The organism is Achromobacter agilis (genome assembly GCF_900496965.1).
In the GTDB taxonomy this organism is placed as follows: domain Bacteria; phylum Pseudomonadota; class Gammaproteobacteria; order Burkholderiales; family Burkholderiaceae_B; genus Achromobacter; species Achromobacter agilis.
In genome coordinates, this window is record NZ_UFQB01000005.1 from 115,343 (window position 1) to 172,469 (window position 57,127).

Below are 57,127 nucleotides of genomic sequence, written 5' to 3' on the forward strand. Positions count from 1 at the left end.
GGACGAACACGCCATCGGTCTTGTAGACCTTGGTGCCTGGCGGCGAAGCGGGCGGCAGCCCATACGACATTAGCGCCGCGAGCAGCGCCGCGTCGGAATCGTTACGCGGCGCCTTGGCGCGCGGCGGCGCGGGTTGGCTCGCGGCGGCACGCGCGTTGCCTGCGGCGTGCTCCGCCCGCCGCACGGTCGGGCCGGCCTCTTTGGCTGCCGCGGGCGCGGCCAAGGCGGCCGGCGGCGGCGCGGCGGTGACCGCGAGCGCCGACAACGGGTTTTGCGGCACACGGTCGTTGTCATCGTCCGGCCGCGTCAATTGCGCCAGCGGATGATCTTCGATGATAGCGGCGGAGGACGGCTGCGCAACCGGATCGTTTACCGTGGCGGCGCCGGCCGCGGCCGGCGCCGCGGCGGAAGGCGGGGACGCCGGCGGCGCGTCGGTTGCCGCCACGACAGGCAAGTCGGGCACGTCGAACACAGCCTGCAGGCCAACGCCCGCCGCGCCGATCAATAAGAGCAGCAGCACCAGCAGCGGCGCCCGGGAACGGCGCTTCGGCGCCAGGTGCTTGACCTCGGCGTCCGGCACGCGGCCTTCGAGCGTTGCGAGAATGCGCGACGAGGCGCGTTCATTCGATGACGGTGAACGCCCAGCCAGCAAACTAGGAGCGGAGGTCGGTGATCGCGATCTTTTTTCGTCTTCTGCCATGCGAGGTCCCGTGTTGGCAGGGAAGCTTGCGCACCCCTGTAACCAAGGGGTTCGAGAATACCCGATGACATCTTCTCGATCACCATTTCTTGTTACGAGTTCTAAGCCACAGACGCGTTTTGCAACGTCCAAGCGCTTGCCTGAATCCCAAATAGAACAAAAGATTACGCCTTCGTAACCGAGGGACCTCATTGCTGCTCCTGCTGCCCCTATATTTCCTGCTCGCCATCGGCGTGTCCGCACTGCTGGTCTTCCCTTCATTCCGGGAGGCCGCCGTACGGGGTACACGCGCGCTCGCACAGGGCGCGCGCCGGAGAATGGCGCGCGGCGCCGGCCAAGCGGGAGAGGTCGTCGAAGGGTCCGCGCAGGCGGTCCGCGCGGGCTTCGGGAAGGCCGGTAGCGCATTCTCGGCCTACCGCTGGCATATCGCCATCGGCCTGTTGGTGGTGCTGTTTCCGTCGCTTTTTGCTTTCGTCATGCGACACAATCACACATTTGTTTACGAGGATCGGACGGCCGGTCCGGACCCTCGCATCCAGGCGCTCTTGACCGGCGAAAGGCTGGTTCCGCCGCCTCCGCTTCCTCCCGAAGCCTTCACCACGCGCGAGGTGGAGCAGGTGCGTCCGAACCTGGGCGGCGCCAGCCGCGACTGGAACCTGCTGGATGCCGATTACCGTCAGCGCCTGCTGGCCGCGTACAGGGTAATGCGCGAGGAGCACGGCTATGAAATGGTGCTGATCGAGGGCTATCGCAGCCCCGAGCGCCAGACGCAGCTGGCCGGCATGGGGTCGCACGTAACCAACGCCGGCGCCTACCAGAGCTATCACCAGTACGGGCTGGCGGCCGACAGCGCCTTCTTGCGGGAAGGCAAAGTGGTCGTCTCGGAAAAGGACCCCTGGGCCATGCGCGGCTACGAGCTCTTCGGCGAGACCGCCGAGCGCGTCGGCCTGACCTGGGGCGGCCGCTGGAAGATGATGGACTTCGGCCACACTGAGCTGCGCCGCCCGGGCGTCATGCAGCGCGGCAACGGAGCGGCGAAATGAGCCGGCCCGCCGCTACCGTCAACCTGATACAACGTCCATGAGCCGCATCCTTAAAACCGGCCTGCTGCTGGCCCTCGTCTTCGGCGTCGTCTGGCTGGCCGTCATCATCTGGTGGCAGGAGTCGCACACGCTGCCCACGGGCGTGGACATCGGCCTCTATCTGTTCGCGCTGCCGCTGGCGCTGATTGCCGCCGGCTGGGCCGGCGCCCGCATCATCCGCGCGCGCCGCGAAGCCAAGGCCGCTCCCGCGCCCGCCGCCGCCCCGTCGGGCGAGCCGGAAGCCGCCCCCGTCGCCGATCTGGCCCGCCTGGTCGTGCTGGCCAGCACCGCGCGCGCGGCGCTGGGCGGCGATCCGGCCTCCATCCATGCCGCCCTGGCCAAACACCAGCGCCCCGAGCTCGACGCGTCGCTGAAAAATGCGAGAGGCTTTCCCATCTTCAGCGGCCGCGCCGCCCACCTGGACACCGATACCTTGCGCGAAGCCGCAAGCGCCGCGGCCGGTCCCGGCAGCGCGCTGAGCGGCGGCTGCCTGCGCGCCGCCGCGCTGCTGGCCGAGGTGGTCGAAACCCTATCGCAAGAAGCCCGCGCCCTCGTGCTCGGCAGCGGCACGCCGCGGCGCGATGAAGATTGGCCGCAGCTGCAGCTGGAGCTATTGCTGCCCGCCGATTGGCCTCAGGCCGCGCGCACGCATACCCTGGACCGGGCCCGTGCGGCGGCCGTCTGGGTGCCCGGGCGTATCGATGCCCGCGTTCACAACGCGGCGGACGCGCTCGCCAGCGACGGCCTGCTGCGCCAGCTTGCTCAGGAGCCATTGGACAAGACGAGCGCCGCGCTGCGCCTGGTGGCCGCGGCGGATTCCTATATCGATGCCGGCGTGGTGCAGGACTGGGATGCCGAAGGCAAACTGGTCAGCACCGCCAATCCGCAAGGCCGCGTGCCCGGCGAGGCAGCCGCCGGCCTGCTGCTGGATCTGGCGCTTGGCGCACCGTCCGCCATCCAGGACCCCGCGCCCCCGCGCGATCCGCCCATTGGCGCCGTCGCGCTGACCTTGTCGCCGACGGCGCGCCGCAGCACCGAAGCGGATGCGCGCGGCGCCTCCGGCGAACCCATCCTGGCCGAATTGACGGAGCGCTTCCTGCAACAACAGGGGCAGCGCGCGGACGGGATACGCACGATGGTCAGCGACGCCGACCACCGCGGCAGCCGGCCGCTGGAAGCCGCCGGCCTGGCCGGCGCGCTCTTTCCCGCGCTGGATCCGAACCAGGATTGCCTTTCCATCGGCGCCGCCTGTGGCTACACGGGCGCCGCCGCGCACCTGTTGACGCTGGCGATCGCCGGCGAAACCTGCGCGCAAACGGACGCGCCCGTGCTTGCCGTCATGACCCAGGACCCTGCCCTGCGGACGCTGGCGCTGGTCTCCCGCCCCATTCGCCCCACCGCCTGAACCACAAGAAAACCAGTCAAAACCATGCGTAGCCCCTCAGGTTTCTTTTCCAGCATATCCAGCGCGATGAGCGAAGGCCGACATTGGACGTCGCGCGTGCTGGCCAACCCGCGTACCTTCATGGTGATCGGCCTGATCGCTCTGATGCTGTTCCTGTTCCTGTTCGCGGGCACCGTCGAGATCGGCCTCATCTGGGCGGGCATCGCCCTGGGCGTCGGCCTGCTGCTGTGGCTGTGCGCCTACCTGTGGCGCCGGCGGCGCACCCGCAAGGCCAACAAGAACCTGGGCGACATGCTGGAACAGCAAGTGCAGACGGGCGCCGCCGCCAACCGCAACGACGTGGAGGCGCTGCGCTCGCGGCTGACCCAGGCGGTGCGCACCATCAAAACCTCGAAAATCGGGCAGGCGTCGGGCAACGAGGCCCTGTACGAGCTGCCCTGGTACATCGTGATCGGCAATCCGGCCGCGGGCAAGAGCAGCGCGGTCATCAATTCCGGCCTGCAGTTTCCGTTCGCCGACAAGAACGGCGCGGCGGTGCGCGGGGTCGGCGGCACGCGCAACTGCGACTGGTTCTTCACCACCGAAGGCATCCTGCTGGACACGGCCGGACGCTACTCGGTGCATGAAGAGGACCGCAACGAATGGATGGGCTTCCTGGACCTGCTCAAGCGCCATCGTCCCAAGGCGCCGATCAACGGCATCATCGTGGCCGCCAGCATCGAGGAACTGACGGGCGCCGGGCCGGAATTCGCGATCAACCTGGCCAAGAACCTGCGCCAGCGCGTGCAGGAGCTGACCGACCGCCTGGAAGTGTTCGCGCCGGTCTACATCATCTTCACCAAGGCCGACCTGATCTCGGGCTTCAGCGAATTCTTCTCCGACAGCGACCAGAGCGAGCGCGACCGCGTCTGGGGCGCAACCCTGCCCTACGGCGCCGAAGAAAACCGCGATGTACTGGCACTGTTCGACAGCCGCTTCGACGAGCTGTACGAAGGCCTGAAAGAGATGGGAACGGCGCAAATCTCGCTGCGCAACAGCCGCGACCTGCCGCCGGGCCTGCTCACGTTCCCGCTGGAATTTGCCGGTATCAAGCCGGCGCTGCGCACCTTCCTGTCCACGCTGTTCGAAACCAATCCGTTCCAGTACAAGCCGGTGTTCCGCGGTTTCTACTTCACCAGCGCGCTGCAGGAAGGCGTCACGCAAAGCACCTCCACCGAGAAGCTGGCCGAGCGCTTCGAGCTGCGTCCCGCGGCGCGCGCGCAATCGCGCAGCGTGACCTCGAACAATGGCTTCTTCCTGCGCGAACTGTTTTCCAGCGTGATCTTCGCCGACAAGAAACTGGTGCGCCAGCACGCCAGCCCGGCCAAGACCCGCATGCGCTACCTGACCTTTTTCGGCCTGGTGCTGGCGCTGGGCCTGGTCCTGGGCGGATGGAGCTGGTCGTACCTGGGCAACCGCCAATTGGCGCAGAACGTGCAGGCCGACCTGGACAAGGTGGTGCGGCTGCAAAGCGAGCGCACCGATCTGCAAAGCCGCCTGGAAGCGATGGAGATCCTGCAGGATCGCATCGAGCAGCTGGACCGCTACTCGTCCAGCCGGCCGTGGTCGCTGGGCCTGGGCCTGTACCAGGGCGACGTGCTAAAGGACCGCCTGCTGGCCGAGTACTACAACGGCGTGCGCCAGTTCATGCTGGCACCCGTGAAGACCAGCCTGGAGGATTTCCTGGCGAAGGTGGACACCTCCGCCGCGGCCGCCGCCACGGGAGGCGCGCCGCAGCCGGCGCCCCAGCAGCCCCGCGCCGCGCACGCCGCGGGCGGCGACACGCTGTTCCAGGACGCCTCGCCCACCAACGCGGACGACGCGTACAACGCGCTCAAGACGTATCTGATGATGGCCAATCACCAGCACGTCGATCCTACCCACCTGTCCGACCAGATCACGCGCTTCTGGCGCGGCTGGCTGGAGACCAACCGGGGCGCGATGCCGCGCGACCAGCTGATCCGCAGCGCCGAGCGCCTGATCTCGTTCTACGTCAGCCGCGCGCCGGATGCCGGATGGCCGCAGATCGACACCAACCTGGCCCTGGTCGAAAAGACCCGCGGCAGCCTGCGCGCGGTGATGCAAGGCATGCCGGCGCGCGAGCGCGCCTACGCAACGCTCAAGGCCCGCGCCGCCACGCGCTTCCAGACCATGACAGTGGCGCGCATCGTCGGCGAGAACGACGCTGGCGTCGTGGCCGGCAGCTACGCCATCCCGGGCACCTTCACGCGCGAGGCCTGGGAGCAGTACATCCAGCCCGCCATCAGCGAAGCCGCCAAGAAGGAAGTCCAGACCAGCGACTGGGTGCTGGGCGTGAACGCCCGCGACGACCTGACGCTGGAAGGCAGCCCCGAGCAGATCCAGAAGAGCCTGGCGACGATGTACAAGACGGAGTACGCCGAGGAATGGCAGAAGTTCCTGCGCGGCGTGACGATCAAGCCGTTCACGAGCTTCGAGCAATCGGTCGGCGCGATGAACCGCCTGGGCGATCCGCAGACCTCGCCCATCGCCAAGCTCATCAACACCACGTACGAACAGACCTCCTGGGACAACCCCTCGCTGATCAACGCCGGGCTGCAACAGGCGCAGAGCGGCGTGGTCGGCTGGTTCAAGCGCGTGATCCTGCGCCAGACGCCGCCGGCGCCCGGCGCGACCACCGCCAATGGCGAGGCGATCCCCATGGGCCCGGTGGGCCGCGAGTTCTCCGACGTGGCGCGGCTGGTCGTCACGCGCGACAACCAGTCGCTGCTGGGCAACTACATGGGCGCGCTGTCGAAGATCCGCACCCGCTTCAACCTGCTCAACAACCAGGGCGATGCCGGCCCCGGCGCGCTCACGCTGATGCGCCAGACGCTGGAAGGCAAGGATTCGGAACTGGCCGACGCCTTGAAGCTGGTGGACGAGCAAATGCTGGCCGGCATGAGCGCGACGCAGCGCGAAACGCTGCGCCCGCTTCTGGTGCGTCCGCTGATCCAGGCGTATTCGGTGACCATGCAGCCCGCCGAAGCCGAGCTGAACAAGGTCTGGAACGCCCAGGTCTACCAGCCGTTCAACCAGAACCTGTCCGAAAAGTATCCGTTCGCCAGCCGCGCCAGCGTGGAAGCCAGCGGCGATGAAATCGGTCAGGTATTCGGCCCGCAAGGCAGCATCGCCCGCTACGTCAACGAGACGCTGGGCCCGCTGACCGTGCGCCGTGGCGACATCCTGACGGCGCGCACGTGGGGCGACATGGGCGTGAGCCTGCAGCCGACCTTCACGGCCAATTTCGCGCAATGGGTGGCGCCGCTCTCGGGCGGCGCGGCGGGCAGCGGCGCGGCCAGCCAGCCGCAGACGCTGTTCCAGATCCAGCCCAAGCCGGCCGGCGGCGTGACCGAATACACCATCGAGATCGATGGCCAGCAGCTGCGCTACCGCAACACGCCGCCGCAATGGGTAAATTTCGTCTGGCCCAATGCGCAGGGAGCGCCCGGCGCGCGCATCACCGCCACCACTTTCGATGGCAGCGTGGTCGAAATCGTCAACGAGCCGGGCCGTTTCGGCCTGGAACGCTTGATCTCGACCGCCCAGCGCACGGCCAACCCCGACGGCAGCTTCAACATGAGCTGGGGCAAATCCAACGTGACGGTCCCCGTGAAGCTGCGCATCATCAGCAATGCCCAGGCGCCCGGCGCCGGCGGCAGCGAGCCCGGCGGCAGCCAGGGTCTGCGCAACCTGCGCCTGCCCTCCTCCGTGGTCGGCATGTCCCCTGAATCCTCCGCCCAGACGCAATCCGGAGCGCCGCAATGAGCAACACGCAGTCCCCCCTGTTCCGTACGGCCTACTTCGGCAAGATCCCCAGCCGCGGCGACTTCGTGAAGAACACCTCGCATCCGCAGCTCATGGCCACGCTGGACGCCTGGGTCGCCAACACCATGGAGATCCTGGCGCAGGAACCGCACTGGAAGGCGCTCTACGATGAAGCCGAGCCGATGCCTTTCGCGATCCTGGGGTCGCGCGGCAAGCTGGCCATCGCGGGACATCTGCAGCCCAGCCAGGACCAGTCGGGCAGGCGCTTCCCGTTCCTGTCCGCCACGTCGCTCGAAGTGCAGCGCCCGCTGGAATTCATCGCGCGCAGCCCCATGGCCTTCAGCCGCCTCTGGAACCGCATGGGCGGCGCCGCCGCCCTGCTCGCGAGCGATAGCGACCCGGCCGCCGCCTTGCAGACCCTGAACGAGTTGGAAGGCGAAATCCGCACCGCGGCCGATGACGGCTTCGACGCCTTCGTGGACCTGCAGACCGTGGAGCGCCTGGAAGCGATGCTGCGCGGCAACGGCCACGCGGCAAGCGTGCACGACATCATCCTGGCGCTGGGCATCCTGCTGGAGCCGGTGATGTCCAGCGGCTCATCGCAGCTGGACAAGGGGCTGTCGCTGCCGCTGCCCGATGATCCGCTCTACATCAACCTGGTCGCGGCGTACTGGATGGCGCTGATCGCGCCGTTCCTGTCGCGGGCGGACTTCGAGATTACGATCTTCATCGGGCGCATCGCCGGCAAGCACCGGCTGGCTGTCGGCTTTCGCGGCGCAGCGCCGCAAACCCTGGCCAGCCTGCTTTCCACGCCGCAGGTCTACGCCGAGCAGCACATCGTGCTGGAAGACGCGCCCTGGGTGCGTAACCACGTATCGGCCAGCCATGGGTTGGCCAAGCTTTCCAGCTATCTGGACCAACCGCGGCTGTCTCTGCGCATTGCGCTGGACACTTTCCGCGAAGTCTTCACCGGAGCCTGACCATGCGCGTCTCTCTCCTGATCATGGCGGCGCTGTATTCGTGCGTCGCGGCGGCGCAAGATGCCGCGACTGTCGTTCCCGCCAATGTCATCCCCCAGCCGGGCCAGGTCGTGGCCAGCGGCGCCGTGCCCGACGAGGCCACCAAGGCCGACGTGCTGACGCGGCTGCAGCAGGTGTACGGCGTGGGGAACGTGATCGACCGGATCGACGTGGGCGGCGTGGTCGCGCCCCCGAACTGGTCCGAGCACGTGGGCAAGCTGATCGGCCAGCCCTTGAAGCAGATCAATCGCGGCCAGCTGGAAATCGACGGCACCCAGATCCGTCTGCGCGGAGAAGTGCAGAATGAAGCATCGCGCCAGCAGATTGCCAGCAACTTCGCGACGTCGCTCAATCCCACCTACAAGATCGTCAATGGGCTGCGCGTCTCGGCCGGCAAGGACGAACAGGGGCTGCTGGACAATCTGCTGGCCAACCGTGTGGTCGAGTTCGAAACCGGCAGCGCCACGCTGACCGCGCGCGGACGCGAACTGCTGGACAAGGTTGCCGACGTGGTGCCCAAGCTGCACAGCGACAAGGTTCAGATCATCGGCCATACCGACAGCTCCGGCAGCCGCAGCACCAACCTGGCGCTGAGCCAAGCGCGCGCGGACGCGGTCAGGGCCTATCTGGTGGACAAGGGCCTGCCGCCCGGGCGTTTCGAAACGCTGGGCGCCGGACCGGACCAGCCGGTGGCGACCAACGCCACCGCCGAAGGCCGCGCCAAAAACCGCCGGATCGAGTTCCGGGCCAGCCGCTAAGGCCGCTGGCCTGCGGCCGTCAGCCGTTGCTGTCCGGCTGCTTCTGCACGCCCAGCAGTTCCTCCAGCCCCGACAGCGTCTCATCGTTCTTGAGGACGGTGCGCAGCCACAGGTGCAGCGACATCTCGCCCCAACTGGCGGCCTTGTCGGCCAGATAGGCAACCGGGCTGTGGGGTTCGGTGCGACGGAAGAACTCCGCCACCTCCCGCAACTGCGTCAGCGCCTGGTCGCGCGTTTGCAGCGGGCCGCGGGCGGGCGCGGGCCCGGACGCCACGGGCGTATGGTCGGCAGGGGTCAAGGTCGGCTCCAGGCGGGTGGCGGACGGCGCCGGCACGGCGGCGGGCGGCGGCGTCATGTCGGCCCGCACCAGCAGGCCGGCGTCGCGGGCGAAGCGGTGCGCCAGTTCGGTCACGTCCTTCAAGGCTTCGCGCACGGGAGAAAAGGCGGGGCCGTCATCGCCCAGGCGCTCGGCCAGCGTGAGTTCCAGCACGTCCACCGCGGCAAAGCAGCTCTGCAGATTGCTTTCCAGTTCCGAATAAAAGGCCGGCGGCGTATCGCGGCGCGCGGCGTCGAACTGTTCCAGCGTGAGCTTGCCGCGCGTGAGTTCGGCGGCGTTCTGCGGCGCCCGCTTGACCGCGTTGGCCAGATGCGACGCGCTTTCCCATAGCGCCGCGCCCAAGCGCCCGCCCTCGGACTGCGTCAGCGGCAGCTCGCGGACCAGTTGCTGCGATCTGGACAGCAGCCACGCCAGATTGCCCACACGCTGCTGCACATCGCCTTCGTCGGGCACGGGGTGCAGGCCGTCCCAATAGCGGCGGCACAAGCCGTCCAGCAGCAGGAAACCATCGCGCAGGCCGGCGAAGCCGCGCGTCTTGGCCCAGGCTTCGGCCAACCAGGCCGCCACGCGCACGTCCTTGCTGCGGTCGCGCAGCACGATCGTGCAGATGCTGATCACTTGCGGCCAGTCGGCCTCTTTGATGTCGATGACCCAGTCGCCCTGGTCCAGGTGCGGATCGTCGTGGCGGCGGGCTTCGCGGATGGCGTCGAACTCGGCCGAGAACACCATGTCGGCGCCGCATGGCGCATCGCCCGGAATGGGCTGCAGCAGTGTGTCGATATCGCTCATATTGGTCTTGTTGGATGACTGAACGGAGGCCCGCCACACAGGCGGCCAGCCTTCCGGAAGAGGACCGATCTTCCCATATCTGTAACGGCGTTGCGTTTGAAGATGACACGTCCTATTACAAAGCGCATCACGCACCCTGGATATCATGCGAGTTCCCCGCATCAGGAGTCGCCATGAACAAGTCATTCCACATGTTGCCCGATGGCCGTTTCATCAACGGCAAGCCGCGCCGCTGCCCTGACGGCACCTATGTCGGCGACGGCGGCCCCATTACGCGGGCGCCGGACGGCTCCTACGTGGCCGGCACGCCGCAGCGCGCGCCCAACGGCAGCTATCTTGGCGGCGACGGTCCGGTCCGCATGGCGCCCGACGGCACCTTTGTCATTGGCGTGCCTCGCCAGGCGCCGGACGGCACGTATCTGTAAGCATATATAACAAATCTGACAAACAACGAGCAGCCATGGCGCAGCTATCGGTGATACGCAAGGGCGACCGCACCTCTCACGGCGGCGTGGTCGTCACGGGCGACGAAACAGTCATGATCTTCGGCCAGCCCATGGCCCGCCTGGGCGACCGCGTCACCTGCCCCAAATGCAACGGCACCCACACCATCGTCGAAGGTGCGGCGGGCGTCAGTTCGGACCGCCGGACGGCCCTGGAAGGCATGAAGACCTCCTGTGGCGCGACGCTGATCGCCAGCCAGCAGTTCTACCGCCTCGAGCACGGCTAGGCCGCGCGGCACGCTGGGGCCGAGTGCCCGGGCCGCCGTCCTATAATCGTCTGCATACGCTGCACGCTAGGCGCCTGCCGAGGGGCAGCCGCAGGAGACCGTCATGAAATCCCCCCTGATGCACTTGATCGCCGCGCTAGCGGCCGCCCTGTTGCTGGGCGGCTGTGCCCCGGGCGAAGGCGGCCCGCCCTACCCGGGCGCGGCCAATCCCTACAGCGCCGGCGGCTTCCACGACGCCGGGCCGAACTACCCCAACACGGGGCGCTAGGCCCGGCCGAAGTGGCGATAAACGATGCGGCCCTGCTTGTCGATCAGGTAGACCGCCGGCCAGTACGGGTTGCGGTACGCGGCCGAGATGCGCGTTGACGCGACAAGCAGCGGCTCGCTATCGGTCTTCGCGCTGGATCAGGCGTCCGACAAGGCGCCCGACTTCAGCAAGGGCGCCAGGATGCCCGCCGTGTAGACCCGCGCCACGTTCTCGAGGAACGCAGTGAAATCGGCTTTCGCGGCGTGGTCGGCCCGGTCTGAAACCACGCGCATCACTGCGAAGGGAATGTCGAATTCATAGCAGATCTGCGCCATTGCCGCGCCCTCCATCTCCACGCAGAGCGCGTCCGGCAGGCGCTTGCGCAACACCTGGGCCTCGTCGACGCGATTGACGAAGACGTCTCCGGTGGCGATCAGGCCGGCGTGGACCCTGGCGTTTGCGCGCGCACCGTCCGCCATGCCCCCGGCGCGCAGGAAGTCCTGGGCACTGTCCTGCAACAACCGGCTCAGGGCCGCATCCGACTCGAAACAAGCACGGCCCAGCAACGGGATCTCGTGTTGGCCGAACAGGGGCCGCGCATCCATATCGTGCTGCATCAAGGTGCTGGCGATCACCACGTCGCCCACGTCCACCGCCTCGTGCAGGCCGCCCGCCAGGCCGGTGAAGATCACCCGCGAAACCTGGAACTCCCGGATGACGATGGACGCCGTTGCCGCGGCGGCCACCTTGCCGATGCGGCTTAGCGCGATCACGCAGGGCGTGCCCCACAGCGTACCGACATGGAAATCGCGCATCGCGATGCGGTGAACGGCCGCGCCAGGATCCATCGCCGCCAGCAGATCGGCAATTTCCTCGTGCAACGCGCCCAGGATGGCCAGACGTCCCATCGTGTTCTTTCTCATTGAATGGCATTGAAGGCACAACAGCTCGGATCGCGGCGCCTGTCCGAAACGGCCTGGCCGCTCTGTGTCGCAGCGTATCAGCCGAACCGAAGGATACCGCAGCAACCTGGATACCATCCCTGCCTCTATCGGATTGCGCCTAATGCCGTAGCCGTGCCTCCGCGCTCCGGCATGCGCCCTTTCTGCCGCGCAGGCACGGATCATCGGATGGCTACCGATTAGCTAGCCTCAACGGCGGTGTACGTCCTTCCAGCAGGGAAACCACGCGCCCGGCGCCCCGCGCGCCGCATGCTAGCTTACGTCCCGCGGGCGCGGACCCTGCCAGCAGCAGATTCTTGGAAAGGCTTGATCTGTGGGGAGGCCATCATGGTGAAGAATCTCGCCGTATTCTTCGACGGAACCTGGAACGAACCCAATGACCGCACCAATGCCTACGAGCTCTACAAGGCGGCGCCCGAGACCAGCACGCAGGAAACGCTCTACATCGAAGGCGTCGGCACGCAAGGCCAGGGTCTGTGGGCCGCAATGGACAGATTCATGGGCGGGGCCTTCGGCGCGGGGCTGTCCGCCAACATCCGCGCAGGCTACCGCTGGCTGTGCCACCGGCACGAACCGCTGGACCGCATCTTCCTGTTCGGCTTCAGCCGCGGCGCCTACTCCGCCCGCAGCCTTGCCGGTATGGTGCGCAAATGCGGCCTGCTGAACGCACCCTCGGAGGCCGGCGTCGAAGAGGCCTACGCCCTGTACCGTGACGACTGCAAGCCCGCCTCGCTGGAAGCCACCGCGTTCCGCGCGAAATTCTCGCGTGAAACCGACCTGCACTTCGTCGGCGTCTGGGACACGGTGGGCAGCCTGGGCATTCCCGTGGGCGGCATTTCCTTTCCGGGCTTCTCGACGTTCTACAACTTCCACGACACCGAACTCAGCAACCACGTCCACCACGCGTATCACGCCATCGCCGCCAATGAGTTCCGCGAGCCCTACTTCCCCACGTTGTGGACACGCCTGGCCGGTTCGGAGCCCCGGCCGCCCGAGCGCCCCGTGGAACAGCGCTGGTTCATCGGGGCCCATTCGGACATCGGCGGCGGATACCGGGACGGTAGCCTGCAGACGCTGCCGGCCGCATGGCTGCAGGAAAAGGCCCGGGAGGTAGGCCTGGAGGCCGGCGTCGCCCAGCGGATCGCTACGGACTACGAGCAGTGCGAACCGCATGACTCGTCCCGGGAATTCACGCAAAAGGTGTTGATCCACGTGCGCAAGCGTCCCCGCCAGTGGGATGGCGCCCGGGTGCTGAACCTGACGGTGGACGACCGGCTGGTCAAGCGCTTCGCGCGCAGCCAGGAGTTCCTGAAGGAGTACCCGGACTTCAAGCACGCGCTGGAGCAGCTGCCGGTGTCGCGCCAATAGGCGCGGCGGATGAAAAAAATGCCCCGGCGACCGCTCGCCAGGGCAAAGTCCTGCACACTGCACCGATTGCTCAGTTCGAATACACCTTGATCTGGTCGCTCTTCAGCACGTCCGGGGTCAGGCTCTTTTCGATCCATTCCATGGACGTGTCGGTCACGCCCGGGGTGACCAGCTCGGCCGGCACGATCGTGATATCGGCCAGCACCTTGAACGGGTACTTGTCGCTCTTCTTCGTCACGCCGAACAGCTGCGCCTCGAGGCCCTGGCCGTCGGCCCGGTGCATCTTCACGTCACGGCCGAAGCCCTTGAAGGTCACGTCGTGCATGGCGGCCGCCACCTGCTCGGGGGAGGGCCAAGCGCCGCCGTTGGCCTTGATGGCCTGCTCGTAGCCGGCCTTCAGGCCTTGTATCGCCTGCACCATGTGGTAGACGGAGTAGATCGGGTAGGCGCCGGTCTTATCGTGGAATTTCTTCACGAAAGCCTGGTGCTGCGGATCGTCCTTGGTCTCGGGATGCTGGAAGTAGTGGTCGCCGCGGGCGCCGACGTAGACGCCTTCAGGCAGCGCGTTGCCCAGGCGTTCCAGCGAGCTCTCGGCCAGGGACAGCACGAAGGTCGAGTTCTTGAACAGGTTGCGCTGCGAGGCCTGGCGCACGAAGTTGTCCAGGTCGCCGCCCCACGACGTGGAGAGGATGACGTCCGGACGCAAGGCCTGCAGGCGGCTGATTTCAGTGGAGAAATCGGCTGCTCCGAACTTGGGGAACATCTCGGCCACTACCTTGACATCGGGTTTGAACTTCTTCAGCGCGGCCAGGAAGATATCGCGCGAATCGCGGCCCCAGGCGTAGTCCTGGTTGACGATGGCGATGGTCTTGAAGTCGGGCTTGACCTTCATCAGGTATAGCACCTGCGCGACCATTTCGGTGGTGGCGTTGGCCTGCGTGCGCACCACGTACTTGTACTTCTTGCCTTCCAGCGCCTTTTCCGTGCCGCAGTCCCACAGCACGTTCAGCACTTTCAGGTCTTCGGCCACGGGCGCAACGATATTGCAGTGACCGCTGGAAATCGCCGACAGCATGACCCGCGTGCCGCCCTCCGCCAGGCGGCGGTATTCCGACAGCAGCTTCTCGCCGCCGCCGCCTTCGTCGATGTAGCTCGGCACCAGCTTCACGCCGTCGATGCCGCCACTGGCGTTGATGTCCTGGATCAGGATCTCGGCAGCGTCGCGCGCCGGCACCCCGAATACCGAGGCCGAGCCCGACAGATAGGTCGAAATGCCGATGTTCAGTTCCTTGGGCTTGTCCGCCGCATGGGCCAGCGCCGCGGCGCCGGACAGCAGGGAGGCGCCCAGAAGAGCCGCCAGTCTTGAGAGTTTCATGGTCTAGTCTCCAGTGTTGTTATCGGGTCTGTGCCCTTAGAAAACGATGGCGTCGCGCAAGCTGCCGCCGGTGGCGAGGTGATCGAACCCCTCGTTGATCTGGTCCAGCGAAAACGATTTGCCCATCATCCGGTCGACGGGCAGCCGGCCCGCCTTGTACAGATCGATGTAGCGGCTGATGTCGATGGCAGGCACGCCAGACCCCAGATAGCTGCCCCGGATCTCGCGTTCTTCGCCCACCATCTGCGACAGCGACAGCGGAAAGTTGAACTTGGGATTGGGCAGGCCCGAGGTCACGGTCGCGCCGCCGCGGCGCGTCAGCTTGTAGGCGGTTTCAAAGGCCGGCACGGCGCCGGCCATGTCGAAGCCGTAGTCGACGCGGCCGCCGGCCAGGTCGAACAGGTCGTCGTCCGACGTCACCTGCCTGGGATTGACCGCGTGCGTCGCGCCCAGCTCCTTGGCGAGCGCGAGCTTCTCGTCGCTGAGGTCCACCGCGACCACGCGGCGCGCGCCGGCGGCGACGGCGGCCAGCAGTGCGCTGAGCCCTACCCCGCCCAGGCCGACGATGGCTGCCGTGTCGCCCATCTTGATGCGGGCGCGGTTGATGACCGCGCCCGCGCCCGTCAGCACGGCGCAGCCGAACAGCGCGGCCTCGCGGTGGCTGAGCTCGACATTGACCTTCACGCAGGACCGGCGCGACACCACGGCGTACTCCGCGAAGCAGGACACGCCCGTATGGTGGTTGATGTATTCGTCGCCGATGTGCAGGCGGCGATCGCCGCCCAACAGGGTGCCCTTGGTGTTGGCCGCCGCGCCCGGTTCGCACAGCGCGGGCCGCCCTTCCATGCAGGGATTGCAGCAGCCGCAGCTGGGCACGAACACCATGGCGACATGGTCGCCCGGTTTCAGGTCCGTCACGCCAGGGCCCGCCTCCACGACTTCGCCGGACGACTCGTGCCCCAGCACGATAGGCACGCCGCGGGGCCGGTCGCCGTTGATGACCGACAGGTCGGAATGGCACAGCCCGGCCGCCTTGATCCGGACCAGCACTTCGCCGAAGCCCGGCGGGTCCAGCTCGATCTCGGCAATGCTCAATGGCCGGGTCCGGGCATAGGGGCCTTCGACTCCCACTTCCCGCAACAGCGCCGCTCTGATTTTCATTTGCCTATCATCCACAGAAAGAAGGAAAACGCCCGGGCAGAGCCGGGCTTGCGGCCTGCGCTATACCGTGCGGCCGCCGTCCACCGGAAACTCGACGCCGGTGATGAACTCGGCCGCATCGCTGGCCAGGAACAACGCCGCCGCCGCCACGTCGGATGGCTGGCAGAAGCGGCCCAGGGGAATGGTCGACACGAACTTGGCCCGGTTCTCCGGCGTGTCCGGCAGGCCCATGAATAGCTCGAACATGCCCGTGATGCCCATGACCGGGCAGATGGCGTTGACGCGGATGCCGTCGGGGCCCAATTCCACGGCCATGGACTTGGACAGCACGTTGACGGCGCCCTTGGACGCGTTGTACCAGCTGAGTCCCGGGCGCGGACGGATGCCGGCGGTGGAGCCCACGTTCAGGATCACGCCGCGCTTTTGCTCGCGCATGACGGGCACCACGGCCTGCGCCATGTGATAGATCGACTTCACGTTGATGTCGAACATGCGGTCGAACATGGCCTCGTCCACATCCAGCATGGGCTGGTTCTTGTGGGTGATGGCCGCATTGTTGACGACGATGTCCACGGAGCCGAAGGTCTCGCGGCAGACGCGCACGGCATTGTCGATGTCGGCGCGGCTGGATACGTCGGCCTTGACCGCCAGCGCGGCGGGGCCGACCTCGCGCGCCACGCGGTCCGCGGCCTCTTTGTTGATGTCGGCGATGACGACCTTGGCGCCTTCCTTGGCGTACAGCTTGACGATGCCTTCACCGAAACCGCTGCCGCCGCCCGTGACGATGGCGACCTTGCCTTGCAACTGACTCATTTCCTGTCTCCGTTTTTTGTCCGGCGATCACTCGCCATAGAATTGGATGATCGTCTTGGTCGTGCTCATTTCTTCCAGCGCGATGAAGCCCTTCTCGCGTCCGTGGCCGCTCTTCTTCACGCCGCCGAACGGCAGTTCCACGCCACCGCCAGCCCCGAAGCCATTGAGATATACCTGGCCGCACTTGATGCCGCGCGCCACGCGTTGCTGGCGTCCGCCGTTTTCCGTCCAGACCGCGCCCAGCAGGCCGTAGTCGGTGGCATTGGCCAGGCGGATCGCCTCGGCTTCGTCGGCAAAGGGCAGCGCCACCAGCACCGGCCCGAAGATTTCCTGGATCAGCAGGTCGCTGTCGTGGGTGGCCGCGCTGAAGAGCGTCGGCTTGACGAAGTACCCGCCTTCCGGCACACCGTCGGCGATGCCGCCTTCGGCGACCACTTTCAGGCCGTCCGCCAGGCCCTTGGCGATGTAGCGGTTGACGCGGTCGAACTGGGCCTTGTTGACGACTGGGCCGCAGGTCAGGTCCATGTCGGGCGTGCCGGCGCGCACCTTGGAGAACTCGTCGGCCAGCGCCTTCATGAAGTCCGCATAGATGCCCTGCTGCACCAGCAGGCGGCTGCCGGCCGTGCAGGTCTGGCCAGCGTTGTGCACGATGCCCTTGACGATGGCCGGGATGGCCAGACGGTAGTTGGCGTCGTCGAACACGATGTGGGCCGACTTGCCGCCCAGTTCCAGCACGCACTTGACCGCGTTCAGCGCGGCGGCCTGCTGGATCAGTACGCCTACCTCGTTGGAACCGGTGAAGGTGATGAAGTTGATGTCAGGGTGGCGCGACAGGCTGGCGCCGGCTTCTTCGCCCAGGCCCGTCACGACGTTCAGGGCGCCCGCGGGGAAGCCCACTTCCAGGGCCAGCTCGGCCACGCGGATGATGGACAGGCAGGCGTCCTCGGCCGGCTTGACCACCGCGGCATTGCCCATGGCCAACGCCGGCGCCACGCTGCGGCCGAACATTTGCGCGGGATAGTTCCAGGGAATGATGTGAGCGGTGACGCCCAGCGGTTCGCGGATCAGCTGGACGGAATAGTCTTTCTGGAAGGGGATGGTCTGGCCGTGCACCTTGTCGGCGGCGCCGCCGTAGAACTCGAAATAGCGCGCCAGCACCGTGATGTCGGCGCGTGCTGTGGACATGGGCTTGCCGGTGTCGCGCGACTCCAGGCGGGCCAGCTCTTCATGGTGCGCCAGCACGCTCTCGCCCAGGCGCAGCAGCAGCCGGCCGCGTTCCAGCGCCGTCATGCCGCCCCATTCGCCGTCCAGCGCGCCGCGCGCGGCCTGCACGGCGGCGTCGACGTCGGCCTGCTGGCCGCGCGGGATCGTCGTGAACACCTTGCCGTCTACCGGCGAAACCACTTCGATGCTGCGGCCGTCGGCCGCGTCGACCTGACGGCCGTTGATGATCATCTGCGTCATGGAAAGTCTCCGTTGAATTCAGTTCAGGGAGATCGAGCCGCGCTCGATCGTCCAAATCTGGTCCGGGATGTCGCCGAGCAACTTCACGTTGGACTCGGTGATCACCACGCATAGGTCGGGCTGCAGTTCCTTCAGCCGCGCCAGGGCTTCGGTGTAGTCGCGCGCCAGCTTGGGCGCGAGGCCCTGGAAGGGCTCATCCAGCATCAGCAGGCGCGTGCCGACCATCACGGCGCGCGCCAGCGCCACCATCTTTCCCTGGCCGCCGGACAGCGCCGAACCCGAACGTTTCAGCATCGGCTCCAGCTGCGGCACCACCTTCAGCACCGCGGCGACCCGCGCCTGGATCTCGTCCTTGGACTGCCCCTGCACTTCGCAAGGCAGGTGCAGGTTTTCTTCCACGGTCATCGTAGGAAAGATCACCCGGTCTTCGGGCGCGTAGCCCACTTTCAGCGCCGCGCGCCGGTGGCCGGGCAGCGCGGTCAGGTCAGCGCCGTCGAAGGCGATCTTGCCGGACTTGATCCGCGTCAGGCCCATGATGGTGCGCAACAGCGTGGTCTTGCCCGCGCCGTTGCGGCCGACGATGCCGATGGTCTTGGCGGATTCGAACGTGGCGCTGACGTCGCGCAGGATGCGATTGCCGGCCAGGTCTACATTGACGCCCGATAGGTTCAGCATATTCTCAGGCTCCCAGCACTTCGCTTTTGATCTGCGCGTTGTTCAAGACTTCATCGGGCGTGCCGTCGGCGGCCACCTTGCCCGCGATCCATGCCGCGACGCGCGTGGCGTAGCGCGACACGATGTCCACGTCGTGCTCGACGAACCAGCTGGTCACGCGCCGTTCGTCCAGCGCGTGCATGACGGTCTCCATCAGGCCGAACTTGTCTTCCGAGGCCACGCCGCTGGTGGGCTCGTCCATGATCAGCAGCTTGGGCCGCAGCGCCAGCGCCATCGCCACGTCCAGCAGCTTGCGCTTGCCCTCGGGCAGGCCGATGGACGGCTCGTCCGCTTCCGGCAGCAATCCGACCAGGTCCAGCGTGGCATCCACCTCCTTCGCGTCGATCGTGCTTTCCAGCGAGCGGAACCAGCTCAGTTCCTTGTTGCGCCGGGCCGCGGCAATCTGCACGCACTGGCGCACGGTGTGCTCGGTGAACAGCTGCGGCAGCTGGAACGAACGCCCCAGCCCCAAGCGCACGATCCTGCGCGGCGCCATCGCCGTGACGTCGCGGCCGCCGAAATAGACCTTGCCCTTGGACGGCGCGAGGTAGCCCGTGCAGATGTTGATGAAGGTCGTCTTGCCCGCCCCGTTCTGCCCGATCACCGCCAGGCGCTCGCCTTCGTGCAATTCGAAGTTGATGTTGTCGGCGGCCACCACGCCACCGAAGGCCAGGTACAGGTCTGTCGTCTTAATGAGGGGTTTCATCGTCAATTCCTCACCGGGATCTGCAGCGGGGATTTTTCCCGGGCCTGCGCCCGGTTCTGCGCGGCGACGCGCTTCATGATCTGGCCGACGAAGCCGGAGGGGAACATGAAGATCACCAGGATCAGCGTCAGGCCCAGCAGGAACTGCCACAGCCCGGGGAAGTAGGCGGCCGACACCAATTTGACGGTCTCGAATCCCACCGCGCCCAAGAAGGCGCCCGCCGCATGGCCCGCGCCGCCCAGGATGGTGATGAACACGAATTCGCCGGAACGCAGCCACGACCCGATTTCAGGCGTGACCAGCCCCTGCATCAGCGCCAGAATGGCGCCCGAGAAGCCCACCACGACGGCCGACAGCAGATAGCCCTTCCACATGATGAAGTAGGCGGAAAATCCGAGGTATTCGAGACGCGTTTCGTTGGTCTTGATCGCGGACAGAGCCTGGCCGCTGCCCGACCGGAAGTAGCGTTGCACCCACCAGGCCAGCGCCAGCGACAGCACGAGCGTCAGCACCAGCAGGGCGCGTTCGAAGGATTCCCGTTCGAGCGTGAGGCCGGCGATGACGGGGCGCACGATGCGCAGCCCATCGGAGCCGCCGGTCAGCGTGTAGAGCTTCCCGAGAAGCGCGAACAGCACCATGCTCAGCGCCAGGTTGAGCATGCCGAAGAAAATGCCGCGATACCGCACCACGAACAGGCCGATCACGATCGCCGCCAGGAAGCTGGCCAGCACGCCGGCCAGGATCAGCGTCAAGGCGTCCGTGCCCGGCATGGCGCGGGCCAGGAAGGCCACGGTATAGGCCGAAATGCAGGAATACATCGCATGGCCGAACGAGACCTGCCCCGCGCGGGCCATCACCGACACGCCCAGCGCCGCGATGGCGTAGGTGAGGCCGATGACGATGGGCGTGATGGTCCAGGAATAGGTGTAGCCAAGGACGAGCGTGGCCAGCGCGGCCAGCAGGCTGAGTACAGGCACTTTCATCAGATCGTCCTCGCTTGGGCCACGGTAAACAGGCCGTGCGGCCGGATGATCAGGACCAGCACCATGATGATGTAGGGCACCGCGACTTCCAGTTCCGGCGCCGCATAGACGGCGATGGCGCGGATGATGCCGATCAGCAGCGACGCGATCAGCGCGCCGGTGATCTGGCCCAGGCCGGCCGTGGCCACCACCGCGAACGACAGCACGGTCATGTCCGTGCCCGCGCCCGGCACCAGCGACGTGGTCGGCGCGGCCATGGCGCCGCCCAGCGCGCCCAGCATCGTGGCGATCACGAAGGTGACGTAGCCGATCTTCTTGGCATTGATGCCCAGTGACGTGGCGACCTCGCGGTTGTGCGTGGTGGCCACCGTCTGCTTGCCCAGCTTGGTGTGGCGCAGGAAGAATTCCAGGCACACATACGCCAGCAGCGCCGTCACCGGCACCACCACCAGCTGGTAGGTGGTGTAGGTGATCTCGCCGAGCTCGATGTTCCCCAGCCGGTTGACCACCTCGCTGGCGCTATAGGGCTGCGCGCCCCACAGCAGGCGCTGGATGTCTTCGAGCATGAGGAAGCCGCCGAAGGTAAGCAGCAGCTTCAGGATCGGGTCGTAGTTCTGGGCGCGCCGGATCAGCAGGAATTCCATGATGCTGCCCAGCGCGAGCCCCACCGCGACCGCCGCCACGAACAGCGCGGCAAACAGCAGGATGGGGGAGTCCGTCTTGGGCGCCAGGAACATCACGAGGCTGGCGGCCGCGTAGCCGCCGAACGCGTAGAAGGCGCCGTGGGCGACGTTCAGGATGCCCATCACGCCGAACACGAGGGTTAACCCCATTGATACCAGGAACAGCAGGCTGGCATACGCCACGCCGTCCACCAAGGCGAGAGGCAGTAGATCCAAGGTCAAGCGTTTTCTCCCATTACGCGGAGTGCCCGCCGCGCCCGCGCAACCGTTGCCGCGGCAACGGAATCGCGAGCCTTGCTGTGCGGGCCTCCGCCCTGGCGCGCGCGGCGCGCCCATGTCTCGTTATCAACCTTGCCGCATCCGCCGGCAGCGTATTGCGAGACGGACGGGAAGGCGCTTATCCGACAGGTTTCGCGGGCCGTTGAGGGACGGGCGGAACCTGTCTGTTAATGGATTTGAAGTATAGGTATGCGCCTGTTCAGCGACTATTTATCTTTGTGCAAGCCAGGTTTCGCGAGCGGTAGAGAGGCGGCGCGTCAAGGGTTGCCCTGAGCCATCGCCGCCAGCGGCGCCCGCGTCTGATAGGCGGGAACGATCCGGATCTGCGGCTCGCCCGGCACCTGCACATAACGGCCTAGTCCGTCTGGCGCAAGCGCGCCGACGTCCAGGCTCGCCAGCGTGGCCCCGGCGGCATCGCGCACGTCGATGCGCAACTGCGGCGGCGCCAGGCCATAGGGCTGATCCGGCTGCGGCGCCAGCACGCGGTCGCTGCGTGCCTGCGAAAACAGCGCCACGAATTCCCCCGCATCGAATCCCCTGCCCGCCCCCGGCGGCGCGGCCGTCCAGCCCTGGGCGTCCCGGTCCATCCGCAGGGTGGTGTCCGGCGTGGCCAGGATCACCTGGGCCGCCTTGGACGCGTCCCAAGCATAGAGGCGCGCGGGCTTGCCGGAATCATCGTGCAGGTGGGTATGGCCGTCTCGCCCGCCCGCCGGTTCGGCCGCCTCGCGCCACTGCCACAGCGACAGGCCGATGCCCGCCGCCAGCAGCAGCGACCATCCGGCGCGAACGGCGTTCACCGGCGCCTCCACCACATCAGCAGCCCGGCCAGAAGCGCCAGCAGGGGCAAAGCCACGGTGCTGGTCCAGAAGACCGTGCGCATCTGGCGGTTGGTCAATTCCACCCGGCGGCTCTCGTAATGGCGGGGCCGGATCGTCAGCAGCGCATCCTCGCCCGCCAGTAGCGACACCGCGTTGGTGAACAGCGCGCCGTTGCCCAGCGTGGCGAAATGGCGGTTGGTCGCGAAGTCGCTGTCGCCCGCGACCAGCAGCGTCGGCCGCGCCGACCCGTCCTCGCCGGCCGCCTGCGCGTTGCGCGTGGCCAGCGCCATCAGCGCATAGCGCGCGGCGGGCCGGCCGGGCAGCTGCGCCTGGTCCGAGGTCTGCGCCAGCGGTGTCACCACCACGCCCCGGGGCAGGCTGTCCCCCGCCGGTTCCAGGCCCGCGGCGCCCGGGAAGAAACTCAGGGGCAGGCCGCGCGTCATCTTGTGGCGCGTATAGTCGCTGACGGCCGGACTGCCAGGATCGTTGCGATAGTGGCTGGCGGGATCCGCCAGCGCGCCCGCCGGCCGCGCGATCCCGAAGGCGCCCAACAGGCCTTCCAGGCCGTGCAGCGCGTCCGGTTCGAGCAATAGCAGGGTCTTGCCGCCGGCCAGGGTCCAGTCCCGCAACGCTTGCGCGTCGCTGTCGCCGAAGGGCGCGCGCGGGCCGGCCGCCACGACGACCGCGCATTCCGGCAGCGCCTGCGCCAGGCCGCCCGCATTCACGCCACGGGTGGCGAACCCCAGGGTGCGCAAGGCGTTGCGGGCCAGCGCCATGCCGTGCTGCTCATGCACCTCCACGCGGGCCACCAGGTTTTCGTCGCCATCGTGCTCTTCCAGGTCGTCCAGCGACGACAGGCTGTCGAGCGGGGCCTCGCGGTGGCCTTGCGTAAAGCAGACGGTCTGCGCGCCGCGCTGCCCGATACGGATCAGCGCGTTGGTGAAATCGGTTTCGGTGCCGCCATTGATCGTCATCCTGCGGGAGCCGGAAACCAGCACGGCGCTGCCGGCGAACTGGATGCCCGCCTCGCGCGCCTCGGCCGGGCGCAGCGCGGGGTCCACGCCGCGCACGCGGATCAGCGGATTGGCGCGCTCGTACTGGCGCAGCAGCTCCAGCGCGTCGACCATGCTTTTGTTGCGCAAGTCGTAGAACCAGGTCACCTCCACCGGCTGGCCGACCTGGCGCGCCACCTCGACGCTTTCCGGCGCCAGACTGTACAGGCGCTGGGCGGTGAGGTCGACGCGGCCCAGATGGCGCGCGGCCCAGAGGTTCAGGGCCAGCAGCAGCGCCGCCACGGCCATGATGGGCAGCCACAGCGCCAGGCGTTGGCCGGCCCGGCGCAAGGAATGGCGGTTCATCGCAGCCTCCAGCGCTTCAGGTTGACGGCCGCCACCATCAGCGCCAGGACCGTCAGGCTGGCCAGCGTGACCGTGGCCGGGCCGGGCAGCACGCCGCGAATGAAATCCACGTGCTGTGCCGACAGCGACAGCGCCTGGAAGAACGGGGACAGCGCCGGAAAGGCGTCCAGCGCCGCGGGGTAATCGATGAACCACAACAGCACCAGGATGCCCCAGGTCGCGCTTGCCGCCACGATCTGGTTGGTGCAGGCGCTGGACACCGCGATGCCGATGGCCAGGAACAGCGCGCCATAGAGGAACACGCCGATATAGCCGCCCGCGATGGGTCCGTAGTCCGGCTGTCCGTACCAGGCCAGCGGCAGCACCGCGGACGCCGTGCCCGCAAGCATCAGCGCCAGCACGGTCAGCCCCGCCGCGTACTTGGCCGCCACCAGCGTGAAGTCCGGCAGCGGCAGGGTCAACAACAGTTCCAGCGTGCCTTGCCGCGCCTCCTCGGCGAAGGCCCGCATGCTGACCAGCGGCATTACCAGGATCAGCAGGATGGTCATGTTGTGGAAGGCGGTCACCATCTGCCCCGTGCTGACGAAGAACAGGTTGAAGCTGAACAGGTAGCCCGACAGGGCCCAGAACACGGCCACCACCGCAAGCGCCACGGGCGATCCGAAATCGGTGCGCAACTCTTTGCGGTACAAGGCGAAGAATCCCCTCATGCGCGCCTCCGCAATGGTGTGTTGCCAGCCGCCAGTGCGGCCAGCAGCCGCGCCTCGACGGCGTCCTGCATCGACAGGACCGCGCGCAGCTCCGCGTGCGCGAGCACGATGCGCAGCACGGCATCGCAGGTTGCCCCGCCGCCCGACTGGCTGTCCCAGCCGATGCGCCACTTGCTGTGCATCGCGTCCACGGTCTCGGCATCGACTCCCTTGACGCCCGGGCAGGCGGACAGCGCCGCGCGCAGGGCAGCGTGGCGCGCCTGCGGCAGCGCCAGGCTCAACTGCAAGGCCGCCGGCGCCTCGCCCAGCGCGGCATCCTCCACCAGCCGCCCCTGGCGCAGGATGGCGATGCGCGTGCACAACGCCTCCACCTCCTGCATCAGATGGCTGCTGAACACCACGGCACGCCCTTGCGCGCAGCGCCGGATCATCGCGCGCGCCTCGACGATCTGCACCGGATCCAGCCCGTTGGTGGCCTCGTCCAGCAGCAGGACCGGCGGATCGTTCAGCACGGCCTGCGCCAGGCCCACGCGTTGCCGCTGCCCCTTGGAGAGGCGGCCGATGACCGTGCGGGCCACGCCTTGCAGGTCGAACCCGTCGATGGCCCGCTCGATCGCCTGCCGCCGCGCCCCGGCCCCGCCGGCGACCTTCACCCCGGCGACGAAGTCCAGGTATTGCGACACCGTCAGCGCGTCGTACAGCGGCGCGCGTTCCGGCAGGTAGCCGATATCCGCGTTGCCGCGCCCCGCGGCCGGCCGGCGGCCGCGGATCGTGATGCTGCCGCTGTCGGGCGCATAGAAGCCCGCCATCAGGCGCAAGGTGGTGGTCTTGCCGCTGCCGTTCGGGCCCAGCAGGCCCACGATCTCGCCCGGGCCCACGGAAAGGCTCAGGGAGTGCAGGACCTGGCGCGGCCCGAACGACTTGCAGACCTCATGCAAGGCGACAACCGGCTGCATGGCGCGCCCTCAGTCGAAGACTTTGGTCTTGGCGTTCTGCGCGTGCTGCTCCGCATCATGGCTGTACCAGAGCTGCCCCTGGCGCGCGTCGCGGATCTGCTTCAGGCGGTCGATGGCCAGCATGGACGCCGCCGTGTTCCAGGTAATGCCCGGGATCACGCCCGCCTCGTTCTCGCCCGTGTAGATCGCGTCCGCCGCCAGCAGCACGGTGCCGGTGTTCTTCAGCTTGACCTGCAGGGACTGGTGGCCCTGGGTGTGGCCCTTGGTGTCCAGCAGCACGATGCTGCCGTCGCCGAAGAGATCGAAATCGCCCTCCACCTGGATGAAGTCGTAGTCCCGCGTGGTGTCGAAGTCCTTCATGACGTAGGCCGCGCGCTGGAATTTTTCCGGCCACCAGGCGGCGCGCAGCTCCGCCTTCTGCACGACGTGGCGCGCCTTGGGGAACATCTTGATATTGCCGGCGTGGTCCAGGTGGAAGTGCGAATAGACGACGTACTTCACGTCGTTCACGTCGAAGCCCGCGGCCTTCAGCTGGCGGTCGACGACCTCGTCGCGCCCCTGGATGGAATTGAACGCCCCGCAGAGCCCCTGGCCCCAATAGTTGGCGCAGTTGCCGTCGGCCGTGCCCTGGTTCATGCCGGTATCGAACAGCACCAGCCCGCGAGGATGCTGGATCACGTAGGCGGGCACGGGAATCTTGATCTTGGTGCCCACGTCGACCATGGCGGTCATGAAGCCCTTGTCCAGCTCGATCTTGCCGACGGACAGCTGCATCAGCTTGATGTCCGGCGGCGCATCGGCCGCGTGGGCCCATCCGCCCGCCATGACCGCCGCCGCGCCTAACAACGTTTTCCAACTCTTGCTCATTGTTGTCTCCTCGAACCAACAGGGGACCGCAGCCGGACGGCCGCGGCCGATCAGCAGGCGCCCGGTGTCTCCCGGGTTCGCCGCTGGCGTGCAAAGGGCAGGATGTCTTCTGTGTGCGGGCTTCTCGGCGGCCGCGCAGGTCCGCGCGGCCGGAAACGGCGTCTGGCGGCCGTTTTCCATGATGCGCAACTCTGACCCAAGCCCGAGGGAATGCCAATTGAGAATTGCTTAAGCAGGGCTTCAGCCGGCGCGAAGTAGCGGGGAATCCCTAATGGCTTGCGCGGCATGGCAATATGGACATCCGAATTTTCCGCTACCCAACGGACCGCCCGCCCATGAACCAGCCCTTCACCCCGCCCAGCTACCGCAATGCGCCCGACGTCACCTGGAGCACCGCAGACCTGTGCGACAGCTGCATGGACGATCCCGCCTGGGGCCTGCGCGTGCTGCCGCCCGTGTTTCGCCCGTACGGCGGCAGGCCCTGGTATTTCGGCGAAGTGGTGGCGATACCCTCGCCGGACGCGGACGGCGCGCTGTCGCTGGCCGGCTTACTGGCGGAACCCGGGCAGGGCCGGGTGCTGGCGGTGGACGCGCTGGGCAATGCCGCGCACGCGGTGCTGGGCGACCGCATGGCCGCCATGGGCGTGCAGAACGGCTGGAGCGGGGTGCTGCTCAATGGCTATGCGCGCGACGCCCAGGAGCTTGCGCGCATGCCGCTGGGCATCCATGCCCTGGGCACGATGCCCAACCGGCCGCGCAACATGGCGCCGGCGGCCGCGGGAACGCGCGTGCAGATTCAGGGCGTCGGGATCCGCAGCGGAGACTGGCTGTACGCCGACGCCGATGGCGTCGTGCTGCTGTCCCGCCGCCACACCGACGCGCCCGAAGCGCCCGCGGGCTGAATCAAGGCGCGTGCCGCGCCTGCAATTCCGCGAACGAAATCAGTTCGCCCGCCAGCGCGCTGGCCATGACCGTGGGCGGGCTGGCCAGCCAGACGCTGCCGGGGCCCGAGCGCCCCGGGAAATTGCGGTTGATGGCGCTGACCGTCACCTGCCCGGCATCGATGGATGATCCCGGCCCGCAATTGGCGCAGGCGCCGCAGGATGGTTGCAGGATGCGCGCGCCGGCCGCCGCGAAGGTCCGGTCGTAGCCCCGCGCCACGCAATAGTCGCGCACGGCGGTGGTGCCGTACTGCAGGTACAGGGCGACGCCCGGCGGGATGCTCAGCCCGCGCGCCACCGCCCAGGCCAGCACCTCATGATAATGGTCGAAGTCTTCGCGCTTGCCGGCGGTACAGGATCCGCCGTACGCGATATCGACGCGAGGACGTTCCCGCAGCGTGGCCAGGGCCACGCCGTTGCCGGGATCGCCCGGCGCCGCCACCAGGGGAGACAGGGCGCAGCAGTCCACCCGCAACGTCGCGGCGTAGGCGGCGTCGGGGTCGCTGCGCATCCACGGTTCGATCGCCACGTCCACGCCGCGCCGCTCACGCAGGAAACGCGCGGTCTCGGCGTCCGGCGCCACGATCCCGGTCAGGCCGCCCAGCTCGGCGGTCATGTTGGTCAGCGTGGCGCGTTCATCGATGGACAGGGCGGCCACCGCCTCCCCCGTGAACTCGAACACTTTGCCCACCCCCGCCCCCGAACGGATTTCAGGCAGGGCCAGCAAATGCAGCACGACGTCCTTGGCCGTCACGCCGGACGGCAGCGTCCCCGCCAGTTCCACCCGCAACGATTCGGGCACCGTCAAGCGCACGGCGCCGGTCACGAAGGCGTTGGCCATATCGGTCGTGCCCACGCCGAACGCCACGCAGCCCAGCGCGCCGCTGTGCGGCGTATGCGAATCCGTCCCCACCACGACCTGGCCCGGCAGCGCGTAACACTCCGCCATCATGGCGTGGGAAATACCCGCGACATTGGCGCCAGCATCGCGGGCGGCCTCGGCCTCGGTCAGCGTGCGGTGCTGGCGCAGGCCATAGGCCTCGGCGAAGCCGCGCTGCGCCTGGCACATCACGCGCACGTTGGGAACGATGCCTGCCCGCACGTGATTGGGACTTTCGTCCACGTAGGAGGTATGGTCCTCGAAAACCACGATGCGCTCGCGATCGACCAGGCGCAGCGGCCTTCCGAAGCGGGCATGCAGCATATGGGCCGCCATGCCGGTGTAGTACTCATGGATGAAGCGCCAGTCCGCCCGGACAAACACACCGCCGCCCGGCCCGGGCGCCGCCGGCGTCACGGCCGTCCGCAGCAAGTGGCGCCGGATGATCTTCTCGAACAGGGTGCGCGGCGCCGCGTCTTCGGCGGCCGGCTGCGGCTCGATGCCGCCCAGCTGCGCCTGGCCGAAGGCCAGCAGCCCCCCTGCCCTGACGATGGCGGCGGCCAGAGCGTCGCGGCCCGCGACGATCTCGTCCACCGTGACGGCCGCGCCCTGCCGCAGGCGTTCCACCAGGCTCATATCGGTGCTGGTGTACAGGCCGATGTTGTCGGCGTTCTGCCGATAGATGCGCTCGAAGCTCTCTGCGATCACCAATCGGACTCCGGCGGACTTCTCCGCCATGGGGCTGTGCTCGCGCGAAGACCCCTTGCCGTAGCGCTTTCCGCCCACGACCACGTTCACGCCCGCCCGTTTGATCGCGTCCATGCCGATCGGCAGCGCATCGCCGGCCCGCAAGCCGGTATACGGATAGCGGCCCAGCTGCTCGTCGAAATGGGTCAGGATCGGAACCGGCGTGATCTCGTCGGTAGAGATATCGTCGCGCAGCGGTTGCGCCTGGCGCAGCGTCAGGGCCGTCCCCGCTAGCTGCGCCGTCACCCGCGCCGGATCGCGCGACAGGAAAAGCAGCCGGGCCGGCTCATCGAGTACGTAGGTCGCCATCTGATTCGCGCTATTCGGGAGTGACCGCCGCGGCCTTCACCAGGGCCTGGCTCTTGGAGATCTCGTCGGCCAGCGTCCGGACCGCGGTCTCGGTGCTGCTGCCCTGCGACACAAAGCCTTGCGGGCCCAGCGTCTTCAGGACGGCCTGGTCCTGCATGGTCTGCTGCGTGGCTGCCTGCAGCCGCTGGACGATGCCCGCCGGCAGGCCGGCCGGTCCGATCAGCGCGATCCAGGCGTCATACGAATAGCCCTTCACCCCAGACTCGTCCAGGGTCGGAACGCCGGGCAGCACGGCGACGCGTTCGGGCGTGCTGACGGCCAGCGCGCGCAGCTTTCCCGCCTGCACCTGCGCAAGCACGGAGGGCACCGCCAGAAACGCCACCTGGATCTGGCCGGACATGACGTCCGTGATCAGGGCGTTTCCGCCGCGATAGGGAATGTGCATCATGTCGACGCCGGCCCGGGATTTCAGCAGCTCGCCCGCCAGGTGCAGCACACTGCCGCTGCCCGACGAGCCGTAGTTGATCTTGCCCGGTTGCGCCCGGGCGGCAGCCAGCAGCTCGCCGATGTTGCCGTACGGCGAGTTCTCCGCCGCCACCATGACCAGCGGCGTCGTGCCGATGACGGAGATCGGCGTGACATCCTTCACCGAATCGTACGGCATGCTTTTGTACAGGCTGGGATTGATCGCGTGATTGGACGACACGATGGCCAGCGTGTAGCCGTCGGGCTTGGCCGCCACCAGTTGGCGGGTGCCGGGGATGCCAGCCGCGCCGGCCAGGTTCTCAACGATGAGGGGCTGGGCCAGCGTCTTGCCCAGATTCTCGGCCACCACGCGCGCCACGACGTCCGCGGTGGAACCGGGCGAGGTCGGCACGATCAGGCGGATCGGACGGTCCGGGTAGTCAGCCGCAAGCGCCTGCGCGCCGGGGCCCAGGATGCTGAGCGCGAGCATACAGCCCGCGAGGAATCGGATGGGGGGATTCATGTTGTCTCCTTATGAAGCGCAGCGGGGTCTCGTTGCCCCGTCCCGTCGCATGACGCGCTTCGACTATAAGGAGATGCCGCCGATCGCCGAAGTGTCCTCTTGGCACGGCAGCCATCGCGAACCGAGATGGCGTCAGCCCTGTTGCGCCAGGAACTTGACCAGCGTGGCGGCCGTGGCGGACAACTGGCCCTGGTCCAGGAGAACGATGCAGAGCTGGCGCTGCGCCCATTCGTCGGACAAGGGCCGCACGACCACGTCCAGCGATTGCAGGTACAGCTCGGCCACCTGCTGCGGCATGACCGCGATGCCCAGGCCCGCGTGGGTCATGCGGCATAGCGCATCCAGGCTCGCGACGCGGATCTTGACCGACAGCGTGGCGCCCAGCGCCGCCGCCTGCGCCGCCAGCTGCTGCGTCAGCGCGCTGTTTTCGCGCAGGCCCACGAAGGTCTCGCCCGCGATGTCCTGCAGGCTCAGCTGCCGGGCCGCCGCCTTGGGGTGCCTGGCCGGCAGCATGACCGCCAGCCGGTCGCGGCGGTAGGGAAGCTGCTCCACCCCCGGCGCGCCGGGAATGCGGTTGCAGATTCCGAAATCCGCGGCGCGCTCGCGCACCAGACGCAGCACGTCCGGGCTGTGCTGCTCTTCCAGATCGATGTCCACCTCCGGAAACAGGCGCTGGAACGCCGCGACGTCCTCGGGCAGGAACTGCACGATCGCCGACAGGTTCGCCACCAGCCGCACGTGGCCCTTCACGCCGGCATATAGCCGCGAGAGCTCCGCCCCCATGGCCTCGACGTCGCCGATGATGCGCCGCGCATGGCGCAACACGGTCTGTCCCGCCGGCGTCACGGTCACGCCGCGGGTATGGCGCTCGATCAGCGCCAGGCCGACCAGCGATTCCATGTCGGCGATCCGCCGGCTGACGGCGGACGGCGCGATGAATTCGCGCTCGGCGGCCCGCGCGATGCTGTTCTCCTGGCACACCGCGACGAACAGCCGCAGCGAAGTCAGATCGAGTTTGCGTAGGAGGTTTTCCATGTCTGGGCAGCGGGGACGCGGCGGCGCCCCTTAACGTCGGGGATCGTACACCACGCCCTCGCCTCAGGCCGCCAGGGAGTCCCGCGCCTGCCCCCGGTAGCGTTCCCACAGCGCGGCTTCGCGCGAACGCGCCCGTTCGACGCCCTGCTCCTTGACGTGGCCGTAGCCGCGGATGTCGTCCGGCAGCGCCGCCAGCGCCAGCGCCGCGTCGCGATTGCCAGCATCCAGCGTCCGCGAGAATTCCGCCGCCAGGCCGAGGTAATCGGCCGCCAGCTGCCGTTCCATACGACGCTCGGCGGTCTTTCCGAATACGTCCAGCCAAGTCCCGCGCACCCGCTTCATGGGCGCAAGCAGGCGAAACACCTGCGCCATCCATGGGCCGAAGACACGCTTGCGCAGCCGGCCCTGCGCGTCGCGCCGCGCGGTCGCGGGCGGCGCCAGGTAGTAGCGCAAGCGGTAATCGCGCCCCGGCTCGCCTTCGAATTGCTCGCGCAGCCGGGCCTTGAAGGCCGGATCCACATACAGGCGGGCCACTTCGTACTCGTCCTTGTAGGCCATCAGCTTGGCCAGGTTGCGGGCGACCGACAGCGTCACCTCGAAGCCGCCCGGGTCCGCCAGCAGGGCCTCGCGGGCACGCACCGCCTCGACGGCGGCCACGAACCGCGCCGCGTACGCCTCATCCTGGTAGGCCCGCAAGTGCCCGGCCAGGCGCTTGATCCGGCCGTCCAGGGATTCGGGCAGCGCCAGCACCTGGGCTTTGCGCGCCGGCCTGAGCGCCTCGGCGCCCAGATGCGCCGCCTGACGGCCAAGCTCGAAAGCGGCCAGGTTCTTGTCGACCGCCACGCCATTCAATTCGATCGCGCGCCGCAGGCTGTCCAGCGATAGCGGCAGCCCGCCCTGCTGCCAGGCATAGCCCAGCAGCAGCGGATTGGCGTAGATGCCATCGCCCAGCAGCGCCTCGGCCAACGGCCCGGCTTCGATGAAGTCGCAATTGCCGCCCGTGCTCCGCGCCAGCGCGGCCTCGGCCTGGGCGCCGGGAAAACGCCAGCCCGGCTGCGACAGGAACGCCGCCGTCGGCGCCGCGGTGCTGTTCACCACGGCCCGGCCATGGTCCGGACGCAAGCGCGACAGGACTTCGGGCGACGCCGACACCAGCGCGTCGCAGCCGATGACCAGGTCCGCCTCGCCCAACGCCACGCGCGTGGCGTGCAGGTCGTCGGGGCGATTGGCCAGCTGCACGTGGCTGAGCACTGCGCCGCCCTTCTGCGCCAGGCCCGCCATGTCCAGCACCGTCACCCCCTTGCCTTCGATATGCGCGGCCGCGCCCAGCAGCGCGCCGATAGTCACGACGCCGGTGCCTCCCACGCCCGCGATCACCACGCGATACGCCGCGCCGGCGGGAATATCCGCGCGGCCGGGCTGCGGCGCCTCGGGCAGCACCGGCGCCCCCGCCGCCGCGGCGGGCTTGCGCAGGGCTGCGCCTTCGGCCGTCACGAAGCTGGGGCAGAAGCCCTCGACGCAGGAAAAATCCTTGTTGCAGGACGATTGGTTGATGCGGCGCTTGGTGCCCATCGGCGTATCCAGCGGCTCGACGGACAGGCAGTTGGACTTCACGGAGCAATCTCCGCAGCCCTCGCAGACGGCCTCGTTGATGAACGCCCGGCGCAACGGATCGGGATAGTCGCCGCGCTTGCGGCGGCGGCGCTTCTCGGTAGCGCAGGTCTGGTCGTAGATCAGCACCGTCGTGCCCGTGATATCGCGCAGCGCGCGCTGCACATCGTCCAGCGCCGCGCGGTGATGCACTTCCACCGCCTGCGGCAGGGCGCCCGCGCCGGCGTACTTCTCCGGCTCGTCGGTCACCACCACGGTCTTCACCACGCCCTCCGCCAGCATCTGCGCGGCGATCTGCGGCACCGTCAGCACGCCGTCCACGGGCTGCCCGCCGGTCATCGCGACCGCGTCGTTGTAGAGGATCTTGTACGTGATGGACGCGCGCGCCGCGACCGCCGCCCGGATCGCCAGCAGCCCCGAATGGAAATAGGTACCGTCCCCCAGGTTGGCGAAAATATGGCGTTCGGACGTGAAATCCTTCTGGCCCAGCCAGGCGACGCCCTCTCCGCCCATCTGGCTGAAGGTGTCGGTCTTGCGGTCCATCCACATCGCCATATAGTGGCAGCCGATGCCGGCCACCGCGCGCGACCCTTCGGGCACGCGGGTAGACGTATTGTGCGGACAGCCCGAGCAGAACCAGGGCTTGCGTTCTTCCACCAGCGTGGGCCGGGCGGCCTCGCGCTCCTTGGCGTCGATGACCGCGAGCCGCGCCGCGATACGCGCGCGCAGCGCCTCGGACAGGTCCGCCTTGTCCAGGCGCGCGGCGATCGCCCGCGCGATCAGCGCCGGCGACAGCTCATGGCGCGCCGGCAACAGCCAGCCACCGCGCGGCGTGGACCATTCCCCGCCGCCGTGCTCGCGCTCGTCGAACTTGCCGTACACACGCGGCCGCACGTCGTCGCGCCAGTTGTAGAGTTCCTCCTTCAGCGCGTACTCCAGGATCTGGCGCTTTTCCTCGACCACCAGGATTTCCTTCAGCCCCGTCGCGAACTCGCGCGCGCCCTGGGCGTCCAGCGGCCAGATACAGCCCACCTTCAGCACGCGTATGCCCGCCTCGCGGCAGGCGGCCTCGTCCAGGCCCAGGTCGTTCAACGCCTGACGCACGTCGAGATAGGCCTTGCCGGCGGTCATGATGCCGAAATGCGCGCGCGGCGAATCCAGCACGACCCGGTTCAGCTTGTTGGCGCGCACATACGCCAGCGCCGCATACCATTTGTGGTCCAGCAGCCGTGCTTCCTGCGCCAGCGGCGAATCCGGCCAGCGGATGTTCAGGCCGCCTTCGGGCAGCGGATCCTGCGGCAGCACGATACGCACCCGCTCCGGGTCCACGTCCACCGACGCGCTGGACTCCACCACGTCGGTCACGCACTTCATGGCCACCCACAACCCGGTGTAGCGGCTCATGGCCCAGCCATGCAGGCCGTAGTCCAGGTATTCCTGCACGTTGGAGGGGTACAGCACCGGAATGCCGCTGGCGATCAGCACATGTTCGGACTGGTGCGCCACCGACGAGGACTTCGCGGCGTGGTCATCCCCCGCCAGCATCAGCACGCCGCCATGCGCCGACGTGCCGGCGGAATTGGCGTGCTTGAGCACGTCCACCGACCGGTCCACGCCGGGGCCCTTGCCGTACCACATGCCGAACACGCCGTCGCGGGCGGCACCCGGGAACAGGTTCAGTTGCTGCGATCCCCAGACGGCGGTGGCCGCCAGGTCCTCGTTCACGCCCGGCTGGAACACCACGTCGTGGGATTGCAGGTGCCGCTTGGCCTTCCACAGCGCCTGGTCCAGCCCCCCCAGCGGCGATCCGCGGTAGCCCGAAATGTAGCCGCCGGTGTTCAGGCCGGCCTGAAGGTCGCGCGCTTTCTGCATCAAGGGCAGGCGCACCAGGGCCTGCGTGCCGCTCAGGTAGATGCGCCCTTGGGTGCGGGTGTATTTGTCGTCCAGCGTCAGGCCATGGGTATCGGCCGCGCCGGCGGAAAGTGAGGCGTTCACGCTTGTCTCCTGCGTTCCAGGTTTTGATGTTTTCCGCAGTGTAGGAACGGCGCTGGTTATCGTATATTCATATATTCATGTACCTGGTATTCGATAATCAGATGTCAAAAGACGTCACGCTGCGCCAGTTGCGCTACTTCGCGGCCGCCGCCCGCACGGGCCGGTTCTCGATGGCCGCCGCCGATGAACATGTCTCGCAATCCGCCGTCACCAACGCGGTGCTGGCGCTGGAGGCCCAGCTGGGCGTGCGCCTGTTCGACCGCCATCCGCACGGCGTCACGCTGACGCCCGAAGGACACAATTTCCACCAGCGCACCCGCGACGTACTCGATTCCCTGGACGATGCCCTGCGCGAACCCGGCTTCCAGCGTTATGCGCTGCGCGGATCGGTGCGGATCGCGGCGTCCTACACGGTGCTGGGCTACTTCCTGCCCGACCTGCTGGCGCGCTTCCGCCGCCGCTACCCGGACGTGGTGCTGGACCTGGTCGACCTGGACCGCTCCGACATCGAGGCGGCCGTCGCCAGCGGCGACGTGGAATTGGGGGTCGCGCTGCTGTCCAACGTGGAACATCGCGAGCGCTTCGGGCACCAGGTGCTGGTGCGGTCCCGCCGCCAGCTATGGACGGCGTCCGGCCATCCGCTGTTGCAGGCGCCCTCTCCGCCATCGCTGGCCGACATTGCGCAGTATCCGTACATCCTGCTGGAAATGGACGAGGGGGAGCGTTCCGCGCTGGCCTATTGGCAGGCCCGCGGCCTGCGGCCCGACATCGCGTTCCGGACGCGCTCGATGGAAGCGCTGCGCGGGCTGGTGGCGCACGGCTTCGGCGTCACCATGCTGTCGGACATGGTCTACCGCCCCTGGTCGCTGGAGGGCCGCAAGATCGAAGCCGTGCCCATCGTCGACGCCGTTCCGCCCATGGAGGTGGGCCTGCTGTGGCATCCGCGCGCGGCCATCGCGAAACCGGCCGAGGCGTTCCGCCAGTTCATGATGTACGCCTGCGGCGTCTGACGCCGCCGTTACACCAGTTCTGCGCCCTTGCGCCGCGTGAACTGGACCAGCGACCGCAAGGCCAGCGCATGCATGGCGGCCACCGAAGGCAGCAGCGTTTCCTCCTTGCGGGTCAGGACGCCGACGATGCGCTCCACGGTTGGCTCGGCCAAGGGCACGAAAGCCAGGCCGGTGGCGGCCGCCGGCCGCGCCAGTACCGGCAGCACGGTCACGCCCAACCCGCTCACCACGCTGGCCAGCAGCGAAGCGCGGTTGGACACCACCATGAAGGGATCCTCGATCGCGCCGCCCAATTGCCGGTTCCGCAGCGTGTCGAACGTAGCGTTGCCGATCAGGCGTTCGCCGGCCAGCGCCGACCACGGCACCGGGCCGCGCCGCCGCGCCAGCGGATGGCTCTTGCGGCAGACCAGGCCGAAGGCGTCGCGCGCCACCGGCGCGAACGCGACCTCTTCCGTCCGCGGCACCTGCCCCGCCACGCCCACCTGTACTTCGCCGCTCAGCACCAGCCGGTGCACGTCCTGCGACGACTCGTCGATGGCGCGGATGCGGATCGCGGGATGGCTGCGCGCATAGCGCTCCAGCAACCGTGGCAGCCATTCATCGGCGAGCGACGGCATGACCGCCAGCGACACCGCCCCCTGGCTGCCCAGGCCAAGCTGGCGCGCCGCGTCCAGCACCCGGTCGTGCGTGGACAGCAACTCGCGCAACAGCGGCGCCACGGCAACGCCCAGCGGCGTGAGCTGCGCCCGCTTGCCCGGTTCGAAGAGCGGCGCGCCCAGCTGCTGCTCCAGGTCCTGCATGGCCGCCGAGACGGCGGCCTGGGAACGGAACGTGCCTTCGGCCGCCAGGCGGAAGCTGCCGTGATCGGCCGCGAGCAGGAACTGGCGCAGGTGCTGGATCTTCAGGGGCGGCGGCATGGCGGATAGGCAATGAATTCGGATTTTCCGAAATTAACTTACGTTAATTTGGATTGTCAAAATCCAGCCGCGCCCCCAACAATGGCCTCGTCTTTCATCCAACAGGTCGTGGAGCCGCGGTATGTCACTGCAAGTGCGAAAAATAGTCAGTTATGTCGAGAAAACCCTGATCGAAGGAGGCCGCGCGGCCGAGCGCCCGCTGGTGATGATCGTGGCCGCCGCCGTGATCCGCAATCCGTGGGCCGGGCTGCCTTTCCAGGAAGACCTGCGTCCGCAGATCCTCGAAGCCGCGCCGCCGCTGGGCGCGCTGCTGGTCGAGGAGATCCTGCGCCAGGCGGGATCCGCGGACCAGATCGAAGCGTACGGCAAGGCGGCGGTGGTCGGCACCGCCGGCGAAGTCGAGCATGCCTCCGCGCTGATCCACACGCTGCGCTTCGGCAACGCCTACCGCAACGCCGTCGGCGGCACCAGCTACCTGAGCTTCACCAACATGCGCGGCGGACCGGGCTGCGTGATTTCGGTGCCCTTGATGCACAAGCATGACGAAGGCCTGCGTTCGCACTATCTCACCGTGCAGACGACCATCAACGACGCTCCGGCGCCGGACGAGATCGTGGTCGCGCTGGGCGCCGCCACTTCCGGACGCCCGCACCACCGCATCGGCAACCGCTATTCCGACATGCAGGAACTCGAGCGCGAGGCCCAGGCGAAATGAGCGCGCACTCCCGCCGTTCAGGCCGCGGCGAGCCGCTGGTGCTGTTGCATGGCGTCGGCCTCGACCACACGCTGTGGGACGACCTGGCGCCGCTGCTGGAGCCGCATTTCGATGTGCTGCGCTATGACCTGCTCGGCCACGGCGGCGCCCCCGGCATCGACGGAACCGTAACCGTGGCCGATTTCATCGCGCAACTCGACGCCGAACTGGATCGGGCCGGCTGGCAGAGCGCCAACGTACTGGGCTATTCCATGGGCGGCCTGATCGCGGGGGCCTATGCCGCCGCCCGGCCGCAGCGGGTCGTCCGGCTGGCGCTGCTCAGCACGGTATTCCAGCGCAGCGCGGACGAAGCGCGCGCCGTGCTGGCGCGCCTGGATGCCGCCGCGACGCAGGACCCCGCGGCAGCCGCCGAGATATCGCTCAAGCGCTGGTTCACGCCCGCCTTCCAGGCGCGGCGCCCGGAGCGGGTCGCCTGCATCGGGCAGCGCCTGTTGCGCAACAACCGGCCCCACTTCCTGGCCGCCTACCGCGTGTTCGCGCTGGGCGATCCGGTCCTGGCGCAGGCGGCGCCCGGCATCGCGTGCCCGGCGCTGGTGATGACGGGCGCAGAGGACGTGGGATCGACCCCGCGCATGACGCGCGACCTGGCGGCGGCCCTGCCCCGCGGCGAGGCGCGCGTGGTGCCTGGCCAGCGGCATATGCTGCCGGTGGAGGAACCCGCGGTCGTGGCATCGGCCCTGCACGGATTTTTTTTGCCGGCGTCCGGCGGATCGTCCCTTATCTAGATAGAGACGGCCGCCGGCGCGCCCGCGCAGCGTGGAAACGGAGACATACAACATGAATCGCAGAACCCTCCTGAAGAACCTGGCGGCCCTGGCCATCGCACCGGCCGGCGCCACGCTGGGCCGCGCGGCCGGCGCGCGCGAAGCGCCCTTGCGCGTCATCGTGCCCTTCCCCCCGGGCGGCGGCACGGACGTACTGGGCCGGGTCATCGCGGCGACGCTGGAAAGCGCGCTTGAACGTCCGGTCGTCGTCGAGAACAAGCCCGGCGCCAGCGGCATGCTGGGCGCCGACTACACCGCCAACGGCGCCAAGGACGGCAGCGTGCTGCTGTTCGCGGGCCTGGTGCCTTCGGTGCGCTACTACGCCCGGCCGCCCGAAGACGTGCTGAAGCAGCTGGCTCCCGTCTGCCCGATCGCGCGTTCGCCCTACATGGTTGCGGTCAACGCCGGCGTGCCGGCCAAGACCCTGGGCGAGCTCGTCGCCCAGGCCAGGCGCGAACCCAAGGGGCTGACCTTCGGCACCCCCGGCAACGCCACGCCCCAGCACCTGGCGACCGAACTGCTCCAGATGGCTTGCGGCGTCGAGCTGCTGCACGTGCCGTATCGAGGCACCGGCCCGATGATGACGGACCTGCTGGGCGGGCAGATCCAGGTGGTGGTCGCCACCGTGGCGGCGGTGGAGCCCTATCTGCAGGGCGGGCGCCTGCGCGTGCTGGCCGTGACCAGCCCCGAACGCCTGCCCAAGTACCCGGACATCCCCACAGTGGCCGAAAGCGGCTATCCCGGCTTCTCCGCGCAGATCCAGTTCGGCACGTACTGCGCCGCCGGCACTCCGGAAACGGCGATCGCAGTGCTGAACCAGGGCATCAACCGCGCGCTGCAGACCGAGACGGTCCGCGCCAAGCTGGCCGAACAGGGCTTCCAGCCCACGGGCGGCACGCCCGCTCAGCTGCAGCAGGCGCTGCTGGCCGAAATACGCGACGTGGCGGGGCTGGTCCAGGCCGGCAAGGTAAAGGTCGACCTGTAACCCCTCGCCCGTACTGCTGGATAACCAGCATTTACAGGCGTGCCGTCCTCTGTGCATGCTGCCCGATGATCCGGCGTAGATCGGGCGCACCATGGAGACGATATGCCGAATTCTCTGCACTCCGCCCATATCCGCGAGATCGAACAGGTCGGCCTGGGCCGCCCCACCCAGCGCGACGCGCACGTGGTGAGCAGCTGGCTGCGCTGCCTGGACCAGTACCGGCTGGATCCCGCGCATGCCTGCGAGGCGTACATCGTGCCGGACGGCCGCCTGCGAGAGCACCGGCAGCAATCCGAATCGCTGATCGCCATCGCGCGGTCCGGCCTGGACAACCTGTTCCGCCACGTCGCGGGGCAGAACTACGTGCTGCTGCTGGCCGACAGGCAAGGCGTCACCGTGGAATTCCTGGGCGACGCCCAGCAGACCGCCAGGCTGCGCAAGGCGGGGCTCTACCTGGGATCGGAATGGTCGGAACGGCGCGCCGGCACCTGCGCCGTGGGCGCCTGCCTGGAAAGCGGCGAAGCGCTCACCATCCACCAGACCGACCACTTCGACAACACCCACACGCCGCTGTCCTGCACCGCGGCGCCCATCTACAGCGCCGATGGCGAACTGGCGGCCGTGCTGGACATCTCGCTGCTCAGTTCCCCCATTCTCAAGGCCAGCCAGAACCTGGCGCTGCACCTCGTCACCAGCACCACGCGGCGCATCGAAATGGCCAACCTGATGGCGCGCACCAGCAACGAATGGGTGCTGCGCTTCGCGCGTTCGCCGGAGTTCCTGGACGTGGATCCCGAGGCCGCCATCTCGCTCGACGGATCCGGCCGCATCCTGGGCATGACGCACACGGGCGCCAAGCTGCTGGCGCGCGCCGCGGGCCTGGATTGGCGCAACCCCGCCACGCTGATCGGCCAACCTGTCACCCGTTTCTTCGACGTGCAGCTGGACGACCTGCCCCGCTACACCCGTGCCCACGCGCCGCAGCAGCGGCTGATCATCGCGCGCGACGGCAACGCCCTGTTCGCGCACGCCATCGAGCCCAACCGGCATTCCCGTGTCGCCGCCGTCGCGGTGCGCGGGGCGCCGTCCGCCTTGCGCGGCCTGGACGGCGGCGACACGGCGATGGCCGCCATGCTGGCGCGCGCCGCCAAGCTCGCCAGGCAGCGCCTGCCGATCCTGCTGCAGGGTGAAACGGGGGTAGGCAAGGAATACCTGGCGCGCGCCCTCCACGACAGCAGCCAGCGCCCGGGCCGCTTCGTCGCGGTGAACTGCGCGGCGATCCCCGAATCGCTGATCGAAAGCGAGCTGTTCGGCTACCTGCCCGGCGCCTACACGGGCGCGGCGGTCAAAGGCCGCAAAGGCCTGATCGAGGAATCCGACGGCGGCACCCTGTTCCTGGACGAGATCGGCGACATGCCGCTGACACTGCAAAGCCGCCTGCTGCGCGTCCTGGCCGAATCCGAGGTCACGCCCATCGGCGCCAACGCCCCGCGCGCCGTGCGCCTCAGCCTCGTCTCGGCTTCGCATCGCGACCTGGCGGCCCTGGTGCGCGAGGGACGTTTCCGCGAAGACCTCTATTACCGCGTCAATGCCGCCACGCTGACCGTGCCGCCGCTGCGCGAACGCGAGGATCTGGACTGGCTGATCGCCCGCCTGCTGGCGCGCCACCAGGACGAGGCGGGCGCCCCGGTGCTGGCGCCCGCTGCCCTGATGGCGCTGAGGGCACACGCCTGGCCCGGCAACATCCGGGAACTCGCCAACGCCATTGCGGTGGCCGCCGCGCTGTGCGAAAACGGCGTCATCGAACCTGGCGACCTGCCCGACGCGCTCGCGACGGTCGCCGCGGCCGCCAGCCCCGGGGAAGCCGCCCTGCGCGCCACGCTGGCGCGTTGCGCCGGCAACGTGTCCGAAGCCGCGCGGCGCCTCGGCGTCGACCGCTCCACCGTCCATCGCCAGATGCGGCGCTACGGTCTTTCCTCGCGCTCCTGAGGCCGCGTCCGGGCGCTGCCACACCGCGCGCGCCACAGCTGTGGCAGGCCGCCACGGTTCCGGGCCTGCGCTTTCGTCATCCCCCTGGCGCGCCAGACGCCCGCCGGGGTGGCACGGCGATTGCTTGATCGTTGTCGACGTCCACCGGCCGGCACAGGCCGGGGCCGTCGCCGGGCCCCAGGCCCGCCACGACAACGACCGCCCGCAACGGGCAAGGAGACAAGATATGCAGACCGATCATGCCGACGCCGCCCTGGACGCCGTGCTTGCCCGCCTGAACGCCGCGCTGGGCAACAAGGACATCGATGCCGTCGCCAGGCTGTTCCAGGAGGAATGCTACTGGCGCGACCTGGTGCTGTTCACCTGGAACCTGCGCACCCTGGAAGGGCACGGCCAGATCCGCGACATGCTGGAGCACCAGCTGGCGCAGGTGGAGCCCGTGCGCTTCGGCCGGGACGCCCGCGAAACCGTCTCCGACGAGGCCGGACTGCTACAGGGCTGGATCGAGATCGAAACCAATACCGCCCGCGGCTACGGCCACATCCGCGTGAAGGACGGCAGGATCTGGACCCTGCTGACCACCATGTCCGAACTCAAGGGGCACGAGGAGCCCAGCGGCGTGCGCCGCCCCAAGGGCGCCGAGCACGGCAGCAGCCGGACCCGCCAGAGCTGGCTCGAAAAGCGCGAGCAGGAGGCCGCCGAACTCGGCTACCAGACGCAGCCCTACGTGCTCATCATCGGCGGCGGCCAGGGCGGCATCGCGCTGGCCGCGCGCCTGCGCCAGCTGGACGTGCCTGCCATCATCATTGAAAAGAACGAGCGGGCCGGCGACAGCTGGAGAAAGCGCTACAAGTCGCTGTGCCTGCACGACCCGGTCTGGTACGACCACCTGCCCTACATCCCCTTCCCCGAGAACTGGCCCATCTTCGCGCCCAAGGACAAGATCGGCGACTGGCTGGAGATGTACACCAAGATCATGGAGCTCAACTACTGGACGTCCAGCGTCTGCCAATCGGCGCGCTACGACGAACAACGGGGCGAATGGGAAGTCACCGTGCTGCGCGAAGGCAAGCCGGTGGTGCTGCGGCCCAAGCAACTGGTGCTGGCCACCGGCATGTCCGGCAAGCCCAACATCCCCAGCTTCCCCGGCCAGGATGAGTTCCAGGGCGAACAGCACCATTCGTCGCGCCATCCCGGCCCCGACGCCTACAGCGGCAAGAACGTGGTCGTCATCGGCGCCAACAACTCCGCGCACGACATCTGCGCGGCGCTCTGGGAAGCCGGCGCCAACGTCACCATGGTGCAACGCTCCTCCACGCACATCGTGCGCTCCGACACGCTGATGGATATCGGCCTGGGCGGCCTGTATTCCGAGCAGGCGCTGGCAAACGGCATGACCACCCGCAAGGCCGACCTGACCTTCGCCTCGCTGCCCTACAAGATCATGGCGCAGTTCCAGATCCCGCTGTATGACCAGATGCGCGAGCGCGACGCCGGCTTCTACGCCAAGCTCGAGGCCGCCGGCTTCATGCTGGACTGGGGCGACGACGGTTCCGGCCTCTTCATGAAGTACCTGCGGCGCGGCTCCGGCTACTACATCGACGTGGGCGCCTGCGACCTGATCATCGACGGCAGCATCAAGCTGCAGTCCCGCACCGACGTCAGCCACCTGACCCGCGACGCCGTCGTCCTGAAATCCGGCGTCCACCTGCCCGCCGACCTGGTGGTCTACGCGACCGGCTACGGCTCGATGAACGGCTGGGCCGCGGACCTGATCAGCCGGGAGGTCGCGGACAAGGTCGGCAAATGCTGGGGCCTCGGTTCGGACACCACCAAGGACCCCGGCCCCTGGGAGGGCGAGCAGCGCAACATGTGGAAACCCACCCAGCAGGAAGCGCTGTGGTTCCACGGCGGCAACCTGCACCAGTCGCGGCACTACTCGCAATACCTGTCCCTGCAGCTGAAGGCGCGCCAGGTGGGGTTGCCCGTGCAGGTCTACGGCCTGCAGGAGGTGCATCACCAGCGCTAGGCGCCGCGCCGGCCGGCCCGCACGCGGGGCGGCCGGCCCCTTGCATCCACCCGACTCCTCGGGGTAAATTGTTGACAATCTGACGCAAAGTCGCGCCTTCTTCCGAATTTTTCCCCATTGAAAACGGAAAATTGTCGACACAATGAGCAAAGTGCTGACGCTGCCGGGCGCTGCCCCAGGCGATAGCGAGACGCTTGCGGAACACATCTTCCGCAAGATCCAGTCCGCCATCGTCAAGGGCGAGATCGCCCCCGGCAGCAAGATTTCCGAACCCGAGCTGGCGCGCATCCATGGCGTCAGCCGCGGGCCGCTGCGCGAGGCCCTGCACCGGCTGGAAGGCCAGCGGCTGCTGGTCCGCGTGCCGCACGCCGGGGCCCGCGTGGTGTCGCTGTCGCGCCAGGAACTCTCCGAACTCTACGAAATCCGCGAATCGCTGGAAGGCATGGCCTGCCGCCTGGCCGCCGAACGCATGCCGCCCGCCGAAATCGCGGAGTTACGCGGCGTACTCGAGGCGCACGAGCGCGACGAAGCCTTCCAGGCCGGGCTCGGTTACTACCAGCAGGAAGGCGACTACGATTTCCACTACCGTATCGTCAAGGGCAGCGGCAACCAGATGCTGTTCCGCATGCTGTGCGACGAGCTCTACCAGCTGGCGCGCATGTACCGCATCCAGTATTCGACGACGCCCAACCGCCCCCGGCAGGCCTATGCCGAACACCACCGCATTCTTGACGCTATCGCCGACCGCGATGGCGAGTTGGCTGAAATCCTGATGCGCCGCCACATCCGCGCATCCCGTCTCAACATCGAACAGCAGATCGCGCAGGGCAACCTGCAGCGCACCGAGGCATGAACCAAAACTACCGCAAGCCCCTGCCCGGCACCCGCCTGGACTACTTCGACACCCGCGCCGCCGTCGAGGCGATCTCGCCCGGGGCCTATGACCGCCTGCCCTACACCTCCCGCGTGCTGGCCGAAAATCTGGTGCGCCGCTGCGATCCGGCGCTGCTGACGGACGCGCTGAAGCAATTGATCGAACGGCGCCGCGACCTGGACTTCCCCTGGTTTCCGGCGCGCGTGGTCTGCCACGACATCCTGGGCCAGACCGCGCTTGTCGACCTGGCCGGCCTGCGCGACGCCATCGCCGAGAAAGGCGGCGACCCCGCCAAGGTCAACCCGGTCGTGCCGGTGCAGTTGATCGTCGACCACTCCCTGGCCGTGGAATACGGCGGCGACGATCCCGACGCCTTCGCCAAGAACCGCGCCGTGGAAGACCGCCGCAACGAAGACCGCTTCCATTTCATCGACTGGACCAAGCAGGCCTTCCGCAACATCGAGGTCGTGCCGCCGGGCAACGGCATCATGCACCAGATCAACCTGGAGCGCATGTCGCCCGTCATCTACACGCAGGACGGCGTCGCCTTCCCCGACACGCTGGTCGGCACCGACAGCCACACGCCGCACGTCGACGCGCTGGGCGTGATCGCCATCGGCGTGGGCGGCCTCGAGGCCGAGAACGTCATGCTGGGCCGCGCGTCCTGGATGCGCCTGCCCGACATCGTCGGCGTGGAACTCACCGGCCGCGCCCAGCCCGGCATCACCGCCACCGACATCGTGCTGACGCTGACCGAGTTCCTGCGCAAGGAAAAGGTGGTGGGCGCCTATCTGGAGTTCTACGGCGAAGGCGCCTCCAGCCTGACGCTGGGCGACCGCGCCACCATCTCGAACATGGCGCCCGAATACGGCGCCACGGCCGCGATGTTCTCCATCGACCAGCAGACCATCGACTATCTGCGCCTGACCGGCCGTGAAGACGAGCAGATCGCCCTGGTGGAAACCTACGCCAAGACCGCGGGCCTGTGGTCCGACAGCCTCAAGAACGCCGAGTACGAGCGCGTGCTGCGCTTCGACCTGTCCAGCGTGGTGCGCACGCTGGCCGGCCCGTCTAACCCGCACCGCCGCCTGCCGGTCAGCGATCTGGCCGAGCGCGGGTTTTCCCGCCGGGCCGCCCCAAGGGAAAACAGCCCCCTCGGGGGGCAGCAAGCCGAAGGCGCAGCGGGGGGGCCCGCATATTCCGGCGTGGTGGAAAACAATCCTGGTCAGATGCCCGACGGCGCCGTGATCATCGCGGCCATCACCAGCTGCACCAACACCAGCAACCCGCGCAACGTCATCGCCGCCGGCCTGCTGGCGCGCAACGCCAACCGCGCGGGCCTGACGCGCAAGCCCTGGGTGAAGAGCTCGCTGGCGCCCGGCTCCAAGGCGGTCTCGCTGTACCTCGACGAGGCCGGCCTGACCGAAGACCTGGAAAAACTGGGCTTCGGCGTCGTGGCCTTCGCCTGTACCACCTGCAACGGCATGTCGGGCGCGCTGGACCCGAAGATCCAGCAGGAAATCATCGACCGCGACCTCTACGCCACCGCCGTGCTGTCCGGCAACCGCAACTTCGACGGCCGCATCCACCCCTACGCCAAGCAGGCGTTCCTGGCCTCGCCGCCCCTGGTCGTGGCCTACGCCATCGCCGGCACCATCCGCTTCGACATCGAGCGCGACGTGCTGGGGCAGGACGCCGATGGCCGCGACATCCGCCTGAAGGACATCTGGCCCAGCGACGAAGAAATCGACGCCATGGTCAAGTCCGCCGTCAAGCCCGAACAGTTCCGCAAGGTCTACGCGCCCATGTTCGGCATCCAGGACGAACGCCGCGCCGCGGTCAGCCCGCTGTACGACTGGCGCGCGATGAGCACCTACATCCGCCGCCCGCCGTACTGGGAAGGCGCGCTGGCCGGCGAGCGCACCCTGCGCGGCATGCTGCCCCTGGCCGTGCTGGGCGACAACATCACGACCGACCACCTCTCGCCGTCGAACGCCATCCTGATGGACAGCGCCGCGGGTGAATATCTGCACAAGATGGGACTGCCCGAAGAGGACTTCAACTCCTACGCCACCCACCGCGGCGACCACCTCACCGCGCAGCGCGCCACCTTCGCCAATCCGAAGCTCTTCAACGAGATGGTGAAGAACGACGACGGCACGGTGAAGCAGGGCTCGCTGGCGCGCGTGGAGCCCGAGGGCCAGGTCATGCGCATGTGGGAAGCCATCGAAACCTACATGACCCGCAAGCAGCCACTCATCATCGTGGCCGGCGCCGACTACGGCCAGGGCTCGTCGCGCGACTGGGCAGCCAAGGGCGTGCGGCTGGCCGGCGTGGAAGCCATCGTGGCCGAAGGCTTCGAACGCATCCACCGCACCAACCTGATCGGCATGGGCGTGCTGCCGCTGGAGTTCAAGCCCGGCGTCAACCGCAAGACGCTGGGCCTGGACGGCACCGAAAGCTACGACGTCATCGGCGAACGCAAGCCGCGCGCCGACCTGACTCTGGTGGTCCACCGCCGCGACGGCCAGACCGTGCAAGTGCCGGTGACCTGCCGCCTGGATACGGCCGAGGAAGTGTCGATCTACGAGGCCGGCGGCGTGCTGCAGCGCTTCGCGCAGGATTTCCTGGAAGCCGAATCCGCGGCCGGCGCCGACAAGAAGGCCGGCTGACCCGCCATCCTCAGGGCGGGCGCCCCAAGCGCTCGCCCTCCCCTACACCGAGACATCAGGACTGCCCCATGGCTCATGCTCCCCAGACCAAGATTGCCGCCACCTATATGCGCGGCGGCACCAGCAAAGGCGTGTTCTTCAAGCTGGACGACCTGCCCGAGTCCGCGCGCGTCGCGGGCGCGGCGCGCGACGCGCTGCTGCTGCGCGTGATCGGCAGCCCGGACCCCTACGGCAAACAGATCGACGGCATGGGCGCCGCCACGTCCAGCACCAGCAAGACCGTCATCGTCGGCAAGAGCAGCCGCCCGGACCACGACGTGGACTACCTGTTCGGCCAGGTCTCCATCGACCAGCCCTTCGTCGACTGGAGCGGCAACTGCGGCAACCTGTCGGCCGCCGTGGGGCCGTTCGCCATCGCCAACGGCCTGGTCGACCCGGCCCGCGTGCCGCAAAACGGCATCGCCGTCGTGCGCATCTGGCAGGCCAACATTGGCAAGACCATCATCGCCCACGTGCCCGTCACCGATGGCGCCGTGCAGGAAACCGGCGACTTCGAACTGGACGGCGTGACCTTCCCCGCCGCCGAGCTGCGCCTGGAATTCATGGACCCGGCCGAAGACGGCGACGGCGGCTCCATGTTCCCCACCGGCAACCTGGTGGACGACCTGGAAGTGCCCGGCGTCGGCACGTTCAAGGCCACCATGATCAACTCCGGCATTCCCACCATCTTCCTGGATGCCGAAGCCCTGGGCTACACCGGCGCGGAACTGCAGGACGACATCAACGGCGATGCCGCCGCGCTCGCGCGCTTCGAAACCATCCGCGCCCACGGCGCGCTGCGCATGGGCCTGATCGGCAAGCTCGAAGACGCCGCCAGCCGCCAGCACACGCCCAAGGTCGCCTTCGTCGCCCGCCCCAAGGAATACGTGTCGTCCAGCGGCAAGAAGATCGGCGCCGGCGACATCGACGTGCTGGTGCGCGCGCTGTCCATGGGCAAGCTGCACCACGCCATGATGGGCACCGCGTCCGTGGCCATCGCCACCGCCGCGGCCGTGCCCGGCACGCTGGTGAACCTGGCCGCGGGCGGCAACGAGCGCGACAACGTGTGCTTCGGCCATCCGTCGGGCACCCTGCGCGTCGGTGCCGAGGCCAAGCTCGTGGACGGCGAATGGAAAGTCACCAAGGCCATCATGAGCCGCAGCGCGCGCATCCTGATGGAAGGCCGCGTGCACGTTCCGCGCGAAGGGTTCTAAACCGCTTCAGCCCTTCGCCCCAACGGCTTCCAGCAAGCGCGCGACCTCGGCCTGGCCGCGTTCGCGCGCATGTTTCAACGGGGTCACGCCCTTGCCGTCCGCCAGGTTGACGTCGGCGCCGGCCTCGATAAGCCGCTTCACGATCGCCTGATGGCGCGTGCCGCCATCACCCAGGATCACGGCCTCCAGCAGTCCCGTCCACCCCAGGTTATTCACATGGTCCGGATCCACGCCGGCCAGGATCAGCATGTCGACGACTTCGACGTGCCCGCGCTCGCAGGCGGGAATCAGGGCCGTGCCGCCATAGCGGTTGGTGCTTTTCAGATCCGCGCCGTGCGCCAGCGTCATCGCCAGGATCTCGCGGTAGCCGCGAGCGCCCGCAAGCAGGTAGGCGCTGTCATGGATCGCATTCTTCGCGTTGACGTCGGCGCCCGCATCGATCAGGGCGCGCGCGGCCTCCACGTGGTTGCCCTGGGTTGCGCGCAGCAGCGGCGTATTGCCGCCGCCGTCGCGCGTCTCCAGCGCGGCCCCTTGCCGCAGCAGCGACTTGACGCTGCTCGCGTCGCCGTCGCCCGCCGCCGCAAGCAGCGCCGCATCCGGCCCGGCGGCGGCAGCTCCGCCCCCCACGCTCAGCAGAAACGCCGCCAGCCAGATGCGGCATGCGCCAAAAATAGGCATATCGAAATCTCCCTTGATAAAGCGTCTCCGAACCGTCCCGGGCACGGGTCCTAGTATGGCGATGCGGCGCGGTATTATGAAATTAATTGGCTTAATGAAATTCAGTGGGAGTTGCAATGCTTGATCCGGTCCTGCTGCGCAGCTTCGTCACGGTTGTGGACACGGGCAATTTCACCCGGGCGGCCGAGTACCTGCACCTGACGCAATCCACCGTCAGCCAGCACGTGATCCGCCTGGAAGAAAGCCTGGACTGCCGGCTGCTGGACCGGACTCAGCGCCACGTACTGCCCACTGAGGAAGGCGAGCGCCTGCTCGGATATGCCCGCAGCATTCTCCGACTGGCCGAGGAAGCGCGCGAAAGCGTCGCGGCCGCGCAGGCGAGCGCGGTGCTGCGACTGGGCGCGCCCGAGGAGTTCATGGGCGCCACGATGATGCCCACGATCGCATCCGTGCAGTCGGCCTACCCGCTACTGCGCGTGGAGGTCGAGGGCGGCCTCAGCCACGAACTGCTGCGCAGCTACCGCGAAGGCGAGCTGGACCTGCTTCTCGTGAAGCAATGGGAGGTCGACGCGGACTGCCATGCGCAATGGCCCGAGCCTCTGTGCTGGATCACAGCTGTGGATTCCCCGCCGCCCGCGCCCGACACGGCCGTGCCGCTGGTCGCCTTTCCCGCGGGCGCGCTGTACCGCCACGAAATGACCGCCATGCTGGAAACAGGCGGAAAGCCGTGGCACGTGCGCTTCTCCAGCCCCAGTCTGCCCAGCCTGGTCTCGGCAGTCGCGTCGGGGCTGGGCATCAGCCTGTTGCCGGCCGTCTGCGTTACCGCGGAGCACCGCGTGCTGACGGCCGAAGAGGGCTTTCCCGCCCCCGGCGGCCTGCGCCTGGCACTCTATGCGCGCTCGCGGCTCAGCGACGCAGGCCTGGCCTTGCGGCGCGCGCTGGAGGCCTATTGCGAACTGCGCGCCGGCAAGGTCACGCCGCCGGCTGCTTGACGGCCCCGGCGAAGAACCCGGGCGCCTCGCCCACCGGCTCTCCCTTGCGGAACAGGAAGCGCTGCGCGGGCGCCGCGGCGACGGCGGCAGGTCCGTTGGGCGCGGGCAGCGCCACGAAAGTGGCCTCGTTGCCCGCCTGCAGCCCATAGCCTTCTAGCCCCAGCACCGCCGCCCCCGCGTGGGACGCCAGGTCCAGCGCCGCCAGCAGTTCGGTGTCGGTGTAGAAGCCCGAGCGGTAGCCGATCAGCATCGCGCGCTGCAGCATGTCGCCGTTGCCGTAGGGCCACCAGGTGTCCTGGATATTGTCATTGCCGGCGAACACCCGCACGCCCGCCTCGCGCAGGCGCAGCACCGGCGGGAAGGCCCGGTCGCCCGGCGCGTTCGTCATGATCGCCACGCCGGCGTCGGCGAGCTTGCGCGCCACGTCGTCCAGCGCCTGCGGCCCGACGTCGCCCAGCGCATAGGCGTGGCTGACGGCGACGCGTCCCGCCAGGCCCAGGGTCTTGGTGCGCGCGGCGATGCGGCCTAGCTGCTCGACGCCCGGCATACCGGGTTCGTGCAAATGGATGTCGATCTTGGCGCCCAGCCGGTCGGCAATGCCGAATACGCAATCGAGCTGCCCGTCGGCATCACCATCGAGCGTGGCGGGATCGATCCCGCCCACCACCTCCGCGCCATCGCGCACGGCCGCTTCCAGTAGTTGCGCGGTGCCCGGACAGGACATCACGCCGGCCTGGGGAAACGCCACGAGTTCGATATCGACGATGCCGCGCCACTTCTCCCGCGCCGCCATAACGGCGTGCAGGTTCGCCAGCCCCGTGGTGGCGTCCACGTCAACATGACTGCGCATCGCCACGGTGCCGCAGGCCGCGGCCTGCGCGATGAGCGCGTCGGCGCGGCCTTCGATCGGCGGCGCGTCGGCCAGCTCGCGCTTCTCGATGGCCAGCCGTTCCCGCAACGTGGCCGCCGGGCGGTGCGGATGCCAGCGGTCGCCGACGAAGCTCTTGTCCAGATGGATATGGCCGTCCACGAAGCCCGGCAGCACCAGGTGGCCGCGCAGGTCGATTACCTCCACGCCGGAAGACGGCGGTGCGTTCCCGACCGCGAGGATGCGGCCGTCGCGGACGGCCAGGGTTTGGGGATTGCCGTCGGCCCCGACGGCATTGATGAATACGCGGTCTGTCATGGTTCGCCTTCGTCTTGCGGATGGCCGCGCGGCGCGGACGCCGCCGCGTGGCCGTCAAAGCCCGATACCTTATCGAAGCGCGGCAACGGCGGCCAATTAAGTGTCGCGATGCCAGCCAATGGGAATCGCAATACCCGCCAGCGCGCCGGCCGCAGGCTGGACTCGAGGCGGGTATGGCCCTATACTCCGTGCTTGCTGTAGTTCACCACGCATGCCCGCCAGCCGACGTACGTCACCCGGGGGCATCCGTCACAAGGCCGCGCACAGCGGCCCGGCGTGTAACGCCGAAACACCACAACCCAGCCCTACCGGCTGCGGAACAAATTTTCCTGCCTACCAGGCAGGGCCATCGCTCACCGCATTGAGCAACGTCTAAAGAAAAAAAGCGTTCGGCGCAATGCGGCAGCAAGACACCTATACGGTGTGCATTGTCGCTGTCCGGCCGAGGGAGCCGCTTACCGCCTCCTCGCCGGGCAGGCTCGCGATCGCGCCTGCCAGGGCGCGCTCGTCTGGTGTTTCGGCTACGTCATCGGGGTTTGCCGCCCATCGCATCCCGCGGAAACGGCCTTCATGCAGCCATGACTGTCAATCATGAAAACGCTGCCAAGGAGAAAGGACGAAGACGATGCAAGAGACAGAATTCTTCCAGCTATCGGCGACCACCGCCATCCTGCTACTCGCGGGCTTCTACGGCGCGACGTTCCTCATGTCGCTGTTCATCGGCGAAAAGAACGAGAACGTCGACGGCTACATGGTGTCGAACAACGCGGTCGGCTTCGGCCTGTCCACAGCCAGCATGATCGCCACCTGGATCTGGGCCGCATCGTTCTACGCCAGCGCCACCTCGGGTTACAAGTACGGGCTGTCCGGCCCCTTGCACTACGGCTTCTGGGGCGCGCTGATGATTCTCTTCATCTATCCCTTCGGCAAGCGGTTCCGCCAGCTTGCGCCCAAGGCCCATACGCTGGCCGAGGTCATCCATGCGCGGCACGGCACGTCCAGCCAGATGATCATGGCCGTGTCCAACATCGTCGGCAGCTGTATCAGCCTCATGGTGAACTTCACCGCCGCCGGCGCGCTGGTCTCGATCCTGAGCCCGCTGACGTTCATCCAGGGCGTGCTCATCGCCGGCCTGGGCGTGTTGTCGTACACGCTGTGGTCGGGTTTCCGCACGTCGGTGATGACCGATTTCGCGCAGCTCGCCGCCATGATCATCGCCGCGGTCATCATCATCCCGCTCATCTTCTTCAACGCCGGCGGCCCTGACGTGCTGCAGGCCAACATGTGGCGCCTGAACGCCGAGCAGGCCGACTTCTATTCCACCAAGGCGATCCTGGAACAGGGCGCCCCCTACTTCGTCGCGGTGCTCGCCTACGCCATCGGCAACCAGACGATCGCGCAGCGCCTGTTCGCCGTCCGCGAAGACCTGATCAAGCCCACCTTCCTGACCGCGACGGTCGGATACGGCGCGGTGGTGATCGGCCTGGGCATGCTGGGCCTGCTGGCCCTGTTCGTGGGGCTCGAACCGGCCAACGGCGACATGAACAACATCATTCCGCAGATGGCGTCGACCTATCTGCCGCCCTTCGGCATCGCGCTGTTCTTCCTGCTGGTGGTCGGCTCGCTGTCCTCCACCGCGGACTCCGATCTGGCGGCCCTGTCCTCCATCGTCATGACCGACATCTACGCCAAGAACCTGTCGCGCGGCCGCCCGAATCCGCAACGCATGCTCTGGTGGGGCCGCGCCACCATGATCATCGCCACAATGGTCGGCGTCATCTTCGCCAGCCTGCGGCTGGACATCCTGGTCATGCTGGTCTTCGTCGGCGCGCTGTGGGGCGCCATCGTCTTCCCCGTGATCGCCAGCTTCTACTGGGACCGCGTCGACAACCGCGCCTTCGTCTGCTCCGTGCTCAGCGCCGTCGCGCTGTTCGCCGTCGTGCGGTTCGAACTGATCCCCATCGAAGGCATCGTCGCGGTCTTCTTCGAGATCTGCGCGGCCATCGGCGGCGGCGTCGTCCTGGGTCTCATGACGTTCGGCTTCTTCGGCCGCAAGGCGGCGATCGCCGTAGGGGCGGCGGGCATGGCCGTCATGCTGCCCATCTTCGTGGGAACTCTGCGCGAATACATCGTCCTGTTGGGCTCCCTGACCGCCTACGGCGTCAGCGCGGCGGTATGCACCGGCCTGAGCCTGCGCAACACCCGGCGGTTCGATTTCGCCCTCCTGGCCGACCGCGTGACCTCGTTCCACCGGGAACAGGAAGCGCAGGCCCAGGCGGCCGCTCCGCGCCCCATCGCCCAGCCCGCCAAAGGCTGACCCATCCACGCGAACAAGGAGACCGATATGTGGTTAACGTTGTATTTCCTGGTCTGGCCGGCCATCTCCGCCTTCATCCTGGCGCTGCTCTGCGTGACCCTGTGGCGCGACATCCGCGCCGCGAAGCGCAGCGGCAAATCCATGATCTGACCCCATAAAAGCGGCCGGGCCAGCCGGCCGCTTGACCTTGCCATCATTGGAATCTTTATAGTGGGATCCATCAGTCGGAAATTCCCAGTTTTCAAGGAGCGGCAATGAGTTCCAGCCCAGCAGACAGCATCGCGATCAGCCTGCCCATCGAAGGCATGACCTGCGCCTCGTGCGTCGGCCGCGTCGAAAAGGCGCTGAAAGCCGTACCGGGCGTCGACAAGGCCAGCGTCAACCTGGCCACCGAGCGCGCCGACATCACTTTCGCCGGGGCGCCGGACGTGGCTGCCGTGGTCCAGGCCGTGCAGAAGGCCGGCTATGCCGTCCCCGAAACGGGCATCGAACTGTCGGTCACCGGCATGACCTGCGCGTCATGCGTGGGCCGGGTCGAAAAAGCCCTGAAGGCCGTCCCGGGCGTGAGCGGCGCGACGGTCAACCTCGCCACCGAACGCGCCCACGTCACGGCCGCGGGCGGCGTCGCGGCCAGCGCGCTGATCCAGGCGGTGGCGAAGGCGGGCTACGAAGCCCGGGTGCTCTCGGGCGAATCCGGCGACACCGACGCCGTGGCCGAACGCCAGGCCGCCGAGCTGAAAGCGCTCAAGCGGTCGCTCACCATCGCCACGCTCTTCGCGCTGCCCGTGTTCATCCTGGAAATGGGCGCCCACATGGTGCCGGCCTTTCATCACCTGATCGCCGAGACCATCGGCACGCAGAACAGCTGGTATCTCCAGTTCGCGCTGTCCACCATCGTGCTGTTCGGCCCCGGGCTGCGCTTCTTCCAGAAGGGCGTTCCGGCGCTGCTGCGCGGCGCGCCCGACATGAACTCCCTGGTGGCGGTCGGCACCTCCGCCGCCTATGCCTATTCGGTCGTCGCCACCTTCGCCGCGGGCCTGCTTCCCGCCGGCACCGTCAACGTGTATTACGAAGCCGCGGCTGTCATCGTTGCGCTGATCCTGCTTGGCCGCTATCTGGAGGCCCGCGCCAAGGGCAATACGTCCGAAGCCATCAAGCGCCTGCTCGGCCTGCAGGCCAAGACGGCCCGCGTCGTCCGCAACGGCGCGGCCGCCGAAATCGCCATCGAGGAAGTCGTCGCGGGCGACGTGATCGAGGTCCGTCCCGGCGAACGCATCCCCGTGGACGGCGAGGTCGTGGAAGGCAGCAGCTTCATCGACGAATCCATGATCAGCGGCGAGCCCGTGCCTGTCGAGAAAACGCCGGGTTCCGAAGTCGTGGGCGGCACCGTCAACCAGAACGGCGCGCTGACGTTCCGCGCCACCAAGGTCGGCAACGACACGTTGCTGGCGCAGATCATCCGCATGGTCGAGCAGGCGCAAGGCTCCAAGCTGCCGATCCAGGCGCTGGTCGACCGCATCACCATGTGGTTCGTGCCCGCGGTCATGGCGGCTGCCGTCCTGACCTTCATCATCTGGCTGGCGTTCGGCCCCGAGCCCGCGCTGACCTTCGCGCTGGTCAACGCCGTGGCGGTGCTGATCATCGCCTGCCCGTGCGCGATGGGCCTGGCTACGCCGACCTCCATCATGGTGGGCACGGGCCGCGCCGCGCAGATGGGCGTGCTGTTCCGCAAGGGCGAAGCGCTGCAATCCCTGAAGGACGCCAAGGTCGTGGCCGTGGACAAGACGGGCACCCTGACCAAGGGCCGCCCCGAACTGACCGACCTGATCGTGGCGCCGGGCTTCGAGCGGGCCGACGTGCTGGGCAAGGTTGCCACCGTCGAAGCCAAGTCCGAACACCCCATCGCGCAGGCCATCGTGGACGCGGCCCGCGAACAGGGCATTGCCCTGGGCGCCATCTCGCAGTTCGAATCGATCACGGGCTTCGGCGTGAAGGCCATTGTGGACGGCAACCGGGTCGAAATCGGCGCCGACCGCTACATGCGCGAACTGGGCCTGGACGTGAACGCATTCAGCGCGGACGCCGCCCGGCTGGGCGACGAGGGCAAAACGCCCCTGTATGCCGCGATCGAGGGCCGGCTAGCCGCCATGATCGCCGTGGCCGACCCCATCAAGGAAACGACGGCCGCCGCCATACGCGCCCTGCACAACCAGGGCCTGAAAGTCGCCATGATCACCGGCGACAACCGCCGCACCGGCGAAGCCATCGCCCGCCAGCTTGGCATCGATGAGGTTGTCGCCGAGGTGCTGCCGGGCGGCAAGGTCGAAGCCGTGCAGCGGCTGAAGCAGGAATACGGGGCGCTCGCGTACGTGGGCGACGGCATCAACGACGCGCCGGCCCTGGCCGAGGCCGACGTGGGGCTGGCCATCGGCACCGGCACGGACATCGCCATCGAGGCCGCCGACGTCGTCCTGATGTCGGGCGACCTGGGCGGCGTGCCCAACGCCATCGCCCTGTCCAAGGCCACTCTGCGCAACATCAAGCAGAACCTGTTCTGGGCGTTCGCCTACAACGTGGCGCTGATTCCGGTCGCGGCCGGCCTGCTATACCCGGTTAACGGCAGCCTGCTGTCGCCGGTGTTCGCGGCGGGCGCGATGGCCCTGTCCAGCGTGTTCGTGCTCAGCAACGCGCTGCGGCTGCGCCGCTTCGCGCCGCCCTTCTCGGCCGCCTGAGGCTGGGGCCGGCGGCCCCGCCCCTCTTACTGGCCTTTCTCCTTCGGCGCGCTGGCCACCAGCGCGTCGAATTGCTTGTCCAGCTCGGCCAGCGAATCGCGGATGTGCGCGCGGCGCGCCTTGATCCAGGCATCCTGCGATGCAAGCTGCGCGCGCGCCTCCTTGATCATGCGGTCCATTTCGGCCGGCTGCGGGCCCCCGCTGGTGGCGCGGTTCTTCACGATGGCCACCGGATCCAGGGTGGAGCGGAACTCCGCCTCGCTCATCGGCAGCTCCGCGCCGTATTTCGAATCCTTCATGGCATCCGCGTAGATGCGGCGCGCCTGCTCGTAGGGAAAGTCCAGCGGCTTGATGTTGTTGGCCTTGGCGTAGGTCACGACTTCAGACGCGAAATGGTGCCCGTCGCGAAACGGCAGCTTGTACTTGCGCATCAGCACGTCCGCCAGCTCCTGCGAGGCCGTCCAGTCGCTGTTCAGCTCTTCGAGGGCGCGCTCCGGACTGATGACCATGGCCTTGAGCACCCGGTTCCAGCGCTTCAGCGCCGAGATGCCTGCATCCACCATGGCGGAGTTCTGCTTCACATCCTTGGGATCGCTCATGCCCGGCGTGATGTTGTGCGTCTGCACGACCGGCCCCATGGCCAGGGTGACGGCGGTCGACGCGTCGCTACGGGTGTCGTTCAGCAACCCGGGATTGCGTTTTTGCGGCATGGCGCTGGACACATAGGTATTGCCGCCGCCCTCCTCGAGCAGGATCCAGGGGCGCGGCTGCGCATACTGGGTCATCACGTCTTCCACGAAATTGCCGGTGCGCAGCGCAATGCTGGTGACGATGGACGCCACTTCGACGGGCTGGTCCATCGACGAAATCTGCGAGGCGTCGTAGGCATTGTCGACCAGGGCCTCGAATCCCAGGTATTTCGCCATGCGTTTGCGGTCCAGCGGCCAGCTCGTGCCGTTGAGCACCGTCGTGCCCATCGGAGAACGGTCGATGCGGACGTAGGCCTCGCGGATGCGCTGGGCGTCCCGGGCGAGCCCTGCCGCCTGCCCCAGCAGGTAATGCCCATAGCTGTTCGGCTGCGCGGCCACGCCATTCGTGTAGTTCGGCACGATGGTGCCCGCATGCCTGGCGGCCAGTTCCACCAGGGACGTGGACGTGGCGTTCAACTGATCGGCCAATTCCAGCAGCTTGTCGCGCAGGATCGCGCTGCGGTAGGTCGCGTGCATGTCCTGGCTCGACCGCCCGGCGTGCAGCAGCGTCACATCCTCGCCCGCGGCCTTGATCAGCAACGGCTCGAAGGTGATGACGCTGGCGGGGCGCTTGGCGCCAGGCTGATTGC

The 57,127-nt window shown here is 68.0% G+C and carries 47 protein-coding genes and 1 pseudogene (2 of these 48 cut by a window edge); 23 read left to right on the forward strand and 25 right to left on the reverse strand.

The window, feature by feature from the left end; genetic code table 11:
- A protein-coding gene (locus AGI3411_RS07995; RefSeq protein WP_129526845.1) for a hypothetical protein crosses the window boundary here: on the reverse strand, positions 1-700 show its 5' portion. It extends 152 nt beyond the left edge of the window; only the first 700 of its 852 coding nucleotides appear in the window; its start codon is at positions 698-700; the stop codon falls past the left edge of the window.
- Between the two features lie 191 nt (positions 701-891).
- Here AGI3411_RS07995 and AGI3411_RS08000 point away from each other — a divergent pair, with 191 nt between their 5' ends.
- The 5 genes from AGI3411_RS08000 (at position 892) to AGI3411_RS08020 (ending at position 8,789) form a co-directional block, all read left to right on the forward strand.
- Positions 892-1,743, forward strand: a complete 852-nt coding sequence (locus tag AGI3411_RS08000; protein WP_129526846.1) for a M15 family metallopeptidase — start codon at positions 892-894, stop codon at positions 1,741-1,743.
- A gap of 37 nt (positions 1,744-1,780) precedes the next feature.
- Positions 1,781-3,187, forward strand: coding sequence for a hypothetical protein (locus AGI3411_RS08005; RefSeq protein WP_129526847.1), 1,407 nt, complete (start codon positions 1,781-1,783; stop codon positions 3,185-3,187).
- 66 nt (positions 3,188-3,253) lie between these two features.
- Positions 3,254-7,012, forward strand: a complete 3,759-nt coding sequence (tssM, locus tag AGI3411_RS08010) for a type VI secretion system membrane subunit TssM (RefSeq protein ID WP_244240284.1) — start codon at positions 3,254-3,256, stop codon at positions 7,010-7,012.
- Positions 7,009-7,992 (forward strand): type VI secretion system-associated protein TagF, encoded by a 984-nt coding sequence (gene tagF, locus AGI3411_RS08015; protein WP_129526848.1) that lies wholly within the window; start codon positions 7,009-7,011, stop codon positions 7,990-7,992. The genes tssM and tagF overlap by 4 nt, the downstream gene beginning before the upstream one ends.
- A gap of 2 nt (positions 7,993-7,994) precedes the next feature.
- Positions 7,995-8,789, forward strand: coding sequence for an OmpA family protein (locus AGI3411_RS08020; protein ID WP_129526849.1), 795 nt, complete (start codon positions 7,995-7,997; stop codon positions 8,787-8,789).
- Positions 8,790-8,808: 19 nt separating this feature from the next.
- On the opposite strand, the gene tssA is transcribed toward AGI3411_RS08020, so the two are convergent.
- A complete protein-coding gene (gene tssA / locus AGI3411_RS08025) occupies positions 8,809-9,915 on the reverse strand; it encodes a type VI secretion system protein TssA (RefSeq protein WP_129526850.1) in 1,107 nt (368 codons plus the stop codon).
- A gap of 173 nt (positions 9,916-10,088) precedes the next feature.
- On the opposite strand from tssA, the gene AGI3411_RS08030 reads away from it, so the two are divergent.
- From AGI3411_RS08030 to AGI3411_RS30065, 3 genes are all read left to right on the forward strand, one after another.
- Positions 10,089-10,340, forward strand: a complete 252-nt coding sequence (locus tag AGI3411_RS08030; protein ID WP_129526851.1) for a hypothetical protein — start codon at positions 10,089-10,091, stop codon at positions 10,338-10,340.
- A 35-nt stretch (positions 10,341-10,375) separates the two neighbouring features.
- Positions 10,376-10,645: a PAAR domain-containing protein gene (locus AGI3411_RS08035; protein WP_129526852.1), complete on the forward strand. Its 270-nt coding sequence runs from the start codon at positions 10,376-10,378 to the stop codon at positions 10,643-10,645.
- A gap of 103 nt (positions 10,646-10,748) precedes the next feature.
- Positions 10,749-10,913 (forward strand): hypothetical protein, encoded by a 165-nt coding sequence (locus AGI3411_RS30065; protein WP_165359105.1) that lies wholly within the window; start codon positions 10,749-10,751, stop codon positions 10,911-10,913.
- Here the strand turns inward: AGI3411_RS30065 and AGI3411_RS30340 are convergent.
- Positions 10,910-10,993 (reverse strand): annotated as a pseudogene (locus AGI3411_RS30340) (thioredoxin); the annotation flags it as partial. The gene AGI3411_RS30065 and the pseudogene AGI3411_RS30340 overlap by 4 nt on opposite strands.
- Before the next feature lie 57 nt (positions 10,994-11,050).
- Positions 11,051-11,800: a 5'-methylthioadenosine/adenosylhomocysteine nucleosidase gene (locus AGI3411_RS08045; protein WP_129526853.1), complete on the reverse strand. Its 750-nt coding sequence runs from the start codon at positions 11,798-11,800 to the stop codon at positions 11,051-11,053.
- A gap of 381 nt (positions 11,801-12,181) precedes the next feature.
- On the opposite strand from AGI3411_RS08045, the gene AGI3411_RS08050 reads away from it, so the two are divergent.
- Positions 12,182-13,222 carry a DUF2235 domain-containing protein gene (locus tag AGI3411_RS08050; protein WP_129526854.1) on the forward strand — a complete coding sequence of 347 codons (1,041 nt, stop codon included), beginning with the start codon at positions 12,182-12,184 and terminating at the stop codon, positions 13,220-13,222.
- A 70-nt stretch (positions 13,223-13,292) separates the two neighbouring features.
- On the opposite strand, the gene AGI3411_RS08055 is transcribed toward AGI3411_RS08050, so the two are convergent.
- The 13 genes from AGI3411_RS08055 to AGI3411_RS08115 all read right to left on the reverse strand — a co-directional run bounded on the left by AGI3411_RS08055 (position 13,293) and on the right by AGI3411_RS08115 (position 26,109).
- Entirely contained in the window at positions 13,293-14,597 is a 1,305-nt protein-coding gene (locus AGI3411_RS08055) for an ABC transporter substrate-binding protein (protein ID WP_129526855.1), read from the reverse strand.
- A 36-nt stretch (positions 14,598-14,633) separates the two neighbouring features.
- Complete coding sequence (locus AGI3411_RS08060) at positions 14,634-15,758, reverse strand: zinc-dependent alcohol dehydrogenase family protein (protein WP_129526856.1); 1,125 nt, start codon at positions 15,756-15,758, stop codon at positions 14,634-14,636.
- 60 nt (positions 15,759-15,818) lie between these two features.
- A complete protein-coding gene (locus AGI3411_RS08065; RefSeq protein ID WP_129526857.1) occupies positions 15,819-16,571 on the reverse strand; it encodes a glucose 1-dehydrogenase in 753 nt (250 codons plus the stop codon).
- A gap of 27 nt (positions 16,572-16,598) precedes the next feature.
- Positions 16,599-18,035: an aldehyde dehydrogenase family protein gene (locus AGI3411_RS08070; protein ID WP_129526858.1), complete on the reverse strand. Its 1,437-nt coding sequence runs from the start codon at positions 18,033-18,035 to the stop codon at positions 16,599-16,601.
- Between the two features lie 18 nt (positions 18,036-18,053).
- A complete protein-coding gene (locus tag AGI3411_RS08075) occupies positions 18,054-18,710 on the reverse strand; it encodes an ABC transporter ATP-binding protein (RefSeq protein WP_129526859.1) in 657 nt (218 codons plus the stop codon).
- 4 nt (positions 18,711-18,714) lie between these two features.
- Positions 18,715-19,455 carry an ABC transporter ATP-binding protein gene (locus AGI3411_RS08080; protein ID WP_129526860.1) on the reverse strand — a complete coding sequence of 247 codons (741 nt, stop codon included), beginning with the start codon at positions 19,453-19,455 and terminating at the stop codon, positions 18,715-18,717.
- A gap of 2 nt (positions 19,456-19,457) precedes the next feature.
- Positions 19,458-20,438, reverse strand: a complete 981-nt coding sequence (locus AGI3411_RS08085; protein ID WP_129526861.1) for a branched-chain amino acid ABC transporter permease — start codon at positions 20,436-20,438, stop codon at positions 19,458-19,460.
- Positions 20,438-21,343: a branched-chain amino acid ABC transporter permease gene (locus tag AGI3411_RS08090; RefSeq protein ID WP_129526862.1), complete on the reverse strand. Its 906-nt coding sequence runs from the start codon at positions 21,341-21,343 to the stop codon at positions 20,438-20,440. Before AGI3411_RS08090 ends, AGI3411_RS08085 begins: the two co-directional genes overlap by 1 nt.
- 314 nt (positions 21,344-21,657) lie before the next feature.
- Entirely contained in the window at positions 21,658-22,197 is a 540-nt protein-coding gene (locus AGI3411_RS08095) for a DUF4340 domain-containing protein (protein WP_244240285.1), read from the reverse strand.
- Positions 22,194-23,576 carry a GldG family protein gene (locus AGI3411_RS08100; protein WP_129526864.1) on the reverse strand — a complete coding sequence of 461 codons (1,383 nt, stop codon included), beginning with the start codon at positions 23,574-23,576 and terminating at the stop codon, positions 22,194-22,196. The genes AGI3411_RS08095 and AGI3411_RS08100 overlap by 4 nt, the downstream gene beginning before the upstream one ends.
- Positions 23,573-24,286 (reverse strand): ABC transporter permease, encoded by a 714-nt coding sequence (locus AGI3411_RS08105; RefSeq protein ID WP_129526865.1) that lies wholly within the window; start codon positions 24,284-24,286, stop codon positions 23,573-23,575. The genes AGI3411_RS08100 and AGI3411_RS08105 overlap by 4 nt, the downstream gene beginning before the upstream one ends.
- On the reverse strand, positions 24,283-25,242 hold the full coding sequence (locus AGI3411_RS08110; RefSeq protein WP_129526866.1) for an ABC transporter ATP-binding protein: 960 nt from the start codon (positions 25,240-25,242) through the stop codon (positions 24,283-24,285). The genes AGI3411_RS08105 and AGI3411_RS08110 overlap by 4 nt, the downstream gene beginning before the upstream one ends.
- 9 nt (positions 25,243-25,251) lie before the next feature.
- On the reverse strand, positions 25,252-26,109 hold the full coding sequence (locus tag AGI3411_RS08115) for an N-acyl homoserine lactonase family protein (RefSeq protein WP_129526867.1): 858 nt from the start codon (positions 26,107-26,109) through the stop codon (positions 25,252-25,254).
- Between the two features lie 335 nt (positions 26,110-26,444).
- On the opposite strand from AGI3411_RS08115, the gene AGI3411_RS08120 reads away from it, so the two are divergent.
- Entirely contained in the window at positions 26,445-27,011 is a 567-nt protein-coding gene (locus tag AGI3411_RS08120) for an RraA family protein (protein WP_165359106.1), read from the forward strand.
- A gap of 1 nt (position 27,012) precedes the next feature.
- Here the strand turns inward: AGI3411_RS08120 and AGI3411_RS08125 are convergent, their stop codons facing one another.
- The 4 genes from AGI3411_RS08125 to AGI3411_RS08140 form a co-directional block, all read right to left on the reverse strand.
- Positions 27,013-28,986, reverse strand: a complete 1,974-nt coding sequence (locus AGI3411_RS08125; RefSeq protein WP_129526869.1) for an aconitase family protein — start codon at positions 28,984-28,986, stop codon at positions 27,013-27,015.
- Between the two features lie 10 nt (positions 28,987-28,996).
- A complete protein-coding gene (locus AGI3411_RS08130) occupies positions 28,997-29,974 on the reverse strand; it encodes a Bug family tripartite tricarboxylate transporter substrate binding protein (protein WP_129526870.1) in 978 nt (325 codons plus the stop codon).
- Positions 29,975-30,106: 132 nt separating this feature from the next.
- Positions 30,107-31,009, reverse strand: coding sequence for a LysR substrate-binding domain-containing protein (locus AGI3411_RS08135; RefSeq protein ID WP_129526871.1), 903 nt, complete (start codon positions 31,007-31,009; stop codon positions 30,107-30,109).
- Positions 31,010-31,072: 63 nt separating this feature from the next.
- Positions 31,073-34,615: an indolepyruvate ferredoxin oxidoreductase family protein gene (locus AGI3411_RS08140; RefSeq protein WP_129526872.1), complete on the reverse strand. Its 3,543-nt coding sequence runs from the start codon at positions 34,613-34,615 to the stop codon at positions 31,073-31,075.
- A 101-nt stretch (positions 34,616-34,716) separates the two neighbouring features.
- On the opposite strand from AGI3411_RS08140, the gene AGI3411_RS08145 reads away from it, so the two are divergent.
- On the forward strand, positions 34,717-35,625 hold the full coding sequence (locus AGI3411_RS08145) for a LysR family transcriptional regulator (protein ID WP_129526873.1): 909 nt from the start codon (positions 34,717-34,719) through the stop codon (positions 35,623-35,625).
- A gap of 8 nt (positions 35,626-35,633) precedes the next feature.
- On the opposite strand, the gene AGI3411_RS08150 is transcribed toward AGI3411_RS08145, so the two are convergent.
- Positions 35,634-36,542 carry a LysR family transcriptional regulator gene (locus AGI3411_RS08150; RefSeq protein WP_129526874.1) on the reverse strand — a complete coding sequence of 303 codons (909 nt, stop codon included), beginning with the start codon at positions 36,540-36,542 and terminating at the stop codon, positions 35,634-35,636.
- A 121-nt stretch (positions 36,543-36,663) separates the two neighbouring features.
- Between AGI3411_RS08150 and AGI3411_RS08155 the strand changes: the two genes are divergently transcribed.
- The 8 genes from AGI3411_RS08155 (at position 36,664) to prpF (ending at position 47,883) form a co-directional block, all read left to right on the forward strand.
- Entirely contained in the window at positions 36,664-37,257 is a 594-nt protein-coding gene (locus AGI3411_RS08155; protein ID WP_129526875.1) for an amino acid synthesis family protein, read from the forward strand.
- Positions 37,254-38,042 (forward strand): alpha/beta fold hydrolase, encoded by a 789-nt coding sequence (locus AGI3411_RS08160; protein ID WP_129526876.1) that lies wholly within the window; start codon positions 37,254-37,256, stop codon positions 38,040-38,042. Before AGI3411_RS08155 ends, AGI3411_RS08160 begins: the two co-directional genes overlap by 4 nt.
- 52 nt (positions 38,043-38,094) lie before the next feature.
- On the forward strand, positions 38,095-39,066 hold the full coding sequence (locus AGI3411_RS08165; RefSeq protein ID WP_129526877.1) for a Bug family tripartite tricarboxylate transporter substrate binding protein: 972 nt from the start codon (positions 38,095-38,097) through the stop codon (positions 39,064-39,066).
- Between the two features lie 102 nt (positions 39,067-39,168).
- Positions 39,169-41,055 (forward strand): sigma-54-dependent Fis family transcriptional regulator, encoded by a 1,887-nt coding sequence (locus tag AGI3411_RS08170; protein ID WP_129526878.1) that lies wholly within the window; start codon positions 39,169-39,171, stop codon positions 41,053-41,055.
- A gap of 226 nt (positions 41,056-41,281) precedes the next feature.
- The gene (locus AGI3411_RS08175) at positions 41,282-43,084 is read left to right on the forward strand and encodes an NAD(P)/FAD-dependent oxidoreductase (RefSeq protein WP_129526879.1); all 1,803 of its coding nucleotides are present in this window, start codon (positions 41,282-41,284) and stop codon (positions 43,082-43,084) included.
- Between the two features lie 142 nt (positions 43,085-43,226).
- Complete coding sequence (locus tag AGI3411_RS08180) at positions 43,227-43,937, forward strand: GntR family transcriptional regulator (protein ID WP_129526880.1); 711 nt, start codon at positions 43,227-43,229, stop codon at positions 43,935-43,937.
- Positions 43,934-46,630: a Fe/S-dependent 2-methylisocitrate dehydratase AcnD gene (gene acnD / locus AGI3411_RS08185; RefSeq protein ID WP_129526881.1), complete on the forward strand. Its 2,697-nt coding sequence runs from the start codon at positions 43,934-43,936 to the stop codon at positions 46,628-46,630. The genes AGI3411_RS08180 and acnD overlap by 4 nt, the downstream gene beginning before the upstream one ends.
- 68 nt (positions 46,631-46,698) lie before the next feature.
- On the forward strand, positions 46,699-47,883 hold the full coding sequence (gene prpF, locus AGI3411_RS08190) for a 2-methylaconitate cis-trans isomerase PrpF (protein ID WP_129526882.1): 1,185 nt from the start codon (positions 46,699-46,701) through the stop codon (positions 47,881-47,883).
- A gap of 6 nt (positions 47,884-47,889) precedes the next feature.
- Here the strand turns inward: prpF and AGI3411_RS08195 are convergent, their stop codons facing one another.
- Complete coding sequence (locus AGI3411_RS08195; protein ID WP_129526883.1) at positions 47,890-48,561, reverse strand: ankyrin repeat domain-containing protein; 672 nt, start codon at positions 48,559-48,561, stop codon at positions 47,890-47,892.
- Positions 48,562-48,677: 116 nt separating this feature from the next.
- Here AGI3411_RS08195 and AGI3411_RS08200 point away from each other — a divergent pair, with 116 nt between their 5' ends.
- Entirely contained in the window at positions 48,678-49,553 is an 876-nt protein-coding gene (locus AGI3411_RS08200; protein WP_129526884.1) for a LysR family transcriptional regulator, read from the forward strand.
- Here the strand turns inward: AGI3411_RS08200 and AGI3411_RS08205 are convergent.
- Positions 49,534-50,739: an amidohydrolase family protein gene (locus tag AGI3411_RS08205; RefSeq protein WP_129526885.1), complete on the reverse strand. Its 1,206-nt coding sequence runs from the start codon at positions 50,737-50,739 to the stop codon at positions 49,534-49,536. The two genes, AGI3411_RS08200 and AGI3411_RS08205, sit on opposite strands and share 20 nt — an antisense overlap.
- A gap of 625 nt (positions 50,740-51,364) precedes the next feature.
- On the opposite strand from AGI3411_RS08205, the gene AGI3411_RS08210 reads away from it, so the two are divergent.
- The 3 genes from AGI3411_RS08210 (at position 51,365) to AGI3411_RS08215 (ending at position 55,788) form a co-directional block, all read left to right on the forward strand.
- Positions 51,365-53,056, forward strand: coding sequence for a sodium:solute symporter family protein (locus tag AGI3411_RS08210; protein ID WP_129526886.1), 1,692 nt, complete (start codon positions 51,365-51,367; stop codon positions 53,054-53,056).
- A gap of 27 nt (positions 53,057-53,083) precedes the next feature.
- A complete protein-coding gene (locus tag AGI3411_RS30345; protein ID WP_244240286.1) occupies positions 53,084-53,206 on the forward strand; it encodes a putative transporter small subunit in 123 nt (40 codons plus the stop codon).
- A gap of 104 nt (positions 53,207-53,310) precedes the next feature.
- A complete protein-coding gene (locus tag AGI3411_RS08215) occupies positions 53,311-55,788 on the forward strand; it encodes a heavy metal translocating P-type ATPase (RefSeq protein WP_129526887.1) in 2,478 nt (825 codons plus the stop codon).
- A 26-nt stretch (positions 55,789-55,814) separates the two neighbouring features.
- On the opposite strand, the gene AGI3411_RS08220 is transcribed toward AGI3411_RS08215, so the two are convergent.
- Positions 55,815-57,127, reverse strand: the 3' portion of a protein-coding gene (locus tag AGI3411_RS08220) for an argininosuccinate lyase (protein ID WP_129526888.1). 226 nt of this gene lie beyond the right edge of the window; 1,313 of the gene's 1,539 nt are visible here — the last part of the coding sequence; its start codon lies off the right edge, out of view; its stop codon occupies positions 55,815-55,817.

Excerpts from the sequence above, each read along its gene's own strand:
- AGI3411_RS08005 (WP_129526847.1), top strand. The coding sequence starts at position 1,781 with ATGAGCCGCATCCTTAAAACCGGCCTGCTGCTGGCCCTCGTCTTCGGC.
- tssM (WP_244240284.1), top strand. The coding sequence starts at position 3,254 with ATGAGCGAAGGCCGACATTGGACGTCGCGCGTGCTGGCCAACCCGCGT.
- tagF (WP_129526848.1), top strand. The coding sequence starts at position 7,009 with ATGAGCAACACGCAGTCCCCCCTGTTCCGTACGGCCTACTTCGGCAAG.
- AGI3411_RS08020 (WP_129526849.1), top strand. The coding sequence starts at position 7,995 with ATGCGCGTCTCTCTCCTGATCATGGCGGCGCTGTATTCGTGCGTCGCG.
- tssA (WP_129526850.1), bottom strand. The coding sequence starts at position 9,915 with ATGAGCGATATCGACACACTGCTGCAGCCCATTCCGGGCGATGCGCCA.
- AGI3411_RS08030 (WP_129526851.1), top strand. The coding sequence starts at position 10,089 with ATGAACAAGTCATTCCACATGTTGCCCGATGGCCGTTTCATCAACGGC.
- AGI3411_RS08035 (WP_129526852.1), top strand. The coding sequence starts at position 10,376 with ATGGCGCAGCTATCGGTGATACGCAAGGGCGACCGCACCTCTCACGGC.
- AGI3411_RS30065 (WP_165359105.1), top strand. The coding sequence starts at position 10,749 with ATGAAATCCCCCCTGATGCACTTGATCGCCGCGCTAGCGGCCGCCCTG.
- AGI3411_RS08045 (WP_129526853.1), bottom strand. The coding sequence starts at position 11,800 with ATGGGACGTCTGGCCATCCTGGGCGCGTTGCACGAGGAAATTGCCGAT.
- AGI3411_RS08050 (WP_129526854.1), top strand. The coding sequence starts at position 12,182 with ATGGTGAAGAATCTCGCCGTATTCTTCGACGGAACCTGGAACGAACCC.
- AGI3411_RS08055 (WP_129526855.1), bottom strand. The coding sequence starts at position 14,597 with ATGAAACTCTCAAGACTGGCGGCTCTTCTGGGCGCCTCCCTGCTGTCC.
- AGI3411_RS08060 (WP_129526856.1), bottom strand. The coding sequence starts at position 15,758 with ATGAAAATCAGAGCGGCGCTGTTGCGGGAAGTGGGAGTCGAAGGCCCC.
- AGI3411_RS08065 (WP_129526857.1), bottom strand. The coding sequence starts at position 16,571 with ATGAGTCAGTTGCAAGGCAAGGTCGCCATCGTCACGGGCGGCGGCAGC.
- AGI3411_RS08070 (WP_129526858.1), bottom strand. The coding sequence starts at position 18,035 with ATGACGCAGATGATCATCAACGGCCGTCAGGTCGACGCGGCCGACGGC.
- AGI3411_RS08075 (WP_129526859.1), bottom strand. The coding sequence starts at position 18,710 with ATGCTGAACCTATCGGGCGTCAATGTAGACCTGGCCGGCAATCGCATC.
- AGI3411_RS08080 (WP_129526860.1), bottom strand. The coding sequence starts at position 19,455 with ATGAAACCCCTCATTAAGACGACAGACCTGTACCTGGCCTTCGGTGGC.
- AGI3411_RS08085 (WP_129526861.1), bottom strand. The coding sequence starts at position 20,438 with ATGAAAGTGCCTGTACTCAGCCTGCTGGCCGCGCTGGCCACGCTCGTC.
- AGI3411_RS08100 (WP_129526864.1), bottom strand. The coding sequence starts at position 23,576 with ATGAACCGCCATTCCTTGCGCCGGGCCGGCCAACGCCTGGCGCTGTGG.
- AGI3411_RS08105 (WP_129526865.1), bottom strand. The coding sequence starts at position 24,286 with ATGAGGGGATTCTTCGCCTTGTACCGCAAAGAGTTGCGCACCGATTTC.
- AGI3411_RS08110 (WP_129526866.1), bottom strand. The coding sequence starts at position 25,242 with ATGCAGCCGGTTGTCGCCTTGCATGAGGTCTGCAAGTCGTTCGGGCCG.
- AGI3411_RS08115 (WP_129526867.1), bottom strand. The coding sequence starts at position 26,109 with ATGAGCAAGAGTTGGAAAACGTTGTTAGGCGCGGCGGCGGTCATGGCG.
- AGI3411_RS08120 (WP_165359106.1), top strand. The coding sequence starts at position 26,445 with ATGAACCAGCCCTTCACCCCGCCCAGCTACCGCAATGCGCCCGACGTC.
- AGI3411_RS08125 (WP_129526869.1), bottom strand. The coding sequence starts at position 28,986 with ATGGCGACCTACGTACTCGATGAGCCGGCCCGGCTGCTTTTCCTGTCG.
- AGI3411_RS08130 (WP_129526870.1), bottom strand. The coding sequence starts at position 29,974 with ATGAATCCCCCCATCCGATTCCTCGCGGGCTGTATGCTCGCGCTCAGC.
- AGI3411_RS08135 (WP_129526871.1), bottom strand. The coding sequence starts at position 31,009 with ATGGAAAACCTCCTACGCAAACTCGATCTGACTTCGCTGCGGCTGTTC.
- AGI3411_RS08145 (WP_129526873.1), top strand. The coding sequence starts at position 34,717 with ATGTCAAAAGACGTCACGCTGCGCCAGTTGCGCTACTTCGCGGCCGCC.
- AGI3411_RS08150 (WP_129526874.1), bottom strand. The coding sequence starts at position 36,542 with ATGCCGCCGCCCCTGAAGATCCAGCACCTGCGCCAGTTCCTGCTCGCG.
- AGI3411_RS08155 (WP_129526875.1), top strand. The coding sequence starts at position 36,664 with ATGTCACTGCAAGTGCGAAAAATAGTCAGTTATGTCGAGAAAACCCTG.
- AGI3411_RS08160 (WP_129526876.1), top strand. The coding sequence starts at position 37,254 with ATGAGCGCGCACTCCCGCCGTTCAGGCCGCGGCGAGCCGCTGGTGCTG.
- AGI3411_RS08165 (WP_129526877.1), top strand. The coding sequence starts at position 38,095 with ATGAATCGCAGAACCCTCCTGAAGAACCTGGCGGCCCTGGCCATCGCA.
- AGI3411_RS08170 (WP_129526878.1), top strand. The coding sequence starts at position 39,169 with ATGCCGAATTCTCTGCACTCCGCCCATATCCGCGAGATCGAACAGGTC.
- AGI3411_RS08175 (WP_129526879.1), top strand. The coding sequence starts at position 41,282 with ATGCAGACCGATCATGCCGACGCCGCCCTGGACGCCGTGCTTGCCCGC.
- AGI3411_RS08180 (WP_129526880.1), top strand. The coding sequence starts at position 43,227 with ATGAGCAAAGTGCTGACGCTGCCGGGCGCTGCCCCAGGCGATAGCGAG.
- acnD (WP_129526881.1), top strand. The coding sequence starts at position 43,934 with ATGAACCAAAACTACCGCAAGCCCCTGCCCGGCACCCGCCTGGACTAC.
- prpF (WP_129526882.1), top strand. The coding sequence starts at position 46,699 with ATGGCTCATGCTCCCCAGACCAAGATTGCCGCCACCTATATGCGCGGC.
- AGI3411_RS08195 (WP_129526883.1), bottom strand. The coding sequence starts at position 48,561 with ATGCCTATTTTTGGCGCATGCCGCATCTGGCTGGCGGCGTTTCTGCTG.
- AGI3411_RS08200 (WP_129526884.1), top strand. The coding sequence starts at position 48,678 with ATGCTTGATCCGGTCCTGCTGCGCAGCTTCGTCACGGTTGTGGACACG.
- AGI3411_RS08205 (WP_129526885.1), bottom strand. The coding sequence starts at position 50,739 with ATGACAGACCGCGTATTCATCAATGCCGTCGGGGCCGACGGCAATCCC.
- AGI3411_RS08210 (WP_129526886.1), top strand. The coding sequence starts at position 51,365 with ATGCAAGAGACAGAATTCTTCCAGCTATCGGCGACCACCGCCATCCTG.
- AGI3411_RS30345 (WP_244240286.1), top strand. The coding sequence starts at position 53,084 with ATGTGGTTAACGTTGTATTTCCTGGTCTGGCCGGCCATCTCCGCCTTC.
- AGI3411_RS08215 (WP_129526887.1), top strand. The coding sequence starts at position 53,311 with ATGAGTTCCAGCCCAGCAGACAGCATCGCGATCAGCCTGCCCATCGAA.